This window comes from Pseudomonas sp. MIL19 (assembly GCF_028680365.1).
Taxonomy (GTDB): domain Bacteria; phylum Pseudomonadota; class Gammaproteobacteria; order Pseudomonadales; family Pseudomonadaceae; genus Aquipseudomonas; species Aquipseudomonas spirodelae.
The window spans coordinates 1-57,671 of record NZ_JAPPVG010000002.1 but is presented as its reverse complement, the minus strand read 5'-3'; the positions used below and the strand labels follow the sequence as shown (position 1 = coordinate 57,671).

General features: G+C 59.1%; 44 protein-coding genes (1 of these 44 running past the window's edge). 15 read left to right on the top strand and 29 right to left on the bottom strand.

Annotation, left to right across the window (positions count from 1 at the left end; genetic code table 11):
- Together cysK and N1078_RS02100 are read left to right on the top strand one after the other, a co-directional pair.
- A protein-coding gene (gene cysK / locus N1078_RS02105; protein ID WP_274086555.1) for a cysteine synthase A crosses the window boundary here: on the top strand, positions 1-752 show its 3' portion. The gene continues 223 nt to the left of window position 1, outside the view; only the last 752 of its 975 coding nucleotides appear in the window; the start codon falls outside the window, past its left edge; it ends in the stop codon at positions 750-752.
- Positions 753-1,275: 523 nt separating this feature from the next.
- A complete protein-coding gene (locus N1078_RS02100; RefSeq protein WP_274086554.1) occupies positions 1,276-2,436 on the top strand; it encodes a GGDEF domain-containing protein in 1,161 nt (386 codons plus the stop codon).
- Positions 2,437-2,615: 179 nt separating this feature from the next.
- Here N1078_RS02100 and N1078_RS02095 read toward each other — a convergent pair whose 3' ends face one another.
- Both N1078_RS02095 and metH read right to left on the bottom strand, forming a co-directional pair.
- Positions 2,616-3,941, bottom strand: a complete 1,326-nt coding sequence (locus N1078_RS02095; protein WP_274086553.1) for a leucine-rich repeat-containing protein kinase family protein — start codon at positions 3,939-3,941, stop codon at positions 2,616-2,618.
- A gap of 120 nt (positions 3,942-4,061) precedes the next feature.
- Positions 4,062-7,778, bottom strand: coding sequence for a methionine synthase (gene metH / locus N1078_RS02090; protein ID WP_274086552.1), 3,717 nt, complete (start codon positions 7,776-7,778; stop codon positions 4,062-4,064).
- Between the two features lie 168 nt (positions 7,779-7,946).
- On the opposite strand from metH, the gene N1078_RS02085 reads away from it, so the two are divergent.
- Positions 7,947-10,226 carry a fatty acid cis/trans isomerase gene (locus N1078_RS02085; RefSeq protein WP_274086551.1) on the top strand — a complete coding sequence of 760 codons (2,280 nt, stop codon included), beginning with the start codon at positions 7,947-7,949 and terminating at the stop codon, positions 10,224-10,226.
- A 42-nt stretch (positions 10,227-10,268) separates the two neighbouring features.
- Here N1078_RS02085 and N1078_RS02080 read toward each other — a convergent pair whose 3' ends face one another.
- Both N1078_RS02080 and acnA read right to left on the bottom strand, forming a co-directional pair.
- Positions 10,269-11,834, bottom strand: a complete 1,566-nt coding sequence (locus tag N1078_RS02080; RefSeq protein WP_274086550.1) for a methyl-accepting chemotaxis protein — start codon at positions 11,832-11,834, stop codon at positions 10,269-10,271.
- Between the two features lie 175 nt (positions 11,835-12,009).
- Positions 12,010-14,754 (bottom strand): aconitate hydratase AcnA, encoded by a 2,745-nt coding sequence (acnA, locus tag N1078_RS02075; RefSeq protein ID WP_274086549.1) that lies wholly within the window; start codon positions 14,752-14,754, stop codon positions 12,010-12,012.
- A gap of 232 nt (positions 14,755-14,986) precedes the next feature.
- Here acnA and rlmM point away from each other — a divergent pair, with 232 nt between their 5' ends.
- The 3 genes from rlmM (at position 14,987) to N1078_RS02060 (ending at position 16,841) form a co-directional block, all read left to right on the top strand.
- Entirely contained in the window at positions 14,987-16,042 is a 1,056-nt protein-coding gene (rlmM, locus tag N1078_RS02070; RefSeq protein ID WP_274086732.1) for a 23S rRNA (cytidine(2498)-2'-O)-methyltransferase RlmM, read from the top strand.
- Positions 16,043-16,128: 86 nt separating this feature from the next.
- Positions 16,129-16,380 carry a sulfurtransferase TusA gene (gene tusA / locus N1078_RS02065; RefSeq protein WP_274086548.1) on the top strand — a complete coding sequence of 84 codons (252 nt, stop codon included), beginning with the start codon at positions 16,129-16,131 and terminating at the stop codon, positions 16,378-16,380.
- Positions 16,380-16,841 carry a gamma-glutamylcyclotransferase family protein gene (locus tag N1078_RS02060; protein ID WP_274086547.1) on the top strand — a complete coding sequence of 154 codons (462 nt, stop codon included), beginning with the start codon at positions 16,380-16,382 and terminating at the stop codon, positions 16,839-16,841. Before tusA ends, N1078_RS02060 begins: the two co-directional genes overlap by 1 nt.
- Here N1078_RS02060 and N1078_RS02055 read toward each other — a convergent pair.
- Positions 16,799-17,881, bottom strand: a complete 1,083-nt coding sequence (locus tag N1078_RS02055) for a DUF3080 family protein (protein ID WP_274086546.1) — start codon at positions 17,879-17,881, stop codon at positions 16,799-16,801. The two genes, N1078_RS02060 and N1078_RS02055, sit on opposite strands and share 43 nt — an antisense overlap.
- Positions 17,881-19,260, bottom strand: a complete 1,380-nt coding sequence (locus N1078_RS02050) for an MATE family efflux transporter (RefSeq protein WP_274086545.1) — start codon at positions 19,258-19,260, stop codon at positions 17,881-17,883. Before N1078_RS02050 ends, N1078_RS02055 begins: the two co-directional genes overlap by 1 nt.
- A 154-nt stretch (positions 19,261-19,414) precedes the next feature.
- Between N1078_RS02050 and pdxB the strand changes: the two genes are divergently transcribed.
- Positions 19,415-20,563, top strand: coding sequence for a 4-phosphoerythronate dehydrogenase PdxB (gene pdxB / locus N1078_RS02045; protein WP_274086544.1), 1,149 nt, complete (start codon positions 19,415-19,417; stop codon positions 20,561-20,563).
- Between the two features lie 33 nt (positions 20,564-20,596).
- Here the strand turns inward: pdxB and N1078_RS02040 are convergent, their stop codons facing one another.
- The gene (locus N1078_RS02040; RefSeq protein ID WP_337993291.1) at positions 20,597-20,773 is read right to left on the bottom strand and encodes a PA1571 family protein; all 177 of its coding nucleotides are present in this window, start codon (positions 20,771-20,773) and stop codon (positions 20,597-20,599) included.
- Positions 20,774-20,912: 139 nt separating this feature from the next.
- On the opposite strand from N1078_RS02040, the gene N1078_RS02035 reads away from it, so the two are divergent.
- From N1078_RS02035 to N1078_RS02020, 4 genes are all read left to right on the top strand, one after another.
- Positions 20,913-22,028, top strand: coding sequence for an ATP-NAD kinase family protein (locus tag N1078_RS02035; RefSeq protein WP_274086542.1), 1,116 nt, complete (start codon positions 20,913-20,915; stop codon positions 22,026-22,028).
- A gap of 27 nt (positions 22,029-22,055) precedes the next feature.
- Complete coding sequence (locus N1078_RS02030; RefSeq protein WP_274086541.1) at positions 22,056-22,490, top strand: thiol-disulfide oxidoreductase DCC family protein; 435 nt, start codon at positions 22,056-22,058, stop codon at positions 22,488-22,490.
- 147 nt (positions 22,491-22,637) lie between these two features.
- Positions 22,638-24,410 carry an ABC transporter transmembrane domain-containing protein gene (locus N1078_RS02025; RefSeq protein WP_274086540.1) on the top strand — a complete coding sequence of 591 codons (1,773 nt, stop codon included), beginning with the start codon at positions 22,638-22,640 and terminating at the stop codon, positions 24,408-24,410.
- Between the two features lie 83 nt (positions 24,411-24,493).
- Entirely contained in the window at positions 24,494-26,047 is a 1,554-nt protein-coding gene (locus N1078_RS02020) for a phospholipase D family protein (protein WP_274086539.1), read from the top strand.
- A gap of 57 nt (positions 26,048-26,104) precedes the next feature.
- Here N1078_RS02020 and rhtA read toward each other — a convergent pair whose 3' ends face one another.
- The 10 genes from rhtA to puuE form a co-directional block, all read right to left on the bottom strand.
- Positions 26,105-26,977 (bottom strand): threonine/homoserine exporter RhtA, encoded by an 873-nt coding sequence (gene rhtA, locus N1078_RS02015; protein ID WP_274086538.1) that lies wholly within the window; start codon positions 26,975-26,977, stop codon positions 26,105-26,107.
- Between the two features lie 276 nt (positions 26,978-27,253).
- Entirely contained in the window at positions 27,254-28,021 is a 768-nt protein-coding gene (locus N1078_RS02010; RefSeq protein WP_274086537.1) for an SDR family oxidoreductase, read from the bottom strand.
- Between the two features lie 38 nt (positions 28,022-28,059).
- On the bottom strand, positions 28,060-29,127 hold the full coding sequence (locus N1078_RS02005) for a phosphotransferase family protein (RefSeq protein ID WP_274086536.1): 1,068 nt from the start codon (positions 29,125-29,127) through the stop codon (positions 28,060-28,062).
- A 256-nt stretch (positions 29,128-29,383) separates the two neighbouring features.
- The gene (locus N1078_RS02000) at positions 29,384-30,235 is read right to left on the bottom strand and encodes an outer membrane protein OmpK (RefSeq protein ID WP_274086535.1); all 852 of its coding nucleotides are present in this window, start codon (positions 30,233-30,235) and stop codon (positions 29,384-29,386) included.
- 85 nt (positions 30,236-30,320) lie between these two features.
- Positions 30,321-31,817: a nucleobase:cation symporter-2 family protein gene (locus N1078_RS01995; RefSeq protein ID WP_274086534.1), complete on the bottom strand. Its 1,497-nt coding sequence runs from the start codon at positions 31,815-31,817 to the stop codon at positions 30,321-30,323.
- 296 nt (positions 31,818-32,113) lie between these two features.
- Positions 32,114-33,469 carry a nucleobase:cation symporter-2 family protein gene (locus N1078_RS01990; RefSeq protein ID WP_274086533.1) on the bottom strand — a complete coding sequence of 452 codons (1,356 nt, stop codon included), beginning with the start codon at positions 33,467-33,469 and terminating at the stop codon, positions 32,114-32,116.
- A gap of 152 nt (positions 33,470-33,621) precedes the next feature.
- Positions 33,622-34,911 carry a urate hydroxylase PuuD gene (locus N1078_RS01985; RefSeq protein ID WP_274086532.1) on the bottom strand — a complete coding sequence of 430 codons (1,290 nt, stop codon included), beginning with the start codon at positions 34,909-34,911 and terminating at the stop codon, positions 33,622-33,624.
- A 48-nt stretch (positions 34,912-34,959) separates the two neighbouring features.
- Positions 34,960-35,463 (bottom strand): ureidoglycolate lyase, encoded by a 504-nt coding sequence (locus N1078_RS01980; RefSeq protein WP_274086531.1) that lies wholly within the window; start codon positions 35,461-35,463, stop codon positions 34,960-34,962.
- Positions 35,464-35,609: 146 nt separating this feature from the next.
- Positions 35,610-36,125, bottom strand: a complete 516-nt coding sequence (uraD, locus tag N1078_RS01975; protein ID WP_274086530.1) for a 2-oxo-4-hydroxy-4-carboxy-5-ureidoimidazoline decarboxylase — start codon at positions 36,123-36,125, stop codon at positions 35,610-35,612.
- Positions 36,122-37,066: an allantoinase PuuE gene (gene puuE, locus N1078_RS01970; RefSeq protein WP_274086529.1), complete on the bottom strand. Its 945-nt coding sequence runs from the start codon at positions 37,064-37,066 to the stop codon at positions 36,122-36,124. The genes uraD and puuE overlap by 4 nt, the downstream gene beginning before the upstream one ends.
- A gap of 411 nt (positions 37,067-37,477) precedes the next feature.
- Here puuE and uraH point away from each other — a divergent pair, with 411 nt between their 5' ends.
- On the top strand, positions 37,478-37,831 hold the full coding sequence (gene uraH, locus N1078_RS01965; protein ID WP_274086528.1) for a hydroxyisourate hydrolase: 354 nt from the start codon (positions 37,478-37,480) through the stop codon (positions 37,829-37,831).
- A gap of 144 nt (positions 37,832-37,975) precedes the next feature.
- Here the strand turns inward: uraH and N1078_RS01960 are convergent, their stop codons facing one another.
- On the bottom strand, positions 37,976-38,602 hold the full coding sequence (locus tag N1078_RS01960) for a LysE family translocator (protein ID WP_274086527.1): 627 nt from the start codon (positions 38,600-38,602) through the stop codon (positions 37,976-37,978).
- Positions 38,603-38,669: 67 nt separating this feature from the next.
- Positions 38,670-40,034: an NCS2 family permease gene (locus N1078_RS01955; protein WP_411912079.1), complete on the bottom strand. Its 1,365-nt coding sequence runs from the start codon at positions 40,032-40,034 to the stop codon at positions 38,670-38,672.
- Positions 40,035-40,626: 592 nt separating this feature from the next.
- Here N1078_RS01955 and N1078_RS01950 point away from each other — a divergent pair.
- The gene (locus tag N1078_RS01950; protein WP_274086525.1) at positions 40,627-41,385 is read left to right on the top strand and encodes a GntR family transcriptional regulator; all 759 of its coding nucleotides are present in this window, start codon (positions 40,627-40,629) and stop codon (positions 41,383-41,385) included.
- Positions 41,386-41,551: 166 nt separating this feature from the next.
- On the opposite strand, the gene N1078_RS01945 is transcribed toward N1078_RS01950, so the two are convergent.
- The 4 genes from N1078_RS01945 to N1078_RS01930 all read right to left on the bottom strand — a co-directional run bounded on the left by N1078_RS01945 (position 41,552) and on the right by N1078_RS01930 (position 48,525).
- On the bottom strand, positions 41,552-43,012 hold the full coding sequence (locus N1078_RS01945) for an efflux transporter outer membrane subunit (RefSeq protein ID WP_443218078.1): 1,461 nt from the start codon (positions 43,010-43,012) through the stop codon (positions 41,552-41,554).
- Positions 43,009-46,188 (bottom strand): efflux RND transporter permease subunit, encoded by a 3,180-nt coding sequence (locus tag N1078_RS01940; RefSeq protein WP_274086524.1) that lies wholly within the window; start codon positions 46,186-46,188, stop codon positions 43,009-43,011. Before N1078_RS01940 ends, N1078_RS01945 begins: the two co-directional genes overlap by 4 nt.
- A gap of 13 nt (positions 46,189-46,201) precedes the next feature.
- Positions 46,202-47,443 (bottom strand): multidrug efflux RND transporter periplasmic adaptor subunit MexE, encoded by a 1,242-nt coding sequence (mexE, locus tag N1078_RS01935; protein WP_274086523.1) that lies wholly within the window; start codon positions 47,441-47,443, stop codon positions 46,202-46,204.
- 164 nt (positions 47,444-47,607) lie between these two features.
- On the bottom strand, positions 47,608-48,525 hold the full coding sequence (locus N1078_RS01930) for a LysR family transcriptional regulator (protein WP_274086522.1): 918 nt from the start codon (positions 48,523-48,525) through the stop codon (positions 47,608-47,610).
- 260 nt (positions 48,526-48,785) lie between these two features.
- Between N1078_RS01930 and N1078_RS01925 the strand changes: the two genes are divergently transcribed.
- Positions 48,786-49,799, top strand: a complete 1,014-nt coding sequence (locus N1078_RS01925) for a zinc-dependent alcohol dehydrogenase family protein (RefSeq protein ID WP_274086521.1) — start codon at positions 48,786-48,788, stop codon at positions 49,797-49,799.
- A 151-nt stretch (positions 49,800-49,950) separates the two neighbouring features.
- Here the strand turns inward: N1078_RS01925 and N1078_RS01920 are convergent, their stop codons facing one another.
- From N1078_RS01920 to gorA, 5 genes are all read right to left on the bottom strand, one after another.
- Positions 49,951-51,204, bottom strand: coding sequence for a dicarboxylate/amino acid:cation symporter (locus N1078_RS01920; RefSeq protein WP_274086520.1), 1,254 nt, complete (start codon positions 51,202-51,204; stop codon positions 49,951-49,953).
- 525 nt (positions 51,205-51,729) lie between these two features.
- Complete coding sequence (locus N1078_RS01915; protein ID WP_274086519.1) at positions 51,730-52,692, bottom strand: bifunctional GNAT family N-acetyltransferase/nucleoside diphosphate kinase regulator; 963 nt, start codon at positions 52,690-52,692, stop codon at positions 51,730-51,732.
- 175 nt (positions 52,693-52,867) lie between these two features.
- The gene (locus N1078_RS01910) at positions 52,868-53,713 is read right to left on the bottom strand and encodes a site-specific integrase (protein WP_274086518.1); all 846 of its coding nucleotides are present in this window, start codon (positions 53,711-53,713) and stop codon (positions 52,868-52,870) included.
- Between the two features lie 382 nt (positions 53,714-54,095).
- Positions 54,096-54,719, bottom strand: a complete 624-nt coding sequence (locus N1078_RS01905) for a trimeric intracellular cation channel family protein (RefSeq protein ID WP_274086517.1) — start codon at positions 54,717-54,719, stop codon at positions 54,096-54,098.
- A gap of 7 nt (positions 54,720-54,726) precedes the next feature.
- On the bottom strand, positions 54,727-56,085 hold the full coding sequence (gene gorA / locus N1078_RS01900) for a glutathione-disulfide reductase (protein ID WP_274086516.1): 1,359 nt from the start codon (positions 56,083-56,085) through the stop codon (positions 54,727-54,729).
- 86 nt (positions 56,086-56,171) lie between these two features.
- Here gorA and N1078_RS01895 point away from each other — a divergent pair, with 86 nt between their 5' ends.
- Positions 56,172-56,594 (top strand): VOC family protein, encoded by a 423-nt coding sequence (locus N1078_RS01895; protein WP_274086515.1) that lies wholly within the window; start codon positions 56,172-56,174, stop codon positions 56,592-56,594.
- Positions 56,595-56,644: 50 nt separating this feature from the next.
- On the opposite strand, the gene galU is transcribed toward N1078_RS01895, so the two are convergent.
- On the bottom strand, positions 56,645-57,484 hold the full coding sequence (gene galU, locus N1078_RS01890) for a UTP--glucose-1-phosphate uridylyltransferase GalU (RefSeq protein WP_274086514.1): 840 nt from the start codon (positions 57,482-57,484) through the stop codon (positions 56,645-56,647).
- Between the last annotated feature and the right edge of the window lie 187 nt (positions 57,485-57,671).

Sequence of the window (57,671 nt, the reverse complement as noted above, 5' to 3'; positions counted from 1 at the left end):
CGGGTATCGGCCTGGCTTTTGTCGCTGCGGCGCGCGGCTACAAACTGCTGCTGACCATGCCAGCCTCCATGAGCCTGGAGCGGCGCAAGGTGCTCAAGGCCCTGGGCGCTGAGCTGGTGCTGACCGAGCCGGCAAAAGGCATGAAGGGCGCCATCGACAAGGCAGCAGAAATCGCTGCCTCCGACAGCAACACCTACTTTATGCCGCAGCAATTCAATAACCCGGCCAACCCGGCGATTCACGAAAAAACCACCGGCCCGGAAATCTGGAATGACACCGACGGTGCGATTGATGTGTTGGTTTCAGGCGTCGGCACCGGCGGCACCATCACTGGTATTTCGCGCTATATCAAGCAGACCCAGGGCAAGCCGATTCTCTCGGTGGCAGTTGAGCCAATCAGCTCGCCGGTGATCAGCCAGACCCTAGCCGGTGAAGAGGTCAAACCCAGCCCGCACAAGATTCAGGGTATTGGCGCCGGCTTTGTCCCAAGCAACCTTGACCTGAGCATGGTCGACCGGGTTGAACTGGTGTCTGACGACGATGCCAAGGCCGTGGCGCTGCGTTTGATGCGTGAGGAGGGGATTCTCTGCGGTATTTCCTGCGGTGCAGCCATGGCAGCCGCCCTGCGCCTGGCAAACGAGCCGCAGATGCAAGGCAAAACCATCGTGGTGATCCTGCCGGACTCCGGTGAACGCTACCTGTCGAGCATGCTGTTTAGCGACATGTTCACCGAGCAAGAGTTGCAGCAGTAAAGGCTGCTGCCACAAAAACCGCCCAATACGGGCGGTTTTTTATGGGCGGTTACTCCGTGATTTATCAGCCTGCACTGCAGAAGTGTCGCCAGTATTAAATAGCCGCTTCGGTTTAAGGACGGCTACGAAGAATTCAGGCGATTACGTGATGGGTATCGCTAAGCTCAACCCATCCTACGAGCTGGCTATCGTCGAGCGCCTAAGCCAGTAGATCGGAACGAGCACTTCGGCCAGAGCGGCATCAACGTGGAATACACCACACCTGACGAATTCGCCCGCATCATCCGCATGCAACGCTGGGCTGGTTTTTTGCAGGGGCTCGACGGGTACATCAGTCAGGCTTGGGCCCAAGCCTTCGGATCCCTGAGAGGCGTCCAATTGCAAATTGCCTTCCCGGCGCTATGTGCCTACGATTCGACGGTTTGAAATGCCATGCCGACTGCCTCTGGAACTTAGAGAGAGTCGAGGGGGCCGTTGCCACCCAGTGCCAGGCTCCCGTTGCCACTTCTCAACTGCGCGAACCATGATCACTACAGTTATCCTCGGCATGCTCTGCCTGTACCTGCTTTGCTTTTCCGTGATGTTCCTGCTGATCAGCACCCGGCTGAATAGCAAGAAAATGGGCATGGAAGTCTTCGCGTTGGGCAACCTGCTGCTTGGCTTTGCCTATATCCTGCAGTTGTTCGGCGGCCCACCGAATGAGGGGCTGGTGAGTGTCATCAACCACACGATGACGCTCTGTGCGCCTGTCGTCTATGTGCTGGGCGCCATGCGCTTTTTCGAGCATCCGACGCCTGTGTTGCGTCCATTGCTCACACTGGCTGCCGGTTACACGGTATTGCAGCTGTTGGTGCAATGGTTGCTGGGAATTGAAGCCCGCCACGCCATGCTGGCCGCAGCCTGCGCCTCGGTATTTCTGGCTATGACGGTGGCGCTGCTCTACGGCCGGCGAACCTTTGCCAGGGATCTACGCGTCGAGATGCTCGTGTTCGCTGTGCTGATCGGCGGCATCTGCATCCTCAACGCCATAAAGTTCTGGATGATCCTTATGGGCGGACTGGCTGCCCTCGATATGAACAGCGGCTTCCAGAAGGTCTTCTACCTCTATATGTCGTTCCTGGCGACGGTGTTGCCGCCGAGTGCCGTGTGGCTGGTGCTGCGCCGTCTTACCGATGAACTGCGTAACCTGGCTGCACATGACCCACTTACCCAACTGCTGAATCGGCGCGGGCTGATGGACGCCCTAGACGCACACTTTCGCTCGCATACAGCCGGTCCGGCGTATCTGCTTATCATGGATATTGACCACTTCAAGCGCATCAACGACACCCACGGCCACAAGGCGGGCGACCGTGTTCTGAGCCACATCGCCGGTACGCTCAAGGACAGTGCACGCCAGGGCGATCTGGTCTGCCGCTTGGGCGGCGAAGAATTCGTGGTCATCGCCCTGCACACCGACAACGCCGGCGCTCTGCAACTGGCCGAACGCATACGAGCGGCGATCGAGGGCAGTGAAGTGGCTATCGCCGGGCTGAGTAAACCGATTCGCTGTACGGCGACCCTTGGCGGCTCAGGTGTGTTAACCCGTGCGCAGGACTTGGATGTGTTCCTGCAGCAGGCGGATGCCGCCCTGTATCAGGGGAAGACGCTAGGGCGGAATCGGGTGGAGTGGGCGCGGGAGTAGGGTGCCCGGTTTGGGATTACGGGCTGTAATCGCTACGTCTGGCCGATCGCTGCCTATTGCCAATCGGCTATGTGCGGGTCATGTCTAACCAAATGAGCGCAGTGACTTTTTGATCAATTCGCAGTGGTCAGTCGGTTAGATAATTAGTCTCCGACGCCTTTTGAGCGCTGATGATTTATTTAGGCCACGTTGCAGTCTTGCAGGCACGCCTGAATCTCGGCAAACAACGGACGCTCGGCAGGTTGCGTGTGGCTGCAGCGCGCATGCAAGTGCCACAGGCGGGTTTGCTGAGCGGGTTGGTTGTCTTTGTTGCAGCGCACTAACAACTCCTCTAGCAAGCAGGCAAAGGCCCGGGCCTCAAGTTGTTGCAGGGCAATCCCGTTGTGGCTCTGTGGGTCAAAAAACGACGCTGCGCCGAAATCGCCCAGCAGCGTTTGCCCGGTTGGGTTGACCAGCAGGTTATGGGCATACAAATCGCCATGCAGGATGCCGCGTTGATGCAGGTGAACGATGGCCGCCGCTGTGTCGCGCAAAATACGTAAGGCTTCTGCCACGCTGAAACGACGCTGCTCGGCATAGCAGTCGCGCGTGCAGCTGGCGAGGGAGGGCGGGCCGGCCAGCGCTTTGAAGCTCGGTTGAATACGCGCCAATAGCAGGCCGGGCGGAGCGTCCGGTAGTGGCTCCAGTGGGCCGGCAACGCTGATCAGGTTGTTGTGCTCACCGGCTGCAATACAGGCAGCCATCTCACTGTGGGCAAGCCCGTCGCTGGTTACATCACCTTTGAACAGTTTGACCGCCATGGCCTGCGCCGGCTGGTTGGGCTGCTGCCAGGTCGCACTGTGGATGACTCCCGAGGCGCCCTGGCCGAGTATTTCACCCAGCTCAAGGGCGTCGCGGGCGACGGTTGGCAGTGGGTGCTGCCGGAGAATTTCAGCTTCGCTGGCGTCACTGAATGGATTGCCGGCAAAGGCCAGCCAGCACAAGGACGGTAGCTCCGTGAGCCACTCTGGCAGATGCTCTAGCTGGTTAGCCGCAATGCGCAGCAGCTGCAAGCGCTGCAGCTTGGCCAGGCTTTCGGGCAGTGCGCGGAGCTGGTTGCCCGCCAGCATTAGCTTTTGTAAGTGGGCACAGTCACCTAACTCAGCCGGTAGCTGCTGCAGTTGATTGTCGGTCAGGATCAGCCAGCGCAGCTTGGGCGGCAGTGCCGCAGCAGGCAGGTACTGAATGCGATTGCTTTTAAAACCGATCATTTCCAGCTGCGTGCAGTTACCCAACACCTCAGGGACTGAGGTGAACAGGTTGTCTGAGCAAAACACAATGCGCAGCTTGTGCAGGCGCGCTAAGTCAGCAGGGAGTGCGCTGAGGCGGTTGCCCGAGAGGTTGAGCACTTCGAGGCTGTCGGCCAGCGAGAAAATCTCTTCTGGGAAGTCAGTCAGGTCGCAGCAAAGGTCTAGCCGAGTAATACCGGCCAGTTCACCGCTGCGAAGTTGTCCAAGGCTGTGCATAAGGAGGGCTCGCGCACTGAGAGCAATGCTCCGCAGTGTTTGGCTGAGAACGGGCGTGGTCACAACGGCGGAGGGCTAGGTTGCAAACCCTCCGCTGTCGTGTGTATCCGCAGGCGTGTGTTAGTTGTCGTAACCCAGGTTGGGTGCCAACCAGCGCTCGCTGACGTTGAGGTCCTGCTTTTTGCGCGCGGTGTAGCTTTCGACCTGATCTTTGTCGATCTTGCCGACGGCAAAGTACTGCGCCTGTGGATGGGCGAAGTACCAGCCTGAAACCGCTGCCGCCGGGAACATGGCGTAGTGCTCGGTGAGGAACACACCGCTGTTGCCGGCTTTGTTGAACTCGGCCGCCGGGTCGAGCAGTTCAAACAGGGCTTTTTTCTCGGTGTGGTCCGGGCAGGCTGGGTAGCCGGGGGCAGGGCGGATGCCCTTGTAGGCTTCCTTGATCAGCTCCTCGTTGGACAGCTGCTCCTCCGGATCATAGCCCCAGTAATTCGTCCGCACTTCGCGGTGCAACCATTCAGCGCAGGCTTCGGCCAGACGGTCAGCCAGGGCTTTGACCATGATCGAGTTGTAGTCGTCGCCGGCGTCCTGATAAGCCTTGGCGACTTCCTCGGCACCGATACCTGCGGTGGTGATAAAACCGCCGACGTAATCGGTGATGCCGCTGTCTTTCGGCGCAACAAAGTCGGCCAGGGAGAAGTTCGGCTTGCCATCCGGCTTGATCGTTTGCTGGCGCAAGTGGTGCAGGGTGGCCAGCTTCTCGCCGTTGTCGGCGTAGACATCCAGATCGTCGTCATTCACTTGATTAGCCGGCCAGAAACCAAATGTGGCGCGGGCGCGGATCAGCTTCTCGTCGATCAGCTTCTTGAGCATTTCCTGGGCGTCGGCATACAGCGCGGTGGCGGCTTCGCCCACCACTTCATCGGTGAGGATGCGCGGGAACTTGCCGGCCAGGTCCCAGGAGATAAAGAACGGCGTCCAGTCGATGTATTCGGCCAGAACATTCAGGTCGATATTGTCGAGTACCTTCACACCGGTAAAACTCGGCACGCTCGGCTGATATGTCGCCCAGTCGAACTTGGGTTTGTTCTCGACCGATTTGGCGTAGCTCAGGCGTTCAGTACGGGCGCTGCGGTTGGCGGTGCGCTCGCGTACTTCGATGTAGTCGAGGCGGGTGCGCTCGACAAAATCGGCTTTCAGTTCTTTCGACAGCAACTGCGTGGCCACACCTACGGCGCGCGAGGCGTCGGTGACGTAGATCACCGCATCGTTCTGGTACTTGGGCTCGATCTTCACCGCTGTGTGGGCTTTCGAGGTGGTCGCGCCGCCAATCATCAACGGCAGGCTAAAACCCTGGCGCTGCATTTCGCGGGCGACATGCACCATCTCATCCAGCGATGGAGTAATCAGGCCGGACAGACCGATGATGTCGCACTTCTCGGCAATCGCCGTTTGCAGGATTTTCTCCGCCGGCACCATCACGCCTAGGTCGACAATGTCGTAGCCGTTACAGCCGAGCACCACGCCGACGATGTTCTTGCCAATGTCGTGCACGTCGCCTTTCACCGTGGCCATGAGGATCTTGCCTTTGGCTTCCGGCTTGTCGCCTTTTTCCAGCTCGATAAACGGGATCAGGTGGCCGACCGCCTGCTTCATCACACGGGCAGATTTCACCACTTGTGGCAGGAACATCTTGCCGGCGCCGAACAGGTCGCCGACCACGTTCATCCCGGCCATCAGTGGGCCTTCGATCACCTCAATGGGGCGCGCGCACTGTTGGCGGCATTCCTCGGTGTCTTCAATGATATGGCTGGTGATGCCTTTGACCAGCGAGTGCTTGAGGCGGTCAACCACGCTCCAGGTGCGCCATTCTTCGGTTTCGACTTCCTTGACGCTGCCGTCGCCCTTGTAGTTGTCGGCAATCGCCAGCAGCGCCTCGGTGGCGCCGTCGTGGCGGTTGAGCACCACGTCTTCCACTGCATCGCGCAGCTCTTTGGGAATCTCGTCGTAGATTTCCAACTGGCCGGCGTTAACGATGCCCATGGTCAGGCCGTTCTGGATCGCGTAGTACAAGAACACCGAGTGAATGGCTTCACGCACAGGGTTGTTGCCACGGAAGGAGAACGACACGTTGGACACACCGCCCGAGGTCAGTGCATGCGGCAGGTGATCGCGGATGTAGGCGCAGGCTTCGATAAAGTCGACCGCGTAGTTGTTGTGCTCTTCGATACCGGTGGCCACGGCGAAGATGTTCGGGTCGAAGATGATGTCTTCCGGCGGGAAGCCCACTTCATTCACCAGAATGTCGTAGCTGCGCTGGCAGATCTCGCGCTTGCGCGCGGCGGTATCAGCCTGGCCGGCTTCGTCGAAAGCCATCACCACCACGGCCGCGCCATAGCGCTTGCAAAGCTTGGCGTGGTGCTTGAACTGCTCGACGCCTTCCTTCATCGAGATCGAGTTAACGATGCCCTTGCCCTGGATGCACTTAAGGCCGGCTTCGATCACGTCCCACTTGGAGGAGTCGATCATGATCGGCACGCGGGAAATATCCGGCTCGCCGGCAATCAGATTCAAGAAGGTGACCATAGCCTTCTGTGAATCGAGCATGCCCTCGTCCATGTTGATGTCGATCACCTGCGCGCCGGCTTCCACCTGCTGCAGGGCGACTTCGAGGGCTTCGGTGTAGTTGTCCTCACGGATCAGCCGGGCGAACTTGGCCGAGCCGGTGATATTGGTGCGCTCGCCGACGTTGATAAACAGCGAGTTGCGGTCGATGGTGAACGGCTCAAGCCCAGACAGGCGGCAGGCCTTGGGAATATCCGGAATGGCCCGCGGCGGGTATTTGCTCACCGCTTCAGCAATCGCCTGGATATGCGCGGGCGTGGTGCCGCAGCAGCCACCGACGATATTCAAAAAGCCCGATGCGGCAAATTCTTCAACCACCACCGCCATTTCCGCCGGCGTCTCGTCGTACTCACCAAAAGCGTTCGGCAGGCCGGCGTTTGGGTGGGCGGAGACGTGGGTGCCGGCTTTGGCCGACAACTCTTCGAGGTACGGGCGCAGTTCTTTGGCCCCCAAGGCGCAGTTAAGGCCTACGGAAATCGGCTTGGCGTGGTTGATCGAGTTCCAGAATGCTTCAGTGGTCTGCCCCGACAGGGTGCGGCCAGAGGCGTCGGTGATGGTGCCAGAGATCATGATCGGCAGCTCGACGCCGTCATCCTCGAACACCTGTTGCACGGCGAAGATCGCCGCCTTGGCGTTGAGGGTGTCGAAGATGGTTTCGATCAGGATCATGTCCGCGCCGCCTTCGATCAGGCCGCGGGTGGCTTCGGTGTAGTTTTCCACCAGCTCATCGAAGGTGACGTTGCGATAGCCGGGGTTGTTCACGTCAGGGGAGAGCGAGCAGGTGCGACTTGTAGGACCGAGCACGCCGGCCACAAAGCGCGGTTTGTCCGGGGTTTCCAGGGTCTTGGCATCGGCCACGCGGCGGGCCACGCGAGCGCCTTCGACGTTCAGCTCATACACCAGGCTCTCCATGCCGTAGTCGGCTTGGGACACCTGGGTGGCGTTGAAAGTGTTGGTTTCGAGGATGTCGGCGCCGGCATCGAGGTAGGCTTTCTCGATGGCGCTAATTACGTCCGGGCGGCTGAGGATCAGCAGGTCGTTGTTGCCCTTAACGTCTTGCGGCCAGTCGGCGAAGCGAGCGCCACGGTAGTCTTCTTCCTCCAGCTTGTAGCTCTGGATCATGGTACCCATGCCGCCGTCGAGGATCAGGATACGTTCCTTCAGGGCTTGCTGAAGGGCGTTGAGGCGGGCGCTGCGATCGGACAGAGACATGGGGAGAACTACCTGAGACGCGTGAAAAAAAGATGCGCGATCATAGCAAAGCTGCACGCTTTTGCAGTGCCTTGTGCTTTTCCATGAATTTCATTCATGTTCATGAATTGGCTTTGCTTCGCTGCGGGCAGCTAGAATCGGCGCTCAGACCATTTTAGAGACACTTCCATGCTCGGTCGCTTACTGCTTAGCACGTGTTTAATGTTCATCGGCGCATTACACGCGGCCGAGCCCATCTCCTACAGTCGCGACATTCAACCGATTTTCACCAAGAATTGTGTGGCCTGCCATGCCTGTTACGACGCGGCCTGTCAGCTCAATTTAGGCAGTGCTGAAGGCGTGCAGCGGGGGGCGAGCAAAGCGACGGTTTACGCAGGTACACGCACCGAGGCCCAAGCCACCACCCGGTTGTTTGTCGATGCCCACGGTGCGGCGGCTTGGCAGCGTAAAGGTTTCACCTCTGTGCTGGATCAGCAGGGTAGCCAGGCTGCCTTGCTCGCACGGATGTTGGAGTTAGGCCACCAGCAGCCTTTTGCGGCTAATAACAAGCTGCCGGCCGAGCTGGAGATCAGCATCAAACGGGTCAACCAATGCCCACTGCCGCAGGAGTTCGACGCGTTTGCCCGCAACAACCCGCAAGCGGGCATGCCATTCGCGGTGACCGGTTTGACTGAGGCCGACTATCAAACGCTGCAGGCTTGGATCGAGCAGGGCGCGCCGGTCGATCAACAAGCACTGCAGGCCAGTGCGGTCGAAGCGCAGCAGATCGCCACTTGGGAAGCCTTTTTGAACGCCCCCGGCGCCCGTGAGGGGCTGGTTTCCCGTTGGCTGTATGAGCATCTTTTTCTTGCCCATATGCATTTTGCTGGCGGTGAGCCGGGGCATTTCTTTCAGATGGTGCGTTCGCGCACGCCCAGCGGCCAGCCAGTGGACGTTATTGCCACGCGCTTGCCCAATGCCGATCCAGGCAGTGAGTTCTACTACCGCCTGACGCCGGTGCAGGGGGTGATTGTGCACAAGACCCACATCACCTATGCGCTGAGTGTGGCCAAGCTGGCACGGATCAAAGAGCTGTTCTTCGCCAGCGACTGGCAGGCCGATGCCGTTCCGGGCTATGGCGCTCAGCGCCGCGCCAATCCGTTTGAAACCTTTGCTGCGATTCCGCCGCTGGCGCGTTACCAGTTCATGCTGGATAACGCCGAATACTTTGTGCGCACCTTTATCCGCGGCCCGGTGTGCCGCGGGCAGATCGCCACGGATGTGATTCGCGATAATTTTTGGACGGTGTTCCAGGACCCGCAGCACGATCTGTACATCACTGACCCGGCGTACCGCGAGCAGGCCAAAGACTTGCTGGCCATACCTGGGCAACTTGACAGCATCACTGACTTGCTAGGCATTTGGCGCAGCTACCGCAATAAACGTAATGAGTACGAAGCGTTGCGCATGCAGCGTTATGCCGACGCGCCAGCGCCGAGTTGGTCGCACATCTGGGCCGGTAACGATAACGCGCTGTTGTCGGTCTTTCGCCAGCATGACAGCGCCTCGGTGCGCAAAGGCCTGATTGGCGAGGTGCCGCAGACGATCTGGTGGCTGGACTTCCCGTTGCTCGAACGCACCTATTACCAACTGGTGGTGAATTTCGATGTGTTCGGCAATGTCTCTCATCAGGCGCAAACGCGGCTGTATTTCGACTTGATCCGCAATGGTGCGGAGGTCAACTTCCTGCGTTTGATGCCTGCGCAGTCGCGTCAGGCTTATTTAAGCGATTGGTACCAGAGCAGCGGCAAGCTGAAAATCTGGCTCGATTATCAGGCGATCGACACTAAAACCCCGAGTGCCTTGCGCTTGGCGGGCAGCGATGCCAAGCGTAGTTTTGCCGAGACCCTGCTGGCGCGTTATGGCAGCCTGAATGCGCGCCCGGATCCGATCAATCGCTGCAGCGGTGCACATTGCCATCGCCCTGGCATAGCCCCCGAATTGCAGCGCGCGGAACAATCCTTGAGTCGCTTAACGGCTAAACCAGCGGGTGCGCTGAAAGTGATCGAGCAACTTCCGGAGGCCACTCTGCTGCGTGTGGAAATGCCCAGCGGGCAGCGTGAGGTCTACAGCCTGCTGCGTAACCGCGCGCACACCAATGTGGCGTTTATGTTGGGCGAGGAACTGCGTTACCAGCCCACGCTGGATACCTTGACGGTTTATCCCGGGGTGCTAAGCAGCTACCCTAACTTTATCTTCAATGTTCAGGCTGAGCAGGTGGCGGAGTTTGTCAGTGCGATGGAGCAGGCGCGTGATACGCCGGCATTCGAACAGATGGTGGAGCGCTGGGGGATTCGCCGTACTCATCCTGAGTTCTGGCGCTATTTCCACGATATGTCAGCGTATATCCAGCAAACCGAGCCTATTGAAGCTGGGGTGCTGGACATGAATCGCTACGAGAACTTGTAACCGGGAGGGCGGCGCATGGCTGGGCCATGCGCCGTTTCAGGATTAGCGGTTGAAGCGTTCGACCAAGGCGTACTGCCCTTGAGCAGTGGCGGTTAGCGCCTCGCTGAGCAGCGCCGTGTCATGCGCCTCACCGGCTGTTTGGTCGGCCAGTTGAGCGATGGTGGTGATGCTGCGGTTGACCTCGTCAGCTACCGCGCTCTGTTCCTCAGCCGCCGCAGCAATCTGATCGGCCATGCTGGCAATATTGGCAACGGCTTCACTGATACCCGCCAGTGCATCGTCGGCTTGCTGCACGCGCACAACACCTTCTTCGGCCTGTTTACGGCCGATTTCCATCGTCATAACCGCTTCTTCGGCGGTGCGCTGCAGCTTGGCGATCAGTTGGTGGATCTGTCCGGTGGATTCGGCCGTGCGCTGCGCCAATGAACGCACTTCATCAGCCACCACGGCAAACCCGCGGCCCATTTCGCCCGCACGCGCGGCCTCGATGGCGGCGTTGAGCGCGAGCAGGTTGGTCTGGTCGGCGATGCCTTTGATGACATCGACTACACCGCCGATTTCATTGCTGTCTTGGGCCAGGCGGGTGACTGTTTCGCCGGTCTCACCAACTGATTGCGACAGGCGCTGAATCGCTTGGCGGGTTTCACTGGCAATAGTGCGCCCAGCGCTGGTCAGGCGATTTGCATCCTGAGTGGCGATGGCTGTGCGCGCCACGTTGCTCGCCACTTCCAGGGTGGTGGCAGCCATTTCATTGATCGCAGTGGCCACCTGATCGGTTTCATTACGTTGGCGCTCAAGCCCGGCGGAGCTGTTATGCGCCAGGGTATCGGCCTGCTTAGCCTGCAGGGTGAGCTGTTCGGCGGTGTCCTGCAGACGGGTTAAACAGGTTTTCAGGCGTGCTTCCTGGCTGAGCGTCGCCATTTCCAGGCGACCCTGAGCACCGCGGCTGTCGGTGTACATCTGCGCGATCAGCGGGTCAGACGTGGTCTGGTCAGCCAGGCGCAGCAGACGCTTGAGGCCACGTTGTTGCCAGCTCAACCCGGCCAAGCCCAGCGGTATCGACAGTGCAGCCGCGAGGGCAAAGCCCCAGCTGGAATCAAGCCAAATACCGATAAGAAAGCCAATCTGACTGATCAGGATAAACGGTAGCCAGCCCTGCAGAGTTGGTAGCCACTTATCCCTACTCGGGACGGCGGACTTACCGCTGTTGATGCGCTGATACAGGGCTTCTGCGCGACGCACCTGTTCGGCGGTTGGCTTGACCCGTACGGATTCGTAACCCACTACCTGGTTGTTTTCCGTCACGGGCGTGACGTAGGCATTAACCCAGTAATGATCGCCGTTCTTACAACGGTTCTTAACAATCCCCATCCACGGCCGGCCGCTTTTCAGGGTGTCCCACATGTGCTGGAACACCGCAGGCGGTACGTCGGGGTGACGTACCAGATTGTGCGGCGCACGAATCAACTCATCGCGGGTAAAGCCACTGATCTCGACAAACGCGTCATTGCAGTAGCTGATCTGGCCTTTGAGGTCAGTCGTCGAGATCAGTCGTTGCTGAGCAGGGAAGCTACGTTCGCGCTGAGTGACCGGCTGGTTGTTACGCATGGCAATTATCCGTTGTTGTAATGCCCCTACATCGGCCAATGGCGGGCGAAGTTGAGGGAGAAATCCGTGTCGACGAGTTTAACCGCTTTTTGAATGGCGTCACATTTATGCCATGGTCGTGGTCGTACTTGACCTGAGGGTGTTTTTTGCCCGGCGCGTGACGCACTCGGCCAGGCTATTGGCTGGCGATCAACTGCCGCAGCACGTAATGCAGGATGCCGCCGGCCTTGAAGTATTCCACTTCGTTAAGCGTGTCGATGCGGCACAGCACTTCAATGCTGTCGCGGCTGTTGTCCTCGCGCAAGATGTCCAGGGTTAAGGTCATGGACGGGTGGAGTTCAACACCATCCAGGCCGCAGATGTTGAGTGTCTCTTTGCCCGTGAGGTTGAGCGTTTTGCGGTTTTGCCCGGTTTTAAACTGCAGCGGCAAGACGCCCATGCCCACCAGATTAGAGCGGTGGATGCGCTCGAAGCTTTCGGCAATGACCGCTTTGATGCCGAGCAGGTTGGTGCCCTTGGCCGCCCAGTCGCGGCTTGAGCCGGTGCCGTACTCTTTGCCGGCAATGACCACCAGCGGGGTGCCGGCCTCCTGATAGCGCATGGCGGCATCGTAGATCGACAGCTGCTCACCACTTGGCACGTGCAAGGTGTTACCGCCTTCTGCGCCGCCGAGCATCTCGTTGCGGATGCGGATATTGGCGAAGGTGCCGCGCATCATCACGTGATGATTGCCGCGCCGCGAGCCGTAGGAGTTGAAGTCGACCGGCTCTACGCCCTGTTCGCGCAGGTAGCGACCGGCGGGGCTGTCGGCCTTGATATTGCCGGCGGGGGAGATGTGGTCAGTGGTCACCGAATCGCCGAGCAGGGCAAGAATGCGCGCTTGGTGAATGTCACCAATATGCGGTGGCGCCTCGGCGATATTCTCGAAGAACGGTGGATGCTGGATGTAGGTCGAGTCGTCCTGCCAGCTGTAGGTGGCAGTTTGCGGTATGTCGATGGCCTGCCACTCGGCATCCCCGGCGAACACCTCGGCGTATTCCTTGTGGAACATCGCGGTGTCGACCTTGAGGATCGCCTCGGCGATTTCCGCCTGGCTCGGCCAGATGTCTTTGAGGTAAACCGGCTGGCCATCTTTGCCCAGACCCAAGGGTTCAGAGGTTATGTCCATCCGCACCGTGCCGGCCAAAGCATAGGCCACTACCAAGGGCGGTGAGGCCAACCAATTGGTTTTCACCAGCGGATGCACGCGGCCCTCGAAGTTACGGTTACCTGACAGCACCGAGGCGACGCTCAAGTCCGATTGCTGGATGGCTTGTTCGATAGGCTCAAGCAGCGGCCCGGAATTACCAATACAGGTGGTGCAACCGTAGCCCACCAGGTCGAAGCCCAGCTCGTCGAGGTAGTGGGTCAGGCCGGCGGCGTTGAAGTATTCGGTGACCACCTTGGAGCCCGGAGCCAGCGAGCTTTTCACCCACGGCTTGCGCTGCAGGCCTTTCTCCACGGCTTTTTTCGCCAGCAGGCCGGCGGCCATCATCACGCTGGGGTTGGAGGTGTTGGTGCAGGAGGTAATTGCCGCGATGACCACGGCACCGTTTTTCAGGCGATGCGTCTGTCCCTCATGTTCATAGTCCGCCTCGCCAACCTGGGTGGCGCTGCCGATCGCCGCGCCACCACCGCCTTCGTCGAGAAGGCGTGATTCCGCGCCGGGATTGGGCTTGAGTTGCAGCCCAAGAAAGTCATCGAAGGCTTGTTTGACCTGGGGCAGGGCAACCCGGTCCTGTGGGCGCTTGGGCCCGGCCAGGCAGGCCTCGACGCTGCCCATATCCAGCTCCAGGCTATCGGTAAACAACGGCTCAACGCCTGGCTCGCGCCACAGACCTTGGGCTTTGCAGTAGGCCTCGACCAGTTTGACGGTCTGCGGCGACCGGCCGGATAAGCGCAAATAGCTCAGGGTGATCTCGTCGACCGGGAAGAAGCCACAGGTGGCGCCGTATTCCGGGGCCATGTTGGCGATAGTGGCGCGATCCGCCAGCGGCAGATCGGCCAGGCCGTCGCCATAGAACTCAACAAACTTACCGACTACGCCTTTGCTGCGCAGCATTTGCGTGACGGTCAGCACCAGGTCGGTGGCGGTGATGCCTTCCTTGAGTTTGCCGCTGAGCTTGAAGCCGATGACCTCGGGAATCAGCATCGACACGGGCTGGCCGAGCATCGCCGCTTCCGCCTCGATGCCGCCGACGCCCCAGCCGAGAATGCCGAGGCCGTTGATCATGGTGGTGTGTGAGTCGGTACCAACCAAGGTGTCGGGGAAGGCGAAGGTCTGGCCGTCTTCTTCTTTGGTCCAGACGGTGCGGCCGAGGTACTCCAAGTTGACTTGGTGGCAGATGCCGGTGCCCGGCGGCACCACGCTGAAGTTATCGAAGGCATGCTGGCCCCAGCGCAGGAAGGCATAGCGCTCACCGTTGCGCTGCATCTCGATGGCGACGTTCTGTTCGAACGCGTTATGGGTGGCGAATTGGTCGACCATTACCGAGTGGTCGATGACCAAATCGACGGGCGATAGCGGGTTGATCTTCTGCGGGTCGCCGCCAGCCTTGGCCATGGCGTCACGCATGGCCGCGAGGTCGACCACGGCGGGCACGCCGGTGAAGTCCTGCATCAATACGCGGGCGGGGCGGTACTGGATTTCGCGCTCGGAGCTGCGGCTCTTTAGCCAATCGGCCATGGCCTGCAGGTCGTTGCCGGTGACGGTTTTACCGTCTTCCCAGCGCAACAGGTTCTCTAACAGAACCTTCAATGACATCGGTAACGGGTCGATGTTGCCAAGGGATTTGGCGGCTTCAGGGAGGCTGAAGTACTGGTAGCTCTGGCCTTCTACGTCGAGGCTGCGTTGACTATTCAGGCTATCTAAGGAAGGCATTGCGCGTCTCCTGTGGCTTGTCACGGTGCAAGCCGGTTGGTGGCTGCAGACTGTTCACCCTAGCTCTGCTTGTTCTGGCTCGCCATTTATGGGGTTGGCTGCTTGGCATCTAAGTGTTTCTGGGTGGGCGCAGCGACTATGGCTGTTCACACTGGACAGGTCGCGGGGGCTAAGGGTTCCCGAGTCGGCTATGATGTGCGCCTTGAGGAGAACCCCGATGAATACCCCCGCAATTAATACCCTGCTACTGCACTGCCGTCCCGGTTTCGAGAACGAGGTGTGTGCCGAGATCGCCGAGCATGCCGCGCGCCTGGATGTGGCCGGCTATGCCAAGGCCAAGCCGAGTACCGCTTGCGCTGAATTTATCTGCACCGAAGAGGATGGCGCCGAGCGTTTAATGCGTGGGGTTCGCTTCAATCAGCTGATTTTTCCGCGGCAATGGGCGCGAGGTGTGTTTATCGACCTGCCTGAGCTGGATCGTATCAGCGTGCTACTCAGCCACCTGAGCGGTTTCCCGGTGTTTGGCAGCCTGTGGCTGGAAGTGCTGGACACCAACGATGGCAAGGAACTATCGAATTTCTGCAAAAAATTCGAGGCGCCGCTGCGCAACGCCCTGACCAAGGCCGGCAAGCTGGTTGAGGATGCACACAAACCGCGCCTGCTGTTGACCTTCAAGAGCGGCCGCGAGGTGTTTGTCGGCATGGCCGAGACGAATAATTCGGCGTTGTGGCCCATGGGCATTCCACGCTTGAAGTTCCCCCGTGAGGCACCGAGTCGCTCGACCCTCAAGCTGGAAGAGGCCTGGCACACCTTTATCCCCCGCGAGCAGTGGGATGAGCGCCTGTCGGGCGACATGACCGGGGTTGATTTGGGGGCTGCACCAGGTGGCTGGACCTATCAACTGGTCAAACGCGGCATGCTGGTCACCGCCATCGACAACGGCCCAATGGCCGAAAGCCTGATGGATACCGGGTTGGTGCAGCACCTGATGGTTGATGGCTTCACCTGGAAACCCAAGCAGCCGGTGGACTGGATGGTCTGCGACATTGTCGAGAAGCCCGCGCGCAGCGCCGCCTTGCTGGAAGCCTGGATTGGTGAAGGCCACTGCCGTGAAGCGGTGGTCAACCTCAAGTTACCGATGAAGCAGCGTTACGCCGAAGTACGCCGCTTGTTGCAACGTCTGGAAGAGGGCTTTGCCGAGCGTAAGCTCAAGGTCTCGATTGCCTGCAAGCAGCTCTACCACGACCGCGAAGAGGTCACCTGCCACCTGCGTCGCCTGAGTAAATAAACCCGCTGTACTGTTTTTAACCCGCTATTTGCTGACCTTTGGCGTAACGTTGCGCCAAAATAGCGGCCTGCAACTGGAGCCCATTGATGTCTTTGCAATCCACCGCCATTCCTGATGACACCCTCGACGCCACCGGGCTTAACTGCCCGGAGCCGGTGATGATGCTGCACAACAAAGTTCGCAGCCTACAGGCCGGCGGTCTGCTCAAGGTGATCGCCACCGACCCCTCGACCCGTCGCGACATCCCCAAGTTTTGCGTGTTCTTGGGCCATGAGCTGGTCGAGCAAGCCGAAGAGGGCGCGACCTATCTGTACCTGATTCGCAAGAAACTCGACTGATGGATTGGTATTTCGCGTATGGCTCGAACATGAACCCGCTGCGCATGCAGGCGCGCGGGCTCACAGTGTTGGAGGCCCTGCCAGGCCGTCTGCCGGGTTACGGCTTGTGTTTTAACAAGCGCGCGATGGACCGTGCTCCAGGGCGGGCGTACGCCAATATTCGCCACGCGCGTGCAGGGCAGGTCGAAGTCGAAGGGGTGCTTTATCGCCTGCGGGACGCCGGCGAGATCGCCAAGCTGGATCACTTTGAAGGCACCCCGGTCTATTACAGCCGTGAGTGTTTGCCGGTTATCACCGCACATGGCGTGCAGCCGGCGTGGGTGTATATCGCCAACCCGGCCTTTCGCGAAGAGGGTTTGCTGCCCAGTGAGGACTATCTGGCGCATCTGCTCGCCGGCCGCGAGCTGTTGTCTGAGGCTTACTGGTCGGCGCTGGCGGCGTTGCCATTCCATCCCGACTGACCAGGCGCCAGCCCACAGCTGTTGAGCAGATTTTGCCAGCTGCGCATATGCCGCGCTGTCGCCAGCCGGAAATCCGCCCACAACGAGTGCTCATCTGCGCTCAGGCGCTGCAGATAGCCGCGCGTGGCGGGCGGTACCTGCGCCACCTCGCTGAGTTGGCGCAGGCTCTGACTCCAGGCTTGCCCGCGTTGGTCCACCAGCGCCAGGTAGGGCTGCAGACTGCCGGCGTAATACTTGATGAAGATGTTCTGCACAATCCGCCCGCGCGCTGTGGCCTTGCCCGTGGGGCAGATGGGCCTTTGCTGATGGCGACTTTCCAGCATCTGGCTGGCTTGATTGAGGCTGTGGCTCAGGCTGGCCAGGCTGGTGATCAGCTGACCGCCCTGATCACTGGCGTGCAGGGCAAAAAATACCGGATCCAGTTGCGCGGCGCTCGGCGGTAATACGGCGGGCAATGCGCTGCCAATAGTGGCCAGCTGCGTCAGGGCATCAAGCGCCGCAGCGTCTTCAGTGGCATTTGTCGGCAGCGCTTGGTTGGAGAAGCGCAGGTAGCGTTCAACCTCCTGGCTGGCGTTTAGGGCGTTCCAGAATACCCCCGCCAGTTGTGCGCGTTTGTCCTGAGCAAGCTGTTCCAAGGTGCCGCGCAGCTCCTGTTGTTCTTGATCGCGCAAGTAGTCAATGCAGCTGTCGATGGCCCGCAGCAGGTCGCCTTCATAGGCCAGCCGGCTGCTTGGCGTCAGTTGCTTACCCAGGCTGTTATTGCGCAGGCTGATCTGCTGTTGCAGCACCGGGCAGTAACGCGCCTCGACCAGCAGTTCGAGCAGGCTGATACGCAGTTCGGGGATGTCTATAAGGCGCTCGCGGCGCGCTGGGAGTCGATAATCCACCGGCGTGGCGGCTTCGATATTGAGCGGCGGAGCAACATCCAGTGCGTTGCTCAAACGTTTCAGGTAATCGGCCTGCAGCGCCAAACCATCATCAGTTGGCGTGCAGGCGCACAGGCACAGTGCAGTGATCAGAAACAGCAGGCGGGCTTTCATCAGGCCATCTTAGCGGCTCGAATGCGTTTGCGCGCGCTGCCGGCCAGGCGCAAAGCGAGCATGCCGCCGGCACAGGTGAGGCCGACGATTAGACCTTGCCAGAGCCCGCTCGGCCCGGTGGGTTGGCCAAACCAGTCAGTAAGCCCGAGCACATAGCCCACCGGCAAGCCGATACCCCAATAGGCGAACAGGGTCAGGATCATCGTTACTCGGGTGTCCTGATAACCGCGCAACGCACCGGCGGCGGTCACCTGAATAGCGTCGGAAAACTGGAACAACGCCGAATACACCAACAGGGTGGTCGCCACCGCGATCACGGTCGTGTCGGGTGTATAGATCTGCGCAATGTCTTCGCGCAGCAGCAGCATCAGGCTGGCCGACAGGCAGGCATAACCCAGTGCGGCGGCCATGCTCACGCCCGCAGCAAAGCGCGCTTCCCGTGGCTCACCCCGGCCCAGCGCCTGGCCTACGCGCACTGTGGCGGCCATGCCCAGGGAGTAGGGGATCATAAACACCATGGAGCTGAAGTTCAGGGCAATCTGGTGCCCGGCCACCACTGTTGCGCCCAGGCCGCCGATCAGCAGGGCGATCACGGCAAAGATGCTCGACTCGGCAAACACCGCAATACCAATCGGCAGGCCCACCGAGAGCAGGCGCTTGAGTACCTTCCACTGTGGCCATTCGAAATGGCTGAAAATTTTACTCGGCTGGTAGAACGGCGCCCATTTCACCCACCAGAGCATGCTCAGAAACATAAACGTCATTACCAGGCCCGTGGCCCAGCCGCAGCCGACGCCGCCCATGGCCGGCACACCGAGCTTGCCGTAAATGAAGATGTAATTGAGCGGGATATTCAGCGCCAGGCCACACAGACCAATGACCATGCTTGGCCGGGTATGCCCCAGACCGTCACTGAAGCAGCGCAGCACGTGGTACAGCGCCACCGCCGGGAAGCCGCAGCCCACTGCACGCAGGTAGCCCATCGCGGGCTCGATCAGCGCCGGTTCAACATCCATAAGGCGCAGGACAAATTCGGCGTTCCACAGTATCACCGCGGCGGCAACGCCCACACCCAACGCCAGCCAGAGTGCCTGACGCACCAGGGGGCCAATCTCGGTGTGCGCGCCGGAACCGAAGCGTTGCGCGACCTTCGGCGTGGTGGCCAGCAGAATGCCGGTCATCAACAGAAACACCGGTATCCAGATCGAATTGCCCAGCGCCACGGCGGCCAAATCCTGCGGGCTGACCCGTCCCGCCATCACGGTGTCGACGAAGCCCATGGCGGTATTGGCCAACTGGGCAATGATGATTGGCGTTGCCAGCTTCAGCAGGCTGCACAGTTCAGTGCGGGTGCGTTGCAGGCGGGTTTGGGCGAGCATGTCGAATATCCGGAAAATGGGGCAGAAAACCGCGCAGTCTACGCCTTGACGCCTCAGTCAGGAAAGCGTGATTTCACCTGCGCGGCAACCCTGTACAGCCTAGCCAAGTTGCCTCGGCGGGGTAGAATGCCCGACTGATTGATGGAGCCCTGCCATGCGAATAGTTGCCGACGAAAATATCCCCCTGCTGGATGAGTTCTTTGCCGGCTTCGGTGAGATACACCGGCTGCCTGGCCGCAGCATTGACGCCGCCGCTGTTGCCGAGGCCGACCTGCTGCTGGTGCGTTCGGTGACCCGGCTTGACCGTGCCTTGCTGCAAGGCACGGCGGTTAAATTTGTCGGTACGTGCACCATCGGCACCGACCATCTCGACCTCGATTACTTCCAGCAGGCCGGCATCACCTGGGCCAGTGCGCCCGGCTGTAACGCCCGTGGCGTGGTCGACTATGTGCTGGGCAGCCTGTTGCTGCTGGCTGAGCAGCAGGGCGTTGAGCTGGCGACGCGGACCTATGGCGTGATCGGTGCTGGCCAGGTCGGCAGCCGCTTGATCAAGGTGCTGCGCGCTCTGGGCTGGAATGTGTTGGTGTGCGATCCGCCACGCCAGGCGGCGGAAGTGGGAGATTACGTCAGCCTGCAGCAGGTGCTCGATGAATGTGATGTGATCAGCCTGCACACGCCACTTGAGCGCACGGGCGAGCATCCGACCCACCACCTGTTTGATAGCGCCCGTTTGGCCGCACTCAAATCCGGCAGCTGGCTGATCAATGCCAGCCGTGGTGCCGTGGTGGATAACCAGGCCTTGCGCACGTTGCTGGTACAGCGCGCTGATCTGCAGGTGGTGCTGGATGTTTGGGAGGGTGAACCGCAGGTGGATGTTGACCTGGCGGCGTTGTGCCAGATTGCCACTCCACATATCGGCGGCTATAGCCTGGACGGCAAGCTGCGCGGCACTGCGCAGATCTATCAGGCGCTGTGTCAGCACTTGGGCGTTGCAGCCAGTGTGGAACTGGCGCAGCTGATGCCCGCCGCCTGGCTAAAGAGTCTGACCATCGATGCCAGCGCTGATCCGGTCTGGACCTTAGCCAGCATTTGCCGCAGCGTGTATGACCCGCGCCGCGATGATGCGGATTTCCGGCGCAGCTTGCAGGGCGATGCAGGCGCTCGGCGCTTGGCTTTTGACCGGTTGCGCAAGCACTACCCGATGCGGCGGGAAATCGACGGGCTAGAGGTGTGCATACAAGGCAATGCCCCGGCGTTGAGCAGCCTGGTGCAGGCGTTGGGGGCGAAGCTAAATCAGCTGTAGTAAAGGGCAGCGAATGCTGCCCTGAGGGGTAGGTTACTTACGCTTGGCCGCTTGCTGCTGGGCTTTTTCCAGTGCGCTGCAGGCCTGCTGGATCATCTCTTCGGTGATCGGAACTTCCCGGCCCTGCTCGTCGATGACAGCGCCACCAACTGGCACTGGCGCGGTTTTTGGTGGTGTCTGTTGCGTGCTGTGCATGGGTTGTCTCCTCATCGATGAGCGCGATTTTATGAGTGTTAGATGACGGCGCTATGACACTTGCGACGGCATAAAGCTGGCGCAAGACACAGGGCTAAATAGCCATAGCAGGTACTGTGCCAGAATGCCGGCAGCAATTGAACATGAGGGAGTTATGGGGCTTTTCCATATTGGCTTGATCATCAATCCCCTGGCGGGGCTGGGCGGCCCAGCTGGGTTCAAGGGCAGTGACGGTATGGCGATGCAGGCCTTGGCCTTGGGGGTTGAGGCCAAGTCTGCGCAGCGTACGCAAACCGCCCTTGAGGTGTTGTTGCCGCTGCGCGAGCGCCTGGAGTTCGTCACATTCCCCGGGCCTATGGGGGCTGATTTGCTCACTGTGATGGGCTTTGCCCACCGTGTGGTCGGTGAACTGGCAGCCGAGACGAGCAGCGCTGCTGACACCCACCAGGCTGTGGCGCTGCTGCAGGACGCTGGCGTGGCGCTGATTCTGTTTGCCGGTGGCGATGGCACCGCGCGCGATATCTGCGCGGCCGTGCGTGAAGGCCAGCCGGTACTTGGGATCCCTGCCGGGGTGAAGATTCAATCTGGCGTTTATGCCATTAGCCCGCGCGCCGCTGGCGAACTGACTGCCCGTTTGGTCGAAGGCGGCCTGGTGCGCTTGAGCAGCGGTGAAGTGCGCGATATTGATGAAAGCGCTTTGCGTGAAGGTCGGGTGACCGCGCGCTGGTATGGCGAACTGACGGTGCCGCAGGAAGGCGGCTATGTGCAGCAGGTCAAGCAGGGCGGAGTGGAATCCGAAGAACTGGTGCTCGGCGACCTGGCAGATTGGCTGCAGGACAGCTGGGAAAGCGATGTGCGCTATGTGTTCGGCCCGGGCTCGACCCTGCACGGTCTAGCGCAGAACCTCGGTTTGACCACCACGCTACTTGGCGTGGATGTGATCGAGAACGGTCAGCTACTGGCCAGCGATGTAACCGAGGCGCAACTGTTTGAACTGGTTAATGGCCATCCAACACGTCTGTTGGTCACGGCCATTGGCGGGCAGGGCCATATCATCGGCCGGGGTAATCAGCAGATCAGCCCGCGGGTGTTACGTGCCATCGGCCTTGAGCACCTGCGGGTAGTCGCCACCAAGCGCAAGCTCGGCACGCTCGAAGGCCGGCCGTTGTTGGTGGACAGTGGCGACGTGCAATTGGATGCGGCTTTCCCCGATGTGGTGCGCGTATGGGCAGGCTATAAGGAAGAGCTGCTCTACCCGGTGGGGCTGTAACCGCTGCAGTAATCGGCTGAGGTGAACATGACCGATCAAGTGCCGCCACCGTCCATCCAGAACGGCGAACGAGTGGTGCTGTTTGATGGCGTGTGCAAGCTGTGCAATGGCTGGGTGAAGTTTTTAATTCGCCATGATCCGCAGCAACAGTTTCGTCTGGCGAGTGTGCAGTCCGCTGAAGGGCAGGCGCTGTTGCGCTGGTTTGCGCTGCCCACCGAGCGGTTTGGGAGCATGGTCTATGTCGAGTCTGGCGTGTTGTACCTGCGCACCGATGCATTGCTGCGCATCGTCGGCCAACTCCCCGGTTATTGGCGCTTGCTGGCCTGGTTACGGCTGATTCCGCGGGCGTTACGTAACGCCTGTTACGAGCGCATTGCCCGTAACCGGTATCGGTTATTCGGGCGCTATGACACCTGCCTGCTGCCCAGCGCTGAGCAAGCTCGACGTTTTCTGCATGACTGAGGGTCGCTGTTGCTTGATGCGGCTCTGACCCGGCCCCATCTTCTGTTATAAGCGTCTAATTCGCGGTGTGGCCACGTCCTCTGTGGGCTGGCTTAAACGCTATGCGTGTCCTTGTCTAATCGGCGTCAGCGCCCGCAGTGAGTGTCTATGCCCTCTATTCTGTCTTCCCGTCAGCGCACGGCCTTACGCATGGCTTGGCGCTTTATCGCGCCGTACCGTGGGCGCGTGCTCGGTGCCTTACTGGCGCTGATGTTCACGGCCGCGATCACCCTGTCTATGGGGCAGGGCATCAAACTGCTGGTGGATCAGGGGCTGGCAACCCAGTCGCCGGCCGCTTTGCAGCACTCCATCGGGCTGTTTTTTGTGCTGGTGTTGGCCTTGGCCATTGGCACGTTTACGCGCTTTTACCTGGTGTCGTGGATCGGTGAGCGCTTTGTCGCCGATATCCGTAAGCGCGTCTTCAATCACCTGATCGAGCTGCACCCAGGCTTTTATGAGAGCAACCGCAGCTCAGAGATTCAGTCGCGCTTAACCGCCGACACCACGCTGCTGCAATCGGTGATTGGCTCCTCACTGTCGATGGCGCTGCGTAACCTGATCATGCTGATTGGCGGCAGTGTCTTGCTGGTGGTGACCAACGCCAAACTCAGCGGCATCGTGCTGATGGCCTTGCCCCTGGTGGTGGCGCCGATTCTGATTTTTGGCCGCCGCGTGCGTGCGCTCTCGCGGCAGAGCCAGGACCGCGTCGCCGATGTCGGCAGCTATGTGGGCGAAGTGCTCGGGCAAATCAAAACCGTGCAGGCCTACAACCACCAAGCGGAAGATAAGCGGCGCTTTGGCCTGTCCGCCGAGGCCGCCTTCGACACAGCCCGTAAACGCATTGCCCAGCGTGCCTGGCTGATTACTGTGGTCATCGTGCTGGTATTGGGCGCGGTGGGGGTGATGCTCTGGGTCGGCGGCATGGACGTGATTGCCGGGCGGATTTCCGGCGGTGAGCTGGCCGCCTTCGTGTTTTACAGCCTGATTGTCGGCTCGGCCTTCGGCACCCTCAGTGAAGTGATCGGCGAGCTGCAAAGGGCCGCCGGTGCTGCCGAACGGATTGCCGAGTTGCTCCAGGCACGCAATGAAATCACCCCGCCTGCCGTTGATGGCGTGCAGCTGGCTCAGCCGGTGCAGGGCCGTATTGAGCTGCAAGGGCTGCGCTTTGCTTATCCCTCGCGCCCCGACAGCTTCGCCATTGACGGTATTGACCTGGACGTCGCACCGGGAGAAACCCTGGCCCTGGTTGGTCCGTCTGGGGCAGGCAAGTCCACGTTGTTTGATTTGCTGTTGCGGTTTTTCGATCCGCAAGAGGGGCGGATTCTGATTGATGGTCAGCCGATCAAGCAGCTGGATCCCGCCGACCTGCGCCGTAGCTTTGCCCTGGTGTCACAAAACCCAGCGCTGTTCTTCGGCAGCGTCGAGGACAATATCCGCTACGGCCGCACAGACGCGACGCTGGCTGAAGTGCAAGCCGCCGCCAAAGCCGCGAATGCCCACGGCTTTATCATGAAACTTCCGGACGGCTACCAAACCCACCTGGGTGATGCCGGATTGGGGCTTTCTGGTGGCCAGCGTCAGCGTTTGGCGATTGCCCGTGCGCTGCTGGTGGACGCGCCGATTCTGCTGCTGGATGAAGCCACCAGCGCACTGGATGCAGAAAGTGAATACCTGATCCAGCAAGCGCTGCCGCTGCTGATGCAGGGGCGCACCACGCTGGTGATCGCCCACCGTCTGGCCACGGTAAAAAGCGCCGACCGCATCGCGGTGATTGAGCACGGCAAGCTGGCGGCCATTGGCAGCCATAACGAGCTGGTAACCAGCAGCCCGCTGTATGCGCGCCTGGCGGAGCTGCAGTTCAACCATGAAGCTGAGGCTTAATACGCGCTCACTAGGCGGCACGATTTCATCCTGCCGCCTAGTTCGGTAGGCTGCAGAACTGGATTTACGCTGAGGACGCTACGATGGCCAGGATGACAAAACGCTGCAGCGCAGCGGCCACGCTAGGCATATCGCTCTTGCTGGGCGGCTGCAGCTTGCCAACCTTGGAAGGCCGGCCGGCATCCTTTGCCCTAGCGCCCGAGCAGGCGGCGCAGACGACCTTGGGCCGCGGCATCACACCGGTGTTGGAGCAGCGCGGTGATTTGAGTGGGTTTTATGCCTTGGCCGACCCGCAGGATGCGTTCGCAGCCCGTGCACTGCTCAGCCACACCGCCGAGAAAACGCTGGATGTGCAGTACTACATCTGGCGCGATGACATCACCGGAACCTTGTTACTCGAAGAACTGCACGCTGCCGCGCTGCGGGGTGTGCGTGTTCGCCTGCTGCTCGATGACAACGGCACATCGGGGCTCGACTCATGGCTGGCGGCGCTGGACAGTCATCCGCTGATTGAAGTGCGTCTGTTCAATCCCTTTTCGCTGCGCAGCCCTAAGTCTTTGGGGTTTATCACGCACTTTTCCCGTGCCAATCGGCGCATGCACAACAAATCGCTGACGGCCGACAACAGCGCCACCATTGTCGGTGGGCGCAATATCGGCGATGAGTATTTCGGCGCCAGCGATGGCGTGGTGTTCGCTGACCTCGATGTGCTGGCCATCGGCCCGGTGGTGCAGGCCACCTCGAATGATTTTGACCGCTATTGGGCGAGCGCCAGTGCTTACCCTGTCTCCGGTTTTTTGCCTGCGGCTCCGCCTGAGCGTCTGCAGCAGTTGCACGCGCGCTCCAGCCGGGTCGAGCAGAACCCCGCCGCCGCACAGTATTTGCAGGCCTTGCGCCAATTGCCGTTTATTCAGCAACTGGTGGACGGTCAGTTACCGATGGAGTGGGCGCCCGCGACTATCGTCAGCGATGACCCGGCCAAGGGCCTGGGGCAGGCTGTTGATCAAGGCTTACTGAGCAAACAGTTGGCGGTGATTCTTGGTCAACCCCAGCAGCATGTTGAGTTGGTATCGCCGTATTTCGTGCCCACAGCCGCTGGCGTTAAAGCCTTTACCGAGCTGACGGAGCAGGGCGTGAGCGTGCGTATTTTGACCAATGCGCTGGAGGCCACGGATGTCACGGCTGTGCATTCGGGGTACGCCAAGCGCCGCAAGGCATTGCTCGAAGCCGGCATCGAACTGTTCGAAATGCGCCGCGATTCGCCAACAGCAAAACCTCGGGGAAAAGCCGGCCCCTTTGGCAGCTCCGGCTCCAGCCTGCACGCCAAGACGTTTGCCGTGGACGGCAAGCAGATGTTTGTCGGTTCTTTCAACTTTGACCCGCGCTCGGTAAGCCTTAATACCGAGCTGGGCTTTGTGATTCAGAGCCCCAAGTTCGCCCAGCAGATCCAGGGCGTATTTGACGAGGGGCTGCTGCAAAGTGCCTATCAGGTGCAGTTGTCGGAGGATGGCCAGGTGTATTGGCTAGAGCAGCGGGGCGAGCAGGTTGAGCGCCTGGATAAAGAGCCTGGGACCGGCTTTTGGCAACGCGCCGGGGTCAAACTGTTGAGTTGGCTACCGATCGAGTGGCTGCTTTAGCCGTAGCTGCTGCACATTCACCACGTTATGCGGTAGCCAAACCGGCGCCCGGCTGGTCTAAAGCGCTTTGGCTTGCGGCTTGATGGTCGCCGCGGCGCCGGCTGAGGCCAAGATAATGGCGCTGATCGCCAGCCATTGGGTGAGCGTCAGGCGCTCGCTGAGAAACAACAGCCCAGAGAACGCGGCGATAGCCGGCTCCATGCTCATCAAGATGCTGAAGGTGCGGGCTGGCAAGCGGGTCAGGGCGACCATCTCCAGGCTGTAAGGCAGGGCTGAAGACAGCACCGCCACGCCGAGGGCAACCGGCAGAAGGTCGACAGAAAACATACTGCTGCCGGCCTGCCACAGGCCAATCGGGAACACCAGCAGCGCCGCGACGATGGTGCCCAGAGCCACGGTCTGTTTGCCGTGCTCGGCCCCGGCTTTTTGCCCGAAGACGATATACAGCGCCCAGCACAGCCCCGCTGCCAAAGCCAGGGCCATGCCCACGGGGTCAAGTGCCACCTGGTTTAGGCCACTGGGCAAAAGCAGCCAGAGGCCGAAAACAGCCAGGGCGACCCAAACAAAGTCCAGCAGGCGGCGTGACGACAGCAGGGCCAACCCCAGTGGCCCAGTAAATTCCAGGGCGACGGCGATACCCAGCGGGATGGTTTTCAGCGAGAGGTAGAACAGCAGGTTCATGCCGCCCAGCGACAGCCCGTAGGCCAGCAGCGAACGGCAGGACTTCAAGGTCAGCTGCGCTTGCCAGGGGCGCATCAGTACGCAGAGAATCAGTGCGCCCAGCCCCAGTCGCAGGGCGGTGGTGCCGGTTGCGCCGATTTCCGGGAACAGGCCTTTAGCCAGGGAGGCGCCGCTCTGGATCGATGTCATGGCGACCAATAGCAACAGGATTGGCAGGATCACCAGAGAGAATTGAGTTGAGCGCGGCATGCGGGACCTTATGTCTACGGTATCAATTTAGGCTTAAACCTGTGGGCGCGAGGATCATTAGGTCGCGCGACAAAGCGGATCACGCCAACGCAGCGCACCTTTCGACGTGAACAGCACACACCATAGGCCCGCCATGCATCATTGTCAGAACGGCACGCATAAAAAATCCGCTGCCAACACAGGCAGCGGATTCTGATTTGTTACGCCAAAAGGTCAAGCCATAGTGCTTATCTAAAAGGCACTAGCCCCTCTGGTGAGGTGTTGGCCGCTGAATCCTCAGGAGAGGAAACCGCCATCGACATTTAGCGCTACGCCTGTGGTGTAGCTGGACGCATCGCTCGCCAGGTACAGCACCGCGCCGGCCATTTCGCTCGGGTCGGCTACGCGCTTGAGTGGAATACGCTGCAGGGCGAGGTTGAGAATGGCGTCGTTCTTCACCAGTGCCGAGGCGAACTTGGTGTCAGTCAGGCCCGGCAGCAGGGCGTTGCAGCGGATACCAAACTGCGCACATTCCTTGGCGAAAACCTTGGTCATGCTGATCACCGCGGCCTTGGTCACCGAGTAGATGCCCTGGAACTCGCCCGGCGAAACGCCATTGATCGAGGCCACGTTGATGATGCTGCCGCCACCGTTGGCTTTCATCAGCTTGCCGCCCTCGATGGACATAAAGTAGTAGCCGCGAATATTCACATCGACGGTCTTCTGGAATGCGCCCAGGTCGGTGTCCAGTACGTTGCAGAACTGCGGGTTGGTGGCGGCGTTGTTCACCAGAATGTCGAGACGGCCGAACTGCTCCTTGATGTGCGCGAAGACGTTGGTGATTTGCTCCATTTCACCAATGTGGCAAGCCACGGCTGTAGCCTTGCCGCCATCGGCGATGATCGCGTCAGCCACTTTCTGGCAGTCGTCGATTTTGCGGCTGGAGACAATCACATGGGCGCCTTGTTGCGCCAGCAGCTTGGCTATGGCTTCGCCGATACCACGGCTGGCACCGGAGACAAAGGCGATCTTGCCGTCGAGGTCGAACAGATGAGTTTTGGACATGCGCTTTTCCCTTCTTATTAAAAGGCCTGTTCGGCCGTTTACAGCTGCGATTTATGGATGACCTGCAGGCTCATTTGCTCCAGCAGTTTGTTCATGTGAATGAACTGCGCGAAGCGTTTGTCCTGCGTCTGGCCATGGAAGTAGCGGTAGTAAATTTGCTGCACAATGCCGGCCAGACGGAACAGGCCATAGGTGTAGTAGAAGTCGATGCTTTTGATCTCGATGCCTGAGCGTTCGGCGTAGTAGTCGGCAAACTGCTGGCGAGTCAGCATGCCCGGCGCATTGCTCGGCTGGCGGCGCATTAGTTGCACCGGGGCCGGGTCGGCGGCTTCGATCCAGTAGGCGAGGGTGTTGCCCAGGTCCATCAGCGGATCGCCAATGGTGGTCAGCTCCCAGTCCAGCACACCGATAATCTCACTCGGGTTTTGCGGGTTGAGAATCACGTTATCGAAGCGGTAGTCGTTGTGCACGATGCCGGGCTTGTAGTGATCGGTGGGCATCTTGTCCTTGAGCCAGGCCTTGACCGGCTCCCACAGCGGCGCATCAGGCGTCAGGGCTTTGTCGTAGCGGTCACTCCAACCGCTGATTTGCCGCTGCACATAGCCCTCGGGCTTGCCCAGGTCGCCCAGACCGCAGGCCTGATAGTCGACGTTGTGCAGTTCAACCATCTTGTCGATAAAACTTTTGCACAGGTTGCGGGTTTGCTCTTCGCTGAAGTTCAGCTCAGCCGGCATCTCGGAACGCAGGATGATGCCGTTGACCCGTTCCATCACATAAAACTCACCGCCGATCAGCGACTCGTCCGTGCAGTGCACATAGGCTTTCGGGCAGTAGGGGAAACCGGCGTTGAGCTGATTGAGGATGCGGTACTCGCGGCCCATATCGTGGGCGGATTTGGCCTTGTGGCCAAACGGCGGGCGACGCAGCACAAGCTCCTGGTTTGGGTATTCGATCAGGTAGGTCAGGTTCGACGCCCCACCCGGGAACTGGCTGATGCGTGGTTCGCCGGTGAGGCCTGGGATATGCGCCTTGAGATACTGGTCGATGACCGCGGCGTCGAGTTCTTCGCCTTCGCGGATACGGGTGGACTGGTCAGTAAGCGCCATGTTTATCCCTTCTGCTTATGATGGGTGCCTAACATAATTAGCTAATCTAATGCGCCAGGGCATCACCCACAACCACTATGGGATGTTATAGGCCAGCGTGTTGCTGCCTAATCAAGCTGCCTGATTGATCCTCTCGCGGCGTTTGACGCAGGTCGGCTCGCTGAACGTTCGAGCCGCACAATAAAAAAGGGGATGGCTGTTATGCCATCCCCTTTTTGTTCAGGTTGCCGCCTACCCGGCAACCCGCTTTACGCGCTTAGAAGTGGTACTTCACCAGCGCCTGGAATGCGGTTTGATTGAACCCATGACCGGAGCCATCAAGCGGCTTGGCGCCATAGCGATTGCGCCACATATTGACCTCGGTACCGACGTACAGCTTACGGCCCTCGCCAAACAAGGCTTTGCCCGCATCCCATTTAACCTGAATCGAAGAGCCGACCGAGGTGCGGGTGTTGGAGGTCGAGGTTCCGGCGCGCCAGTCAATAAAACCATCAACCAGGAAGTCCTGATCACCGACAGCGAAGGGCACGGCGCCAGAGAGGGTCAGTTGGTAAGTGTGTGCGTTGTGGTTGCCACGAGCACGGTCGAAGTAGACGTTGTTGTTGGCTTTAACCCGGTACAGGTTGGCATTGAAGTAAGCAAAGCCTGGGACGTTCCAGGCCGAGCCGATGCCGTACAGGTAGTTTTCTGTACCCGCGCCGCCATTGCCTTTCTCATAGGTAAAGGCGGCGTAGACATCCTTCAACGGACCCGCAGCAAGCTTCTGACCACTCAACCAGCTGAGGCTCACGCGTGGTGAAAACTCGACGTAATAAAAGTTGTCTTTCTCGTGGTTGAAATCGCCCCGGCGCGACTGCTCGTTATCGGCCAGCACGTAGTCGGCAAAACCGAATACATCGCCCCACACCCAGCCACTGGCATGTTCGGCAGTGAAGGTGGTTTGGGTCTTCTGCTGCTCGCCGTTACGTTGACCTCTGTTGAATTTTTCGCCGTACAGGTAAGAAAGGCTGTTGTTCTGCCAAAGCAGGGCGTCAGCGGCGACCGCCTGCTGACAGCCGACAATACCGGCAGACAGCGCGATTACGCGGGCTAGATACGTTGAGTTCATGCGGTTTTCCTTATTATTGGGACGTGCATCGTTTCTCTGCACCCGGCAGCGAGCCGCCGGGTGTGTCTGGTGCGAACTAAGTCGCTCAGCCGGCGTTGTGAGCGCGGCCCGCGTGGTCGCGCAGGGCATGCGCAAGCGGTTCATGCTCATCGTTATGCGGGTTCTGCAGCACCGTGTGCAGATGCGCTTCGGGGTCGTAGAGATTGTCTTCTTGCGGAGCGTCTTCTTCGGGTAGGAACACGTTGAGCAGGATGGCGCTCAGGGCACCGATGGTGATCGGCGAGCCGAAGATGTTCTTCAGGAAGTCCGGCATCTGCGACAGCACGCCCGGTACCGCAGCCACGCCCAGGCCGAGCCCGAGGGAAATGGCCACGATCAATACGTTGCGACGATGCAGGCCCGCTTCAGCCAGAATGCGGATGCCGGCCACCGCGACCGTGCCGAACATGATCAGTGTGGCACCGCCGAGTACGGGCTTGGGCATCAGTTGCAGCACGGCGCCGAGGGCGGGGAACAAGCCCAGCAGGACGAAGATACCCGCGATGTAATAGCCCACGTGACGACTGGCAACACCGGTAAGTTGGATCACTCCATTGTTCTGGCTAAAGGTGGTCATCGGCAGGCTGTTGAAGACCGCTGCCATTGCCGAGTTGCAGCCATCAGCCAGTACGCCGGACTTGATCCGTCGTAGATACAGCGGGCCTTGTACCGGCTGCTTGGAAATGATCGAGTTGGCCGTCAGGTCGCCGGCGGTTTCCAGCGGTGTGATCAGGAAGATAACGGCGATGGGTACAAACGCCAGCCAGTCGAAGCTGAAGCCGAACTTGAAGGGCACCGGTACGCTGACCAGCGGCACATCCGCCATATTGGCGAAGTCGACGCGGCCGGTGTACCAGGCTACGACGAAACCAAGAGCCAAACCGACAATCACCGCCGAGAGGCGCACCACCTGCGATTTGAAACGGTTAAGAATGATGATTGTGCACAATACCAGCGCCGCCAGCCCCAGGTGATGCAAGGCCCCCAGGTCTGGCGCGCCGTAGCCGCCGGCGATGTCGGTCATGGCCACTTTGATCAGCGACAAGCCAATCAGGCAAATAATGGTGCCGGTCACCACCGGGGTCACGATTTTGCGCAACTTGGTCATCACCTGGCTAAAGGCGATTTCCACGAAGGCCGCGCAGAAGCACACGCCAAATAAGGTCGAGAGAATTTCCTCGGGGCTACCGCCGCGGGATTTGACGATCATCCCCGCACTGAGAATCGCACTCAAAAAGGCGAAGCTGGTGCCCTGCAAGCACAACAGGCCGGAGCCAATCGGGCCAATACGCTTGGCCTGGACGAAGGTGCCGAGGCCCGACACAAACAACGCCATGCTCACCAGGTAGGGCACGTAGGCACCTAGGCCAAGCACGCTTCCGACAATCAGGGTGGGGGTGATGACGCCAACGAAGCTCGCTAGCACGTGTTGCAGCGCAGCAAAGAGGGCGGGGCCAAAGGAGGGGCGATCATCCAGCTGGTAGATCAGGTCGTTGCTGCCAGCAGACGGCGCTGCGGCGCTAGGGGTACTAGTCGTGGTCATATTTGAGCCTGCCAGTTGTTTTTATATGGTCATGGGCTTGGCGAGGCTTCACGGCGCCTCCGCTCTGGAGGCGAAAACAGTGTCCGCACGCTCAGAGTGGTTCGACTATAGCAACCTGTGTACACATGAGAAAACAATTTATTTAATGATTGTGCACATAAAATGAATCGGCAGTCAGGTAGTCGCGTGCACAGTTAGTGCTCATGACGTGGTTGGTTTATCGGTATGGGTTGGCACTATCTGCGCATAGCAAACAGCCCGGAAAACCGGGCTGTGGTTGCCTACAAACGAGGGGGTTAGTGGTGCGGGTGAGGGTTTAGCAACGCGGCGCGTTCCGGCCCGCCGAGGATGTTGAAGAGCAGGTTGAGTAGCACGGCGCTGATGGTCGCCAAGGCGATACCGCTGTGCGTGATGGGTTCTAACCACAGCGGCATGTGCGCGAAAAACTCCGGCCGCACAATCGGCGCCAGGCCCATGCCAATACTCACCGCCACCAGCAACTGGTTGCGACGGTCGGCAATATCCGCCTCTTGCAGAATCTTGATGCCCGTAGCAGCCACCATGCCAAACATGGCAATGCCCGCACCACCCAGTACAGCAGGAGGGATCGAGGCCACCAGGTAGGCGGCTTTGGGCAGCAGGCTCAAACCAATCAGCAAGAACCCGGCGGCGGCCGTGACATAACGGCTGCGCACACCCGTCATCTGCACCAGGCCAATGTTCTGGGCAAAGGATGAGTGGGTGAAGGTGTTGAAGAAACCCGCGAAGAACGAGGCGCCGGCATCACACATCAGCCCACGACGGAGCATTTCAGGGGTGATCTCTTTACCTGTCACCTGGCCCAGGGCGATAAACATCCCGGTGGACTCGACGAAGATAATCACCACAACCAGGCACATGGAGAGAATCGGTGCCAAATGAAACTCAGGCATGCCGAAGTGCATCGGTTTGACCACGGCCAGCCAGGCGCTTTGCTCCAGGCCGCTGAGATCAACCATCCCCATGCCGCCCGCGACCATATAGCCGATGAGCATGCCGATCAGCACTGAGACATTGACCCAGAAGCCACGCAGGAAGCGGTTGATCAGCAAGATGATCATCAGCACCAGAGCAGCAATGGCCAGGTACTGCAAGGCACCAAACTCAGTGGCGACACTGCCACCGCCGGCCCAGTTGAGCGCAACCGGAAACAGCGATAAACCGATGGAGGTAATCACCGTACCGGTTACCAGCGGTGGAAAGAAATGCACGATGCGCGACATAAAGGGCGCAATCAGCATGCCGAAAAAACCCGCGGCGATGGTCGCGCCGAAGATCCCTGGTAGGCCGATACCCGGCGAGCCGGCCATCGCCACCATACTGCCAACGGCGGCAAAACTGGCGCCCATCATCACCGGCATACGAATGCCCGCCGGGCCGAAGCCCAGCGATTGCACTAGCGTGGCAACACCGGCCACCAGCAGGTCGGCGGTAATCAGAAAAGCGACTTCTTCACGGGACAGGCCAACGGCCTCACCAATGATTAAGGGTACCGCTACGGCGCCGCCATACATCAACAACACATGCTGGATGCTCACCATAATCATCTGCAGAAACGGCAGGCGTTGATCAACCGCCGACACAGCGGTCGGTTGGGGGTTCAGCTGGTTCATGCAAAAACCTCAGGCGCTTTTGTTTTTGTAAGTCGCTGTTCACTGCCCTGATTAAGTGCAGGGCACTGGAGTTGCAATGTTGCACCTGGCGCGAGGCCAGATTGGACACAAAAAAATGCCGCAACCTTTAGGCTGCGGCATCGGGGTGTTGCTTAGTTGATCTGTGCGCCCTTATCGATCCAGGCACCAATCAGGTCACGCTCTTCCTGAGTAATCTGAGTGATGTTACCCAGCGGCATAATTTGCGATGCGACACTCTGTGCGTGAATCTTGCCTACTTGCAGTTTGATCTGCTCCGGTGTGTCGAGCATAAAACCCAGTGGGGCCGCGCTGAACATCGGGCTGCTCGGGGTTGCCGAGTGGCACACCGTGCAGCGCTCCTGAATCACGCTGTAAACCTTGGCAAAGTCATCGCTGACAGCAGTGCTAGCCGAATCGACCGCAGGAGCCGCCGCGCTGGCTGTGGAAGCCTCTACTGGCGCTGCCTGGCTGCCGTCTTGAACTGGGCTAACAACTGCTGCTTTAGGGGCTGCTGGTGTTGCCGGTTTCGGGCTCGGGCCTGTGACATACGCCAGGCAGATCATGCCCAGTGCTGCAGCTGGCAGGGTCCAGATGTACTTGCTGCTGTCGTGACGGGTGTTGAAGTAGTGACGCACCAATACCGCCAGAATCGCGATGCCAGCCAGGATCAACCAGTTGTACTGGCTGCCGTAGGTGCTCGGGAAGTGGTTGCTGATCATGATGAACAGCACTGGCAGGGTGAAGTAGTTGTTGTGGCGCGAACGCAGCAGACCCTTGGCTGGCAGGGTTGGGTCAGGCGTGGTGCCGTCTTCAATGGCCTTAACCAGTGCGCGCTGTGCCGGCATGATGGTGAAGAACACGTTGCCGACCATGATGGTGCCGATAATGGCGCCAACATGGATGTAGGCGGCGCGGCCGCTGAAGATCTGGCTAAAGCCATAGGCGGCCGCGATGATCAGCACGAACAGCACGGCACCGAGCAGTGCAGGGCGCTTGCCCAAAGCCGAGTCACACAGGAAGTGGTATGCCACATAGCCGCAAATCATCGAACCGAAGCCGATGACAATGGCCATTTCCGGCGCCAGATCAACGCCAGGCTTGACCAGGTACAAGCTAGGGTTGAGGTAGTAAACCACCAGCATCAGGGCCACGCCCGACAGCCAAGTGAAATAGGCTTCCCATTTGAACCAGTGCAGGTTCTCCGGCATTTTAGGCGGTGCCAGTTTGTATTTTTCCAGGTGGTAGATACCGCCACCGTGGATCGCCCATAAGTCGCCGGACAGGCCGTCCCTCGGGTTGCTGCGGTTTAAGTTGTTTTCCAGCCAGACGAAATAAAAGGATGCGCCGATCCATGCCACGCCGGTGATCATATGGATCCAGCGAATGCTCAGGTTGAGCCACTCAGTCAAATGTGCTTCCACAATCAGTACCTCTTTCCCAGTGCCGACACGCCGGCGTCTGGGCTTCTCTTATTGGTGGGGGGCGAGGAGCAGTTGCTCGTCGTCGGTGAAGAAATGCTCATCGCAGTTGTTACCAGAACCACTGCGATCAACCACCAGGAAGTCATCCCGCTTTTCGATCGTCAGCACCGGGTGGTGCCAAACGCCGCGATGGTAATTGACGCCTTGCCGACCATTACTACGGAAGGCACGGACTAACCCTGATACAGGTGCATCGCCAGCGGGCGCGACCACGATCAGAAAGGGGTTGCCGAGCAGCGGTATAAACGCTTGGCTGCCCTGCGGATGTCGCTCCAGCATGCGCACAGTCAATGGCATCGGCACTTGTTCGGCACTGAAAATGCTGATGATCGCCTTATCGTCTGGCTGTGCGGTCTCGACCGTAGCCAGTTTGTGATAGCGGCGAGTCGAGCCATTGTTGATCATGAAAAATTCGCTGCCTTCGGTTTCGATGACATCACCAAAGGGGGCGAACGCTTCTTTGCTTAATGGCTCAATGATCAAATTGCGCATGTGGGTCTTCTTATCGGTTGCGTATAAACCATGCCTGTTGCCAGACGTGGGCTTTATGTCGGCGGGGCCGCCGGCGTGATTAACGTCACTAGACCGGCACCAGAGTCCGACGGTGCTTACTCGACTACGCGCAGGACCTCTGCGGTTTACAGCTGTTGCAGACGGAACAGCGCGATCTTGTTGATCTCAGCCAGGGCACAGGCGAACTCTTGCTCTGGGGAGTTATGAATACGCTCCTCGAATGCCGCCAAAATCTGGTGCCGATTGCTGCCTTTCACCGCCATGATGAAGGGGAAACCGAACTTGGCTTTGTAAGCATCATTCAGCGTGGTGAAGCGGACAAACTCCTCGGCGGTGCATTCATGGATGCCCGCGCCGGCCTGTTCTGATGTCGACGAGGCGGTCAATTCACCTTGTACTGCGGCTTTGCCAGCGAGGTCCGGGTGAGCATTGATCAGGGCCAGTTGGTCAGCATGGCTGGCACTGAGCAGCAGGTCGGCCATGCGCTGATGCAAGCCGTCGATTTCGTTGATGCTGTCATCCAGGCCCAGGTCATAGGCTTTTTCGGCGACCCAGGGTGAATGCTCATAGATGTCGGCAAATACGCTGACGAATTCTTCCCGGCTGAGTTGCGACGGGGTCAGGGTTTGAAAACGGTTCATTGCGAGAGCTCCTTGCTAGCCTGCTCGTTAAAGGGGTGGGTCGCATGCCAGTGCTTGGCGATGTCGACACGGCGGGCGCACCAGACTTGCTCGTGGCTCTGCACGTATTCGATAAACCGCGCCAGCGATGCCAGGCGAGCTGGGCGGCCGAGTAAGCGGCAGTGCATGCCGATGGTGAGCATCTTCGGCGCGCCGGCAACGCCTTCGGCGTAGAGCACATCGAAGGCATCTTTGAGGTATTGAAAGAAATCGTCGCCGGTATTGAACCCCTGCACCTGGGTAAAGCGCATGTCGTTGGTGTCCAGGGTGTAAGGGATCACCAAGTGCGGGTTGGCCGCGGTGCTGGCCGGGTCCCAGTAGGGCAGGTCATCGTCGTAGGTGTCGCTGTCATACAGGAAGCCACCTTCCTCACGCACTAGGCGGCGGGTATTCGGGCCGGTACGGCCGGTGTACCAGCCCAGCGGCCGCTCACCGGTCAGCTCAGTCAGGATGCGGATGGCTTCGTGCATGTGCTCACGCTCTTGCGCTTCGTCCATGTACTGGTAGTCAATCCAGCGGTAACCGTGGCTGCAAATCTCGTAGCCGGCAGCAACCATTGCCTTGATCACGTCCGGGTGACGCTGCGCGGCCATGGCCACAGCAAAGATCGTCAGCGGAATGTTGTGCTTCTGGAACAGGCTGAGCAGGCGCCATACGCCGGCGCGGCTGCCGTATTCGTACAGCGACTCCATGCTCATGTTGCGTGCGCCTTGCAGCGGCTGCGCAGAGACCATCTCGGACAGGAACGCCTCGGACTCTTTATCGCCATGCAGCACATTGCGCTCGCCGCCTTCCTCATAGTTGAGGACAAACGACAGGGCGATGCGCGCATTATTGGGCCAGTGCGGGTGGGGCGGGTTGTTGGCGTAACCGATCAGGTCGCGAGGGTAGTCAGCGCTCACTGCAGTCTTCCTTCTTGCTATGTGTGGCGGTCATTGGGCAGGCATAAATGCATGGCGCGACCGTGATGGGGTAATTGTATACAAAACACATTGCATCTTGTAAATCTAAAAATCACTTATTTTTCTAAATCTTGCCGAAAGGTAAAAACTGTCCAGTGCGCCAGCTCTTACTGCACAAAAGCAGCACCTATATAGCTTAGAGCCTGTCTGCTGACCGCGTAGGAGGTGGTTAAAAGATTGACTACGCATAATATTGTGTACAGTTTTTTATAAAACTGTCTTATTTTCGTTTTTCTGCATGCTATGCTTCAGCTCAGTCAAGGCTGCTTAGCCTGATAAATCTGCCGAATTCCATAAAGTAGAGGAGGAGTGGCGTCTGTGCTGGCTTGTCTGCGCAGGTGCCCACACGCGATGGGACGATTGACCACACACGTACTGGATGCTGCCCATGGTTGCCCTGGCAGCGAACTGAAGATCGAGCTGTATCGCGTTGCAGGCAATCAGCTTGAACTGCTCAACAGCGTTGTCACCAACCACGACGGCCGTTGTGATGCCCCCGTGTTGCAGGGTGATGACTACCGCAGCGGTGTGTATCAGCTGCATTTTCACGCCGGCGATTACTACCGTGCGCGCGGTGTTGCCTTGCCCGAGCAGGCTTTTCTCGATGTTGTTGTGCTGCGTTTTGGCATTGATGCCGGGCAGGAGCACTACCACGTCCCGCTGCTGATTTCCCCTTACAGCTACTCCACCTACCGCGGTAGCTGAACCGAATGCTTGTCACCCTCTGACTCAATTTAAGAGTCCCTAGCCCGCCCACACTGCGGGCTTTTTTTCGTCTGCAATTTGCCTAAATCGTAAACAGCCTTAGATGCAGGCAAGACGCCTCAGCGTACTCGCCCGCACCGGTACTTAGCGGCTGAGGAGCGAGGCAGCGCCTGCACCACCGAATAATGCAGCACTGGTACGGTTGAACCATACCTGGCCATTACCCGAACGCAGGTAACGCGCAGCACCTTGGGCGCTCAGGGCATAGAGCAACTTGCAGGCTAGATCCAGCACCGCCCAAGTGACGATCATCACCAGCAACTGGTTAAGCAGGGAGCGCTCAGCGCTGAGAAACTGCGGTAGGAGAGCCGCGAAGAACAAAATATCCTTGGGGTTACTGGCCCCCAGCCCGAAGGCTTTCCAGAACATGCCACGATAACTTGGGTTGACCGGTTGCTCATCGGCTACAACAGGCTTAACGGTTTGGCGTGAGGCTTGCCAGCTTTGCCAAGCGAGATAGAACAGGTACAGCGCACCGAGTAGTTTCAGCACGCTAAACAGTTGCTCCGAGGCCAGCAGTAGGGCACCAAGGCCAAGTGCCGAGGCGCTCAACAGGCAGATCGACGCCAATACACCGCCGATAAACGCTGGCACCGAGCGGCGCAGGCCATAGTTCAAGCTGTTACTCACCATTAGCAGCGACAGCGGCCCTGGAATCAAAATCACCACCAGTGCAGTGCTTGCAAACAACAGCCAGGTATCCAGGCTCATGCCCCATTCTCCAGATGATAAAAGCCCCAGCATAAGCTGCCGGGGCTTAGGTGTTAGTCCGCGAGCCTTAGAGGAAGGCGAACTTGGCAATAAAGATGATGCACAGCACATACAGGCTGACTGACACTTTATCGCGCTGACCGGTTAGCAGCTTCAGTGTTGCATAGGTCAGGAAGCCCAGGGCAATACCGTTAGCAATAGAGAAGGTCAGCGGCATCATCACCACGGTAACGATCGCGGGAATGCTATCGGTGCTGTCTTTCCAGTCGATGTGCGCCATCCCGCTCATCATCAGCATGGCCACATAAATCAGCGCGCCAGCGGTGGCATAGGCGGGGATCATGCCGGCCAGTGGCGCGAAGAACATCGCCGCCAGAAACAGCACACCAACCGTTACCGCCGTCAGCCCGGTACGGCCACCCGCGGCTACGCCGGCAGCACTTTCCACATAACTGGTGACGGGCGGGCAACCCACCAGAGAGCCGATCACGCTGGAGGTACTGTCGGCTTTCAACGCCTGCGAGAGGTTCTGAATCTTGCCGTCTTCATCGACCAGATTGGCGCGGTGAGCAACGCCCATCAGGGTACCGGCCGTGTCGAACATGTTCACGAAGAGGAACGACAGCACCACGCTGATCATCGAAATCTGGAACGCGCCGGCAATATCCATCGCCAGGAAGGTTGGTGCCAAGCTTGGCGGCATCGAAACCAGGCCGGTGTACTCAACCATACCCATGGCCATGCCAATCCCCGTAACCGCCAGCATGCTGAACAAGATCGCGCCGAACACATTGCGGTGACTTAAGACCGCAATCAGCAGGAAGCAGATGGCGGCCAGCAGTGCATTCGGATTGGCAAAGCTGCCCATGGTCAGCAACGTGGCCTGGCTGTCGACAACGATCCCGGCGGTTTTCAAGCCAATCAGCCCGAGGAACAAACCAACCCCAGCGCCCATGGCAAAGCGTAGGCTCATGGGGATGCTATTGAGCAGCCATTCACGAATGCGCGACAGGCTCATGATCATAAACAGGATGCCGGAAAGAAATACTGCACCGAGGGCGGTTTCCCAGCTGTAGCCCATGTCGCCGACGACAGTGAAGGTAAAAAACGCGTTCAAGCCCATGCCGGGCGCCAGGCCGACTGGCCAGTTGGCGTAGAGGCCCATCAGGAAACAGCCTAGGGCCGCGCCAACGCAGGTCGCGACAAACGCGGCCCCCTGATCAACCCCGGCGATTGCCATGATGCTGGGGTTAACGAAGATGATGTAAACCATGGTAAAGAACGTGGTGATGCCGGCAATCACCTCGGTTTTGAGGCTAGTGCGGTGTTCGGTCAGCTTGAAGAAGCGGTCAAGCAAGCCAGGTTTGCTCAGGCCTTGTAGCGGTGTTGCCGATTTTTCTTGTTTAGCGCTTTCCACAGGGGTATTCCTCATTTCTTGTTGTGTGCCACCCAAAGCCTTTACCGCGCACTGTTCGGCCCTCTGAGGTAGGTGGTGTTTTTTGTTTTTGGCGCACTTAGCTGACCATCAGGTCAAGAAATCGCGCTGAGGCCGATTATGATGTTGTATACAAAAAAAGCAAACACTGATTCTGGTAAAGGCGAAGGCGTGTACTGCTCGCTTATTCAAGCCTAAACAGCTGTTTCACTGAGGCCCATAGAGCGCATTAAGTTGTTTGTTTCGGTAGGTTTTTCAGGCTATTGAGCGATGCAATTACGCCATGGCGAAATACCATCGACGGGGCTTAGCCGCGTTTTGTTTGTGTAGCGATTTAGCAAAAAAATGACATACGGCTCTGTCTCGGAAAAATTGGCCTGGCCTCTGCACAGGGGAATGCTCCTGAAAGCAGATTTACATGCATGTTCGCAGGCTTGTTATGCTTTGGTGGATATGCATGCATTGGTTACATTGTGTACAATGCAAGGACTTTTTATCTGTAACTTTTCACTGACTGCTGCTTGCCAAGGATGGCAACATCCAGGGGAGTTGCATGAGCAACCGCCGAACCTTGACCACGCGAGCCACAATGAACGAACAATTGCAGCCTCTTAAGAAGCAGACGCGCGAGGGTAAAACCACTCGTAGCGGGACTCAGGACGATGTCGTGTACGCCCATATCTTCGATGCCATTCTTGAGCAGCGCCTGGCGCCTGGTACCAAGCTCAGCGAAGAAGCCCTCGGTGAAATTTTCGGCGTCAGCCGCACCATTATTCGTCGCGCGTTGTCGCGCCTGGCCCACGAAGGTGTGGTGCTACTGCGCCCTAACCGTGGCGCGGTTGTGGCCAGCCCTGGCGCAGAAGAAGCGCGGCAGATCTTCTATGTGCGCCGCATGATTGAGCGCGCCATTACCGAGCTGGCCTGCAAAAACGCCAAGCCCGAGCACATCGCTGCGTTGCGTCAGATGGTCATAGATGAGCGCGAGTGCTTCGCCCGTGGTGATCGCGGTATGGGCATTCGTCTGTCGGGTGAGTTCCATCTCAAACTCGCAGAAGCCGCTGGCAATCTGACCCTGCTTGGTTTTCTGCGCAGCCTGATTTCGCAGACTTCGCTGATCATCGCCCTGTATGAAAGCAACAGCCGTGCGCATTGCTCGGATGCCGAGCACGACCAGGTGATTGATGCCATCGAGGCCGGCAATGTGGATGTGGCCGTAGACCTGATGATGCGCCACATGGACAGCGTTGACGCCAAACTCAACCTAGACGGCGATACCGCATCAGATGATTTGCACGCGGTGTTCTCACACCTGCTACCAAACACCAAGAAAAAAACTGCCAGCCGCTAAGCAACCTGGCGCAGAGAGGCCAAAGGCGATTGAAGCGGCTTAACGCGTGAAGTCGCTGCAGCTGTAGACCGCTCTGTTCAGCGCCAATAAAAACCCCCACGGCAAGGAGCAACTGCCTTGGGGCGAGAAATTGGCTGGCTTAGCCAGCCAATTCTGAAAAACAGTGTTAAGCGTTAGGCTCCCAGCCCCCGCCAAGCGCCTTGTAAATAGCGACAATCGCGCGATACAGCTCGACCTCCGCCTGTGCTTGGGCGTCTTCGGCGCTGAGGCGTTCACGTTCGGCATCCAGCAGTACCAAGAAATCCACTTCACCTTCGCGGTAGCGCACGCGGGCTTGTTCGGCTGCGGCGCGGCTTGCGTCTGATTGGCGTAGCAGGGCGAGCAGCCGCTGTTGGCGTTTGCCGTAATCACTGAATGCGTTAGCGGACTCCTCCAGAGCCAGCAGCACCTGCTGTTCATAGTTGGCCAGCGCGCCATCAGCTTCGGCTTCGGCCCCACGCAGGCGTGCACGCACGCTGCCCAAGTCAAACGCTGCCCAGCTGATGGTCGGGGCGATACCCCAGGCTCGCGCCGCCGATGAACCCAGCTGCGAACCACGCCCGGCGGTAAAGCCGAGGAAGCCGGACAAACTCACCCGTGGAAACAGATCCGCCGTGGCCACGCCAATATTGGCGGTAGCGGCGGCCAGTTGCCGTTCGGCGGCGCGGATATCTGGACGGCGACGCAGCAACTCGCCGGGGTCGCCAACCGGTAGTGCTTTGGCAATGGCAGGCAGGTCCTGAGCAGAGAGGTCCACGCTCAATTGATCAGGGCGCTGGCCGAGCAGGGTGGCGATGCGGTGCTTGGCGCGCTGCTGTTCGGCCTGCAGTTGCGGCAGGCTGGCTTCAGTGCCGGCCAGACGCGCATCGCTGCGTAGCACATCCAGCTGACTACCGACGCCGGCCTCACGCAGTTGCTCGGTAATGGCGCGGGATTCCTGCTGGTTTTTCAGGTTGGCGCGGGCGATGCGTTCACGCAGTTGCGCGCCGCGCAGGCTACCGTAGGCATCGACCAGTTCAGCGATCAGACTGACCTGCAGCTGTTGGTAATCGGCTTCTGCTACATCCAACTCGGCATCGCTGGCTTCCAGTTGGCGCTGGATGCGACCAAACAGATCCAGCTCCCAGAGCATGTCCAGGCCCAGGTCGTAACGTTCGCCGCGCACGCGCTGCTCGGTTACGCCGGGTTGCTGGGCTTTGCCAAATTCACCACTGGCGCGGCTGGTGACGGTCGGCAACTGATCGTTGCCGATGTCATCACGGATGGCCTGGGCCGCCAGCAGGCGGGCAAAGGCCACGCGCAGTTGACGGTTTTCCTGCAGCGACTGTTGCACCAGTTGGTTGAGGGTCGGGTCGTCAAACTGCTCCCACCAGCTGGCTTCAAAGCGTGAGCGGTCGTAGCTGCTGCTTTGCGCGCTGCTCAGTGTGCCGGCATCCATCTGTGGAGCTTGGTAGTCCGGGCCGACGGCGCAGGCCGTGAGTGCCAGGGTCAGCAGGCTGATACCCAGGGGTTTCAGACTGCGGGCGCGGAGCGTCCTGGGCGGCGTTCCCACGCTGGAGCGTGGGAACGATCTGTAAAGGGCGATCATGCTTGCACCTCCTGCAAACGGGCCGCTTTCTGCGCTTCGCGCTTCTCCACAAAGGCGCGGATCAGCACATAGAACAGTGGAGTCAGCAGCAGGCCGAAGAAGGTCACGCCGAGCATGCCGCTGAACACCGCGACGCCCATGGCATGGCGCATTTCCGCGCCGGCACCGGAGGACAACACCAGCGGCACCACACCCATGATAAAGGCGAAGCTGGTCATCAGAATCGGCCGCAGACGCAGGCGGCAGGCTTCCAGCACCGCGCTGACGCGGTCCATGCCTTCTTCCTGTTTCTCCTTGGCGAACTCGACGATCAGGATGGCGTTCTTACAGGCCAATCCCACCAGTACGATCAATCCGATCTGGGTAAAGATGTTGTTGTCGCCTCCCGCCAGGATTACCCCAGTGATGGCTGACAGCAGAGTCATCGGCACGATCAGGATCACCGCCAGCGGCAGGCTCCAGCTTTCGTACTGAGCAGCCAGCACCAGGAAGGCCAGCAGCACGCAGAGCGGGAAGATAAAGATCGCGCTGTTACCGGCAAGGATCTGCTGGTAGGTCAGGTCGGTCCATTCAAAGCTCATACTCGTCGGCAGTTCTTCCTTGAGCAGTTTGGCAATCGCCGCCTCGGCCTGGCCGGAGCTGTAGCCGGGGGCTGCAGCGCCGTTGATTTCGGCGGTGAGGAAGCCGTTGTAGTGCATCACCCGATCCGGACCTGAGCTGGCGCTGACCTTAAGGAAGGCCGACAGCGGGACCATTTCGCCACGGTTGTTACGCACCTTGAGCTGGCCAATCTGCTCCGGTTCCAGGCGGAACTGCTGCTCGGCCTGCACGTTGACCTGATAGGTACGGCCAAAACGGTTGAAGTCGTTGGCGTACAGCGAACCGAGATAGATCTGCATGGTGTCGAAGATGTCGCTGATCGCCACGCCATGGGTCTTGGCCTTTTCGCGGTCGATGGCAGCATCGATCTGCGGCACGTTGACCTGATAGCTGGTGAACACTGACATAGGGTCCAGTTCCGGCAGCTGGCGCGCCTTGGCGATAACGTTCTGGGTTTGCAGATACAGCTCGTCATAACCGAGGTTGCCACGGTCCTGCACCTGCAAGCGGAAGCCGCCGATGGTGCCCAGACCTTGTACCGGTGGTGGCGGGAAGATCGCCAGATAGGCTTCCTGAATACCCGCGAACTGGCCGTTAAGCTCGGCGGCAATGGCCCCGGCGGACATGCTTTCGTCTTTGCGCTGATCAAAATCTTTCAGGGCGACGAAGACGATGCCGCTGTTCGGGCTATTGGTGAAGCCGTTGATCGACAGGCCCGGGAAGGCGATGGTGTTGGCCACGCCAGGGTGCTTGCCGGCGATTTCCGACATCTGCTTCATCACATCTTCGGTGCGATCCAGGGTCGCCGCATCCGGCAGTTGAGCGAAGGCCACCAGATACTGCTTGTCCTGCGCTGGTACGAAGCCGCTCGGTGTGGTGGCAAAGCCCAGGTAGGTCAGGCCCATCAGCCCGGCATAGACGAACAGGGCGATGCCGCTGCCGCGCAGCACGCGTTTCACAGTGCCGACATAGCCATGGCTGGCACGATCAAATGCGCGGTTGAACGGCTTGAACAACCAGCCGGCAAACAGCTTGTCGAGCAGCTTGGAGAAGCGATCCTTCGGCGCGTCGTGGCTTTTCAGCAACACGGCGGCCAGGGCAGGGGACAGGGTCAGCGAGTTGATCGCCGAGATCACCGTGGAAATGGCAATGGTCAGGGCGAACTGTTGATAGAACTGCCCGCTAAGCCCGGAGATAAAGGCCGTGGGAATAAACACCGCGCACAGCACCAGGGCCGTGGCGACGATGGGCCCGGTTACTTCCTTCATCGCCTGCTTGGTGGCTTCCAGCGGGGTTTTGCCCAAGCCGATATTCCGTTCGACGTTTTCCACCACGACGATGGCGTCGTCCACCACGATGCCGATGGCCAGCACCAGGCCGAACAGCGACAGCGCGTTGAGCGAGAAACCGAACATATGCATCACGGCAAAGGTGCCGATCAAGGACACCGGCACGGCGGCCAGCGGGATGATCGAGGCGCGCCAGGTTTGCAGGAACAGGATCACCACCAGCACCACCAGGATGATGGCTTCGAGCAGGGTATGTACCACCGCCTCGATGGAACCACGCACGAAGATGGTCGGGTCATAGACGATTTCGTAATCCACGCCCTGGGGGAAGCTCTGCTTCAACTCGGCCATGCGTTCACGCACCGCATCGGAAATCTCGATGGCGTTGGAGCCGGGGCGCTGGAATACCGGGATGGCGACTGCGGGTTTGTTATTCAGCAAGGAGCGCAGGGCGTACTGACTGGAGCCCAGTTCGATCCGTGCGATGTCCTTCAGGCGAGTAATTTCGCCGTTTTCACCAGCGCGGATAATGATGTTTTCGAACTCTTCCTCAGTGACCAAACGGCCCTGGGTGTTGATCGACAACTGGAAGCTGTTGCCCGCATCGGACGGCGGCGCACCGAGGGAACCGGCTGCGACCTGACGGTTCTGCTCGCGGATGGCGTTGACCACGTCCGCTGCAGTCAGGTTGCGCGAAGCCACCTTGTTCGGATCGAGCCAGACGCGCAGCGAGTAGTTACCGAGGCCGAACAGTTGCACATCACCGATGCCATCCAGGCGCGCCAGCTCATCCTTGATATTCAGCGCGGCGTAGTTGGAAAGATACAGCATGTCGTAACGGTCGTCCGGCGAGGTCAAGTGCACAACCATGGTCAGGTCGGGCGATGCCTTGTCGACGGTCACGCCGAGGCGCTGCACTTCAGTGGGCAGGGTCGGCATGGTGCGGGTGACGCGGTTCTGCACCTGCACCTGGGCTTTGTCCAGATCGGTGCCGAGGGCAAAGGTCAGGGTCAGGGTCATCTTGCCGTCGGCAGTACCCTGGGACGACATATAAAGCATGCCTTCCACACCGGTAATCGCCTGTTCCAGCGGCGAGGCGACAGTTTCGCCGATCACCTTGGGGTTGGCTCCGGGGAAGGTGGCGCGTACCACCACGGTAGGCGGTACCACTTCCGGGTATTCGCTGATCGGCAGCTGGAACAGCGAGATGGCACCGCTGATCAGGATCAGCAGTGACAGCACGGCGGCGAAGATCGGCCGCTGAATAAAGAATTGCGAGAAATTCATGGTCTTCTACCTATTAGCCGCGTGGCGCAGTGCTGGCGGGGCTGTTTTTCGCAGCAACCCGGCGGCTGTTCTGGCGTTCGATGGCCTGACGTTGTTCGGTCAGCAGCGCTTGGGTCTTTTCATCGGCCATGGGTACGCTTTGCGGATCAACCGTGGAGCCGGGGAACGCGCGTTGCAGACCGTTAACCACGATCTTCTCGCCCTTGGCCAAACCGCTGCGCACGATGCGCAGGCCTTCCAGCTTCGGCCCCAGCTCAACGGCGCGGTACTGCACGGCGTTGTCCTTATCGAGTACCAATACGAACTTCTTGCCCAGGTCCGTACCGACTGCTTCGTCCTTGATCAGCGCAGCAGCGTACTGACCGCTGCCGACCAGCTTTAGGCGGGCATAGAGGCCAGGGGTGAAGCGCCCATCACGGTTGTCGAACACCGCACGGCCACGAATAGTGCCGGTTTGCGGGTTGACCTGGTTGTCGAGAAAATCCAGCTCGCCGAGGTGTGGGTGGCCGTCTTCGCTGGACAGGCCGAGGTACACCGGGCTGGCATCGCGGGTCTGGCCGCCGGCCTGGCGCGCCAGCTCGACGTATTTGAGGAACACGCGCTCATCGGCATCGAAATAGGCGTAAACCCTGTCGGTGCTGACCAGGGTGGTGAGCAGGCTTTGCCCGGCATTGACCAGGTTGCCTTCGGTGATTTCCGCACGGCTGACGCGGCCATCAATCGGCGCGGTAACCCGGGTAAAACTGAGGTTGAGGCGGGCGTTATCCAGTTCTGCCTGGATGCCCTCTACAGCGGCCTTGGCCTCTGCCGCAGCGCTTGCGCGGGCATCGGCGAGCTCGGCAGAGATGGCGTTGCTCTGGCGCAAACGCTCGCCGCGACGGGCTTCACTTTGGGTGCGCGCAAAACTGGCGCGGGCTTGTTGCAGTTGCGCCTCAAGGCGTTTGACTTCGGCTTGGAACGGCCGCGGGTCGATCTGGAACAGTAGGTCGCCTTTCTTCACCAGGCTGCCTTCGTTGAAGGCTACGCGGTCAACGAAACCGGATACACGTGGGCGAATATCGACTGATTCTGGCGCTTCCAGTCGGCCGGTGAACTCGTCCCACTCATTGATCGGCTGTTCGATAACGTCGGCCACGCTGACTTTGGCTGCAGGCATTTGCTGTGCACTTTCAGGTGCTTTGCCGCAGGCGCTCACTACCAGCACCGCGGCAAGGGCGAGGGGGAAATGCCAGAGGTTCTTATTGGACTGTTCCATGTGTACTTCCGCCAGAGGGTGTTTTGAGGAGGCGGAGTCTGCAGCGAGGGCTCTATTGCGACGAATCGAACGATTCGAAGGTATGTATCAATCAGATTGATTATCTACAGGCTTGTATCGACAAACGCATATGTGAGCAATGCCGTGGTCTGTGCTTAGCCGACCTACTCAACGCTATCGGGATCGCCGCAGAACATCTGGATACGCGAGCGCAGCCAACGCTCGGCGGGATCATTGTCTTGGGCGCCGCGCCAGGCCATGTGCAGTTCAAAGGTTTTCGCCGGTATAGGCAGTTCTTCAGCGCGCACACCACCCGCCGCACTAAGTGCTGCCGCAGTGTAGTCCGGTACGGTGGCGATTATGTCGGTGCCGGCAAGTAGGGTGCCCAGGCCATTGAACTGGGGAAGGGCGATCACCACGCGGCGCGTACGCCCTAGTTTTTCCAATTCCACATCAATAAAACCACTGAGGTCGCCGGCAAACGACACCAGCGCGTGCGGGCGCTCGCAGTAATCATCCAGGCTAAGCGCGCCCGGGGCACTGTCGGCGCGCAGCAGTTTTGGTTTGCTGCGGCGCAGTACCTTGCGCTTGGCGTTGGCCGGCAGCTCTTCGGTATAGGCAACGCCGACGGAAATTTCCCCGGAGGCCAGCAGAGCCGGCATCAACAAGTAATTGGTGCGGCGAATCACCAGCACCACACCAGGCGCTTCAGCCCTCAGCCGCTTGATCAGGGGCGGCAGCAGTCCAAACTCGACGTCATCTGACAGGCCAATGCGAAACACGGCATTACTGGTGGCTGGATGAAATTCAGCGGCGCGGCTGACGGCAGTGGAAATTGAATCCAGCGCCGGTGAGAGCAGGGCGGCAATTTCCATGGCCCGTGCAGTTGGCTCCATGCTGCGGCCGGTGCGTACAAACAACGGATCATCAAACAAGCTGCGCAGACGGGCGAGGGCAGCGCTGATGGCAGGCTGACCGAGAAACAGTTTTTCCGCCGCACGGGTTACGCTGCGTTCATGCATCAGCGTTTCAAAGACGATCAGCAGGTTGAGATCGACGCGGCGAAGATCGTTACGGTTCATCCGGTGTCCATTATCGAGTGGCTGCGGTTTTACGCGAGTCAGGCTAATGCTGAATGCCGCTTACAGGCAATATGCAGACGCAAATCAAACGCTGGCGCCGCATCATCATCGACAAGCATGGTGAATATAAGCCCCGAGCGGTGGAATTGCTGGCCAGGCCCGGATAAAGTCCGTGGCCATAAGCGGTCGCCTGTAATTGTTTAGCGCACACCTGCGTACCAGTTACCACGACCTGAATGGGTCAACCGAAGAGGTTTGCGATGTCCCGCATAGTGCGTTTCCATGAGTTTGGTGAGGCTGATGTCCTCAAGATCGAAGAGCGTAACGTCCCTGCACCGGCAGCGGGCGAAGTGCTAGTCGGTGTTGAAGCCGTGGGCGTCAGCTGGCACGACGTACTCTGGCGGCAGAACCTGGCACCTACGCTGGCACAGTTGCCTGCTGGCCTCGGCCATGAAGTCGCCGGTGTGGTGTTGGCGGTTGGCGATGGGGTCAGTGATCTGGCCGTGGGCGATCGGGTTGCCAGCTTCCCAGGGCACAGCGCCAATCGCTATCCCAGCTACGCCGAGCACGTGGTTTTACCGCGCAGCTCTCTGGTCCGTTACCCCGCTAATCTGACCGTGCAACAGGCGGCCGTGCACTATCTGCCATCGATGGTGGGCTGGCTCGGTTTTGTTGAACTGGCGCATCTGCAGCCGGGTGAAACGGTCTTGGTAACCGCCGCCAGCCGCTGCTGGGGGCCGTATATTGTGCAGATGGGCAAAGCCTTGGGTGCCCACGTTATCGCCGCCACAGCCTATGCCGAAGACAGCGAGTTTCTTAAACAGCTGGGCGCCGATCACATCATCCTTACCGAGGAGCAGGATCTGGTGAGCCGCGTCAGTAAACTCACGGATGGGCGTGGCGTTAATGTGGTGATGGACGCCTTGGGTGGGCCACAAATGTGCCTGCTGGGTGATGCCATCGCACCGCGTGGTCGGCTGATCCTGTTCGATCTGCAAGGTGGCAATGAAACACCTTTCCCAGCCTGTGCGGCGTTCCAGAAGAATATTCAGTTCTTCGTCCATTGCATCGGCAACTTCACCGGCAAGGAGGAGCTGAATATTCCGCAAGATCAGGTAGCCGTGGCCAAGGCTGTGCAAGGTATTAATCAGCTGACAACCGATGGTTTGATCAAGCCACTGATCGACAAGGTCTTCAGCTTCGACGATGTGATCGCCGCCCATCGCTATATGGAAACCTGCCCGAGCCGCGGCCGAGTGCTGTTGCAGGTTTAACCGCTGCCTGGCGGAAACACGCCAGCATGTGGGGTAGGGCGCGCCACTCTAAACAAGGGGGGAGCTTTAACCCATCTGGCGTTTAAAGCCGCTCTGGCTTGGCCTGCAGCCTCATGGAACTGCAGGCCTAACCAACCCATTTTTAGTACCTTCAAGACGCTGAGCGTTTAGCCTCACCATCATCGCCAGTCGCCGCTGCACGACGGCCATCCAGACGCTCAAGCAAAGCAGCGTTGGCGCAGTTGCCCATCACGTTGAGGGCGGTACGCAGCCCATCAGTAAAGCGATCAACCCCCGCGACAACCGCAACGCCTTCCAGCGGCAGGCCGGCAGCCCCCAGGACGGTCGTGATGGCCACCAGTCCGGCACCTGGCACACCGGCGGTGGAGAAGCTCACCAACAGTCCCGTGGTGAACACCGTGATCAACAACGAGGTGGTGATGTCGATGTTGAACAACTGGGCAACAAATAACGCATTAAAGCCCTGCAGTACGGCTGCGCCATCGCGTTTGAGGGCGGTACCAAAGGGCAGGGCAAAGCTGGCTAAGGATTCACTCATGCCGTAGCTGCGCGCATTGCCAAGCGCCAATGGCAAGGTCGCGCCGGAGCTGGCCGTGCCAAAAGCGAAGCCCAGGCTCTGGCCAAAATGCTTTACGAAGTCCAGCGGGCGGGCGCCCGCGATGCCCAGCAGCAGCAAATACAGAACCGCCATGAGCGCCAGTGCCAGCGTCAGCCCGGCCACATACATACCGAGGCGCAAAAGCAGGTCCAGCCCCTGGCTGGCAATCACCGAGGTGATCAGCGCAAACACCCCATAGGGGGCCAGTTTGAGTACGAATTCCAGCACCTTGAGCGTGACGGTGTAGCCACTCTGAATCAGCCGGCGTAACGGCGCGCTGTCATCCGGTAACGCCCGCATGGCGATACCGATTAGCGCTGCGGCGAAGATAACCTGCAACAAACCGCCGCTGCCCAACGCCGTGAATGGGTTATTCGGCACCAGCCCGACCAGCCACTGACTCAGGCTATCGGCATGACGACCAACAGGGGCCTGGCTGACAAGGCTTACCGCGCCAGTACCCGGGCTCAACCATTGGGCGACCAGCATGCCAAGTGCGAGCGCTATGGCACTGGTGAGCACGTAACCAACCAGCAGGCGACCAGCGTGGCGGCCAACCGCGGCGCCGTGCTCGTGATTTGTCAGGCTCAGGATAAGAGCACCGAACACCATGGGTACGACCACGAACTGCAGCAAGCGCAGGAAGATGCTGCCCACCGGGGTCAGTAAATGAGTGTCCAGCCAGGCCACGCTGCCATCAGGCAGTGCGCCGGCGCAAGTATTCAATACGAGGCCGGTAATGATGCCGAATGCGAGGGCAAACAAGATCTGGCGTGTAACGGACATGCGACCTCCAAAACAGTCAAAAAGCGCGGCAAGCAAGTCGCATGAAATTGGATTAACGAGGCGCGCATTCTGATTACCGAAAAGCTCTATATCAATGAAATCATTAATAATTTTATGGAATAAGCTAAGAAGCGACGTTGCGGGCGGATGAATTTACGCAGCGACTGCACAGGCAATGAGCCTCGTGCAGATGCGATGTTCATCGCCAAACCGAACACGATGGCATTGTCAGTTGAACTTACAGCGGCGTGGCATTAGTGCGGTGTGATTTAGCTGGGGAGGTTACTGAATGCATGCCCCGAAACGCTAAGCGTTTAATTTTCGGTCCTAAGTGTTTTTCTCTAAACCGTAAGCTCGATAGCAGATTGTGTATGGCGCAAAGCACAGCGGAGTACGCTTGCTTTCCTATCTAGAGGTTTCGCATAATGTATATTATGTTAAATAATAGCTATGCAGGGTGTTCGTTTGCTCAATCAAGCGCGGCCCAAATCCTTTGGGCCGCGCTTGATCGACTTAAAGGCGCAATTACAGGTGGAAGTCGCCCGCAGCTTCCGGTTGGTAAAGCACTTTTCTGATTTCAATCCGCCGGGTCCGATCAGAAATCCGCCAGTCAATGGCGTCTCCCTCCTGATAGCCCAGGATGGCGGCGCCGATGTCGGAACACACGGAATGCTTCCCGGCGCTGCTGTCCGCGTCTTCTGGGTAAACCAAGGCCACTTCGATCTCTTCGTCGTCCAGTTGCAGCAAGGCCCTAGAGTTCATCGTGACGACATTGCGCGCCACCTGCTGGGGTTTTACGACAATGGCTCGCTCAAGCTCGTGTTCGAGCTCAACAACGGCCGGGCCTTGTTCGAGCGCGATCAGACTCTCGAGCCTGGCCTTGTCGATTTCAGTGATGTAGATCCCTGTGGAGTCGCCAGCGGCACCTTCGCGCAAGAACTGCAAATAGCGCCCCGCCGTCATGGAGAATGATTTCAATGTCGGTGTTTCGCTCTCAAGCAGAAAACCGCTGCGCAGAAAGGCTCTCAGCGAACGCGCATTGTCTGGGTGGATCTTGGCGATGAGCTTCTCGGCTCGCATGTCGAGGAAGGCCAGTTTCATGCCTTCGCGGATCGTGCGGGGGCCAAGGTTTCGGCCCCATTTGGCGCTGTCGCCGATGACCAGGACTATCTCGCAATTCGAGCCTGTCTTGATCAGACGGACAAAGCCCACCGGAGTGTCATGCCGGTCATAGGCCATGAAGAATCGGCCGCCCCGGTTGAATAGATGGGTCAGGATCGGCAACTGAGTCCGATCGATGACTTGCTCGATGGAGCGGGAGACATGACGCGAATCGCTCAGATAGCAGGTAACGCGCTCATCCTCCAACCAATCCATCAGCGTCAGCGCGTGTGCCCGAGTAATTTCAGGGCACAGCGAAATGAAAGGCTTGTTCATCTTCACCACACTTATTTGGAAATGATGAAAGCCCTTCATGGCTATGGCCATGACGGTTCTTTCGGCAACCGGGAATTTTAAAACATAACGCGAGTAAATGCCGTATAGCCTCGCGCTTTTCCTTAATAAGTGGTGCTATGGCACCCGCCTGATCCGGCATGTGGACGCAGCCTAATCATAGTTATTGCGTTGCTGATCAGTCGTGTGGATCTGTTGAACCGTCTGTTTAAAAACCGTAGTTGTCGATGGCGCGACGCCGTTCGTTTTCATCACGCACATCGTAGTTGGCTGTTGTTTGAATATTCGTATGGTGCGCGAGCTTCTGCGCCAGAGACAGGTCGTGCTCTTCGATCACGCGGGTAATAAATGAACGGCGAAAATCATGCGGCATGATCTTTACGCCGACTTGCAGCCCGCGTTGTTGGGCTATGTAGTAGATCGCATGTTTGCTAATGCGCTCGCGGGTTATGTGGCTGCCACGGCGAATCCGGTTAAACAAAAACGTATCGTCACCTTGGCCTGCAGGCAGCTGTGAGCGCCTGAATGCGAGCCAGGTATTGAGTTTTTCGAATGCCCAGCTTGGCGCGTACTTGACCAGTTCCTTGTTACCTTTGCCCAGTACGCGCAGGCTGCGCTCAGCGAAATCGACCTGGTTGAGGTCAAGGTTCACCGATTCGGACTTACGCATGCCGGAGCCATACAAGATTGCAATAATGGCCGCATCCCGAAGCCCCTGAGGTCTAGGATCGGCGGCGCAGACTTCCATCAATTCGCGAATCAAGCTGCGCTTGAGGTTGCGCCCCTGGATAATCCGAGTGCCACTGCTGGGCTTCACCGAGCGGATTTTCAGCAGATGATCCTGGTCGATCAAGCTCAGTCGCCAGGCCTCATTCATCACCCCGCGCAGTGCATTGACGTACAAGGATGAGGTGTTCGGCGCGTAACCATCTTCGCGCAGTGCCGCAACCAGTGCAGTTATATGCCCGGGTTGGAGCAGGTGCCAGGGGATCTCATGCAGATCGAGCTCATCGAAGCCCAAGCGGTATACGGCATCCTGTAGCACATATTTCATGGTCAATTGGCTAGAAGGCGCTAACCGAGCGAGATACTGAAGCAGTGGATTACGCAGTTCGGGTAATGCGCCCCCTGCCCCGTTATTAGGGCCTGAAGCGGGTGAAGAGGCGAAGTGCGGTGTCGCGGATGTAGCGTTATCGCGGTAATCAGCCAATCGTAAATAGTCCAAAATGAATTTAACTCAACTAAATAGTCATTTAGTTGAGTTAAATTAACTTGCGCCTTAATGAATAGAATACGGCGAGTGAGCGCACTGCGGCTGAGACGCTCTACCCCGCCAAAATCCTGAGCCATACCGGCCTGCTGGAGTCAGGCTTTGGTGTATGGCGGCCTGACTCCGCTCTGACCAGGGTGCCTCTGCTCTGGTCAGAGCAGAGGCATCAATCGCGATCCAGCAAATGGAAACTGGGCAAGGCAATGTGCCAACGAATGGCGGCCAAGCGCGTCAGCAACACTGTGAGCATGGCCACACCGGTGTCGAGCCAGTGTGGTGTATCCAGGCTCCGCATACCGATAAAGACCAGGGCGCCTGCTATGCAGGCGGTGGCGTAGATTTCTTTCTGGAATATCAGCGGAATCTCATTGCAGATCACATCACGCATCACCCCGCCCGCCACGCCGGTCATCACCCCCATGATGATTGCCGTGCTATTGGGAACGTCATGCTGCATGGCGACTTCGGTGCCAATTACGGTAAAAACAGCCAGGCCAAAGGCATCTGCCAAGAGCAGGCCTTTTTCGTGAATCGGCTGCGTCAGTCGCACCCAGACAACGGTACCAACAGCCGCCAGTGACGCGACGACGATATACAGGTCGTTACGAATCCAGCTGACCGGATGGTTATCCAGAATCAAGTCACGCAGGGTACCGCCACCCAGGGCGGTGATGATGGCGATCACCAGCACACCAAACAGGTCCATGGACTTTCGCCCAGCCATTAGCGCGCCGGTGATGGCGAATACGGCGACACCGAACAAATCGGCGAGATAGAACAATTGCGCCATGCTGACCTCAGGACGATACGGGCGTACGCATGGTGACGAACTCTTCGGCCGCAGTTGGGTGCACGCCGATGGTTTCATCAAAAATCTGCTTGGTGGCCCCAGCCTTAAGTGCGATCGCCAGGCCCTGGACAATTTCGCCGGCCTCCGGTCCCACCATATGGCAGCCCAGTACACGGTCTGTGTCAGCATCTACCACCAGCTTCATCAGCGTGCGCTCCTGGCTTTCGGTCAGGGTCAGCTTCATCGGCCGGAAACGGCTCTCGAACACTTGGACGCGGTAGCCCTCCTCCCTCGCCTGCTCTTCGCTCAGCCCAACTGTGCCGATATTAGGCAGGCTGAATACCGCGGTCGGGATCGTCTGATAATCAACAGTGCGGTATTCCTCCGGCTTGAACAAACGCCTGGCTACCGCCATGCCTTCGGCCAGCGCAACCGGTGTCAGCTGAACGCGGCCAATCACATCGCCGATGGCGAGGATTGATGGCGTGCTGCTCTGGTATTGCGCATCGACCTTGATATAGCCGCGCTCATCAAGTTCTACGTGAGTGTTTTCCAGGCCCAGGTTGTCCAGCATTGGACGACGCCCGGTGGCGTAGAAAATGCAGTCCGCCTCAAGCTTCCGACCATCTTTAAGCGTGGCCAGCAGGCTGCCATCGGCCTGTTTGTCGATGCGCGCGATATCGCTGTTGAATTGCAGATCGACCCCGTGTTTGGTCAGTTCTTCCTGCAGATGGTTACGCACGGCATTGTCGAAGCCGCGCAAGAACAAATCACCGCGGTAGAGCAGTGACGTGTGCGAACCGAGGCCGTTGAAGATCGAGGCAAACTCCACAGCAATATAACCGCCGCCTATTACCAGCACACGCTTAGGTAGCTGCTGCAGAAAGAACACTTCATTCGAACCGATCGCATGTTCATGCCCCGGTATCTCCGGGATATGCGGCCAGCCGCCAGTGGCGATCAGGATGTGCTTGGCGCTGTAGCGCTTACCGTCCAGCTCAACGCTGTGGTCATCAACAATCCGCGCATGGCCCTCAAGCAAGGTCACTCCGCTGTTGACCAGCAGGTTACGGTAGATGCCATTGAGGCGTTCAATCTCGCGATTTTTGTTGGTAATCAGGGTGGACCAGTCAAATTTGGCCTCACCGACCGACCAACCAAAACCCTGTGCTTGCTTAAAGTCATCGGCAAAGTGAGCACCATAAACCAGCAGCTTCTTCGGTACGCATCCGACGTTGACGCAGGTTCCGCCAAGGTAGCGGCTTTCAGCCACCGCCACGCGCGCGCCATACCCCGCAGCAAACCGCGCAGCACGCACACCGCCTGAACCGGCGCCAATCACAAACAGGTCGAAGTCGTAGGTCATGTAAGCCTCCATAGCAAGGCGGCAAGCATACCCCAAGCGGCGCTAGCGCCTAAGCTTGAAGCATATGAAACAGCAGGAGAACGCTGATGCACCCTACCCTTACTCATGTAGCGTTACATGTGCCTGACGTAGACGCATGCGTGGCCTTTTATGAGCAATTCTGCGCGATGCGGGTGATTCATCGGCGGGCGGGCAAAGGCGCAACGATTGTCTGGATGGCCGAGCCAGGCAAGGAACACAGCTTTATTTTCGTACTTATGCCAGGTGGTCAGAGCCGTCAATTGGCGGCCGATGATTACAGCCATTTCGGCTTTGCCCTGGGCAGCCGAGCCCAGGTCGATAGCATTGCTGAACAGGCGCGACTGGCCGGATGCTTGGTCTGGGAGCCACGCGATGAGGCCTACCCTGTGGGTTATTACTGCGGCGTGAGTGATCCAGCGGGGCATTACGTTGAATTCAGCTACGGCCAGCCGTTAGGGCCTGGCGCCGAGCACATGGCGTTGCTCTGAATGCACACAGCCACCCGAAGGTGGCTGTGGTTACCGCGCGGAAAGCTGAATCAGAATGCCTTGCCGGTTTTGTAGAGGTTTTCGAAGCAGAAGTTGGTGGCGTCGATATAGCCTTCGGCGCCGCCGCAATCGAAGCGCTTGCCCTTGAATTTATAGGCCATGACGCAGCCATTCTGCGCCTGCTTCATCAGCGCGTCGGTGATTTGAATCTCCCCTCCTTTGCCAGGCTCGGTCTGCTCGATCAGATCGAAGATGTCCGGGGTGAGGATATAGCGACCAATGATCGCCAGATTCGATGGCGCATCTTCCGGCTTGGGCTTCTCGACCATGCTGTTAACCCGGTAGATGTCATCGCGAATCATCTCGCCGGAAATCACACCGTATTTGTGGGTCTCTTCAGGCGGTACTTCCTGGATGGCCACAATGGAGCAGCGGAACTGCTTATAAAGCTTAACCATCTGCGTCAACACCGCATCGCCATCCAGGTTCAGGCACAGGTCATCGGCCAGAACCACCGCGAAGGGCTCATCGCCAATCAGCGGGCGACCGCAGAGGATTGCGTGGCCCAGACCTTTCATCTCAACCTGTCGGGTGTAGGAGAAGCTGCATTCGTCGATCAGGCGGCGGATACCGACCAAGTACTTTTCTTTGTCGGTGTCGCGGATCTGGTGTTCGAGTTCGTAGCTGATGTCAAAGTGATCTTCCAGCGCGCGCTTGCCGCGGCCGGTAATCATGGCAATTTCCGTCAAGCCGGCTTCCAGCGCCTCTTCGACGCCATACTGGATCAACGGTTTGTTCACGATCGGCAGCATTTCTTTGGGCATAGCCTTAGTGGCTGGCAGAAAGCGGGTGCCGTAACCGGCTGCTGGGAACAAACATTTCTTGATCATGGGGAACCTTGAGCAATGATGTGAAAAAGTGCGCCCGCAGTCTATCAGGCTGCACCGGCCTTACAATGCCCCCTCCCGCACAAGGCCAACGCCTGCATTTGAATGCCAGGATCGGGTAGGAGGCGGCCTCACGGCCGCCGTCCTCCCACACCACCGTGCGTACGGTTCCGTACACGGCGGTTCAGGC

Bases quoted from the DNA above. Each gene is read 5' to 3' on its own strand.
- N1078_RS02055 (WP_274086546.1), bottom strand. From the start codon at position 17,881: ATGAAAGCCCGCCTGCTGTTTCTGATCACTGCACTGTGCCTGTGCGCC.
- N1078_RS02035 (WP_274086542.1), top strand. From the start codon at position 20,913: ATGGGGCTTTTCCATATTGGCTTGATCATCAATCCCCTGGCGGGGCTG.
- galU (WP_274086514.1), bottom strand. From the start codon at position 57,484: ATGATCAAGAAATGTTTGTTCCCAGCAGCCGGTTACGGCACCCGCTTT.
- N1078_RS01955 (WP_411912079.1), bottom strand. From the start codon at position 40,034: ATGAGGAATACCCCTGTGGAAAGCGCTAAACAAGAAAAATCGGCAACA.
- uraD (WP_274086530.1), bottom strand. From the start codon at position 36,125: ATGAACCGTTTTCAAACCCTGACCCCGTCGCAACTCAGCCGGGAAGAA.
- N1078_RS01995 (WP_274086534.1), bottom strand. From the start codon at position 31,817: ATGACCACGACTAGTACCCCTAGCGCCGCAGCGCCGTCTGCTGGCAGC.
- N1078_RS02050 (WP_274086545.1), bottom strand. From the start codon at position 19,260: ATGCTCGCCCAAACCCGCCTGCAACGCACCCGCACTGAACTGTGCAGC.
- N1078_RS02095 (WP_274086553.1), bottom strand. From the start codon at position 3,941: ATGCACAGCCTTGGACAACTTCGCAGCGGTGAACTGGCCGGTATTACT.
- N1078_RS01895 (WP_274086515.1), top strand. From the start codon at position 56,172: ATGCACCCTACCCTTACTCATGTAGCGTTACATGTGCCTGACGTAGAC.
- N1078_RS01945 (WP_443218078.1), bottom strand. From the start codon at position 43,012: ATGATCGCCCTTTACAGATCGTTCCCACGCTCCAGCGTGGGAACGCCG.
- pdxB (WP_274086544.1), top strand. From the start codon at position 19,415: ATGCGAATAGTTGCCGACGAAAATATCCCCCTGCTGGATGAGTTCTTT.
- acnA (WP_274086549.1), bottom strand. From the start codon at position 14,754: ATGCCTTCCTTAGATAGCCTGAATAGTCAACGCAGCCTCGACGTAGAA.
- N1078_RS01990 (WP_274086533.1), bottom strand. From the start codon at position 33,469: ATGAACCAGCTGAACCCCCAACCGACCGCTGTGTCGGCGGTTGATCAA.
- uraH (WP_274086528.1), top strand. From the start codon at position 37,478: ATGGGACGATTGACCACACACGTACTGGATGCTGCCCATGGTTGCCCT.
- N1078_RS02025 (WP_274086540.1), top strand. From the start codon at position 22,638: ATGCCCTCTATTCTGTCTTCCCGTCAGCGCACGGCCTTACGCATGGCT.
- metH (WP_274086552.1), bottom strand. From the start codon at position 7,778: ATGTCTCTGTCCGATCGCAGCGCCCGCCTCAACGCCCTTCAGCAAGCC.
- N1078_RS02000 (WP_274086535.1), bottom strand. From the start codon at position 30,235: ATGAACTCAACGTATCTAGCCCGCGTAATCGCGCTGTCTGCCGGTATT.
- N1078_RS01980 (WP_274086531.1), bottom strand. From the start codon at position 35,463: ATGCGCAATTTGATCATTGAGCCATTAAGCAAAGAAGCGTTCGCCCCC.
- tusA (WP_274086548.1), top strand. From the start codon at position 16,129: ATGTCTTTGCAATCCACCGCCATTCCTGATGACACCCTCGACGCCACC.
- N1078_RS02060 (WP_274086547.1), top strand. From the start codon at position 16,380: ATGGATTGGTATTTCGCGTATGGCTCGAACATGAACCCGCTGCGCATG.
- N1078_RS01940 (WP_274086524.1), bottom strand. From the start codon at position 46,188: ATGAATTTCTCGCAATTCTTTATTCAGCGGCCGATCTTCGCCGCCGTG.
- N1078_RS01960 (WP_274086527.1), bottom strand. From the start codon at position 38,602: ATGAGCCTGGATACCTGGCTGTTGTTTGCAAGCACTGCACTGGTGGTG.
- N1078_RS02005 (WP_274086536.1), bottom strand. From the start codon at position 29,127: ATGGCGCTTACTGACCAGTCCACCCGTATCCGCGAAGGCGAAGAACTC.
- N1078_RS01930 (WP_274086522.1), bottom strand. From the start codon at position 48,525: ATGAACCGTAACGATCTTCGCCGCGTCGATCTCAACCTGCTGATCGTC.
- N1078_RS02100 (WP_274086554.1), top strand. From the start codon at position 1,276: ATGATCACTACAGTTATCCTCGGCATGCTCTGCCTGTACCTGCTTTGC.
- N1078_RS02040 (WP_337993291.1), bottom strand. From the start codon at position 20,773: ATGAGGAGACAACCCATGCACAGCACGCAACAGACACCACCAAAAACC.
- N1078_RS02020 (WP_274086539.1), top strand. From the start codon at position 24,494: ATGGCCAGGATGACAAAACGCTGCAGCGCAGCGGCCACGCTAGGCATA.
- N1078_RS02080 (WP_274086550.1), bottom strand. From the start codon at position 11,834: ATGCGTAACAACCAGCCGGTCACTCAGCGCGAACGTAGCTTCCCTGCT.
- N1078_RS01950 (WP_274086525.1), top strand. From the start codon at position 40,627: ATGAACGAACAATTGCAGCCTCTTAAGAAGCAGACGCGCGAGGGTAAA.
- N1078_RS02030 (WP_274086541.1), top strand. From the start codon at position 22,056: ATGACCGATCAAGTGCCGCCACCGTCCATCCAGAACGGCGAACGAGTG.
- N1078_RS01920 (WP_274086520.1), bottom strand. From the start codon at position 51,204: ATGTCCGTTACACGCCAGATCTTGTTTGCCCTCGCATTCGGCATCATT.
- N1078_RS01925 (WP_274086521.1), top strand. From the start codon at position 48,786: ATGTCCCGCATAGTGCGTTTCCATGAGTTTGGTGAGGCTGATGTCCTC.
- gorA (WP_274086516.1), bottom strand. From the start codon at position 56,085: ATGACCTACGACTTCGACCTGTTTGTGATTGGCGCCGGTTCAGGCGGT.
- N1078_RS01910 (WP_274086518.1), bottom strand. From the start codon at position 53,713: ATGAAATATGTGCTACAGGATGCCGTATACCGCTTGGGCTTCGATGAG.
- mexE (WP_274086523.1), bottom strand. From the start codon at position 47,443: ATGGAACAGTCCAATAAGAACCTCTGGCATTTCCCCCTCGCCCTTGCC.
- N1078_RS02085 (WP_274086551.1), top strand. From the start codon at position 7,947: ATGCTCGGTCGCTTACTGCTTAGCACGTGTTTAATGTTCATCGGCGCA.
- N1078_RS01915 (WP_274086519.1), bottom strand. From the start codon at position 52,692: ATGGCCATAGCCATGAAGGGCTTTCATCATTTCCAAATAAGTGTGGTG.
- rhtA (WP_274086538.1), bottom strand. From the start codon at position 26,977: ATGCCGCGCTCAACTCAATTCTCTCTGGTGATCCTGCCAATCCTGTTG.
- N1078_RS02010 (WP_274086537.1), bottom strand. From the start codon at position 28,021: ATGTCCAAAACTCATCTGTTCGACCTCGACGGCAAGATCGCCTTTGTC.
- N1078_RS01905 (WP_274086517.1), bottom strand. From the start codon at position 54,719: ATGGCGCAATTGTTCTATCTCGCCGATTTGTTCGGTGTCGCCGTATTC.